At 67.7% G+C, this 57,671-nt stretch carries 48 protein-coding genes and 1 tRNA gene (1 of these 49 running past the window's edge); 32 read left to right on the forward strand and 17 right to left on the reverse strand.

The features are described 5' to 3' along the window. Window positions 1-276: 276 nt before the first annotated feature. From ACLBWL_RS12545 to ACLBWL_RS12575, 7 genes are all read right to left on the reverse strand, one after another. Window positions 277-831: a GNAT family N-acetyltransferase gene (locus ACLBWL_RS12545; RefSeq protein ID WP_447793529.1), complete on the reverse strand. Its 555-nt coding sequence runs from the start codon at window positions 829-831 to the stop codon at window positions 277-279. Further along, window positions 831-1,427 carry a 4'-phosphopantetheinyl transferase family protein gene (locus tag ACLBWL_RS12550; protein WP_447793531.1) on the reverse strand — a complete coding sequence of 199 codons (597 nt, stop codon included), beginning with the start codon at window positions 1,425-1,427 and terminating at the stop codon, window positions 831-833. Before ACLBWL_RS12550 ends, ACLBWL_RS12545 begins: the two co-directional genes overlap by 1 nt. After that, the gene (locus ACLBWL_RS12555) at window positions 1,424-5,461 is read right to left on the reverse strand and encodes a Pls/PosA family non-ribosomal peptide synthetase (protein ID WP_447793533.1); all 4,038 of its coding nucleotides are present in this window, start codon (window positions 5,459-5,461) and stop codon (window positions 1,424-1,426) included. The genes ACLBWL_RS12550 and ACLBWL_RS12555 overlap by 4 nt, the downstream gene beginning before the upstream one ends. A gap of 170 nt (window positions 5,462-5,631) precedes the next feature. Next, window positions 5,632-5,772 carry a hypothetical protein gene (locus ACLBWL_RS12560; protein WP_447793535.1) on the reverse strand — a complete coding sequence of 47 codons (141 nt, stop codon included), beginning with the start codon at window positions 5,770-5,772 and terminating at the stop codon, window positions 5,632-5,634. Between the two features lie 165 nt (window positions 5,773-5,937). Next, on the reverse strand, window positions 5,938-7,092 hold the full coding sequence (locus ACLBWL_RS12565) for an AMP-binding protein (RefSeq protein ID WP_447793537.1): 1,155 nt from the start codon (window positions 7,090-7,092) through the stop codon (window positions 5,938-5,940). A gap of 68 nt (window positions 7,093-7,160) precedes the next feature. Beyond that, on the reverse strand, window positions 7,161-8,450 hold the full coding sequence (locus ACLBWL_RS12570) for a diguanylate cyclase (protein ID WP_447793538.1): 1,290 nt from the start codon (window positions 8,448-8,450) through the stop codon (window positions 7,161-7,163). Between the two features lie 10 nt (window positions 8,451-8,460). Next, window positions 8,461-8,775, reverse strand: coding sequence for a phosphonate transporter (locus ACLBWL_RS12575; protein ID WP_447793540.1), 315 nt, complete (start codon window positions 8,773-8,775; stop codon window positions 8,461-8,463). Between the two features lie 277 nt (window positions 8,776-9,052). Between ACLBWL_RS12575 and ACLBWL_RS12580 the strand changes: the two genes are divergently transcribed. The 4 genes from ACLBWL_RS12580 (at window position 9,053) to ACLBWL_RS12595 (ending at window position 13,344) form a co-directional block, all read left to right on the forward strand. Next, complete coding sequence (locus tag ACLBWL_RS12580) at window positions 9,053-9,409, forward strand: hypothetical protein (protein ID WP_447793542.1); 357 nt, start codon at window positions 9,053-9,055, stop codon at window positions 9,407-9,409. A gap of 227 nt (window positions 9,410-9,636) precedes the next feature. Continuing rightward, the gene (locus ACLBWL_RS12585; RefSeq protein WP_447793544.1) at window positions 9,637-10,233 is read left to right on the forward strand and encodes a TMEM175 family protein; all 597 of its coding nucleotides are present in this window, start codon (window positions 9,637-9,639) and stop codon (window positions 10,231-10,233) included. A 287-nt stretch (window positions 10,234-10,520) separates the two neighbouring features. Then, window positions 10,521-11,873: a chloride channel protein gene (locus tag ACLBWL_RS12590; RefSeq protein ID WP_447793546.1), complete on the forward strand. Its 1,353-nt coding sequence runs from the start codon at window positions 10,521-10,523 to the stop codon at window positions 11,871-11,873. A gap of 85 nt (window positions 11,874-11,958) precedes the next feature. After that, window positions 11,959-13,344 carry a hypothetical protein gene (locus ACLBWL_RS12595; protein WP_447793548.1) on the forward strand — a complete coding sequence of 462 codons (1,386 nt, stop codon included), beginning with the start codon at window positions 11,959-11,961 and terminating at the stop codon, window positions 13,342-13,344. On the opposite strand, the gene ACLBWL_RS12600 is transcribed toward ACLBWL_RS12595, so the two are convergent. After that, window positions 13,299-13,805 carry a hypothetical protein gene (locus ACLBWL_RS12600; protein ID WP_447793550.1) on the reverse strand — a complete coding sequence of 169 codons (507 nt, stop codon included), beginning with the start codon at window positions 13,803-13,805 and terminating at the stop codon, window positions 13,299-13,301. The two genes, ACLBWL_RS12595 and ACLBWL_RS12600, sit on opposite strands and share 46 nt — an antisense overlap. A gap of 168 nt (window positions 13,806-13,973) precedes the next feature. Here ACLBWL_RS12600 and ACLBWL_RS12605 point away from each other — a divergent pair, with 168 nt between their 5' ends. Then, the gene (locus ACLBWL_RS12605) at window positions 13,974-14,843 is read left to right on the forward strand and encodes a 3-hydroxybutyryl-CoA dehydrogenase (RefSeq protein ID WP_447794384.1); all 870 of its coding nucleotides are present in this window, start codon (window positions 13,974-13,976) and stop codon (window positions 14,841-14,843) included. 121 nt (window positions 14,844-14,964) lie between these two features. On the opposite strand, the gene ACLBWL_RS12610 is transcribed toward ACLBWL_RS12605, so the two are convergent. Further along, complete coding sequence (locus ACLBWL_RS12610; RefSeq protein WP_447793552.1) at window positions 14,965-15,945, reverse strand: LGFP repeat-containing protein; 981 nt, start codon at window positions 15,943-15,945, stop codon at window positions 14,965-14,967. Window positions 15,946-16,405: 460 nt separating this feature from the next. After that, window positions 16,406-16,747, reverse strand: a complete 342-nt coding sequence (locus ACLBWL_RS12615) for a hypothetical protein (protein WP_447793554.1) — start codon at window positions 16,745-16,747, stop codon at window positions 16,406-16,408. A gap of 389 nt (window positions 16,748-17,136) precedes the next feature. Between ACLBWL_RS12615 and ACLBWL_RS12620 the strand changes: the two genes are divergently transcribed. The 19 genes from ACLBWL_RS12620 to ACLBWL_RS12710 all read left to right on the forward strand — a co-directional run bounded on the left by ACLBWL_RS12620 (window position 17,137) and on the right by ACLBWL_RS12710 (window position 34,119). After that, a complete protein-coding gene (locus ACLBWL_RS12620; protein WP_447793556.1) occupies window positions 17,137-17,886 on the forward strand; it encodes a hypothetical protein in 750 nt (249 codons plus the stop codon). Window positions 17,887-18,080: 194 nt separating this feature from the next. Further along, window positions 18,081-19,361, forward strand: coding sequence for a DNA-packaging protein (locus ACLBWL_RS12625; RefSeq protein WP_447794386.1), 1,281 nt, complete (start codon window positions 18,081-18,083; stop codon window positions 19,359-19,361). 175 nt (window positions 19,362-19,536) lie between these two features. Continuing rightward, window positions 19,537-20,646 carry a phage portal protein gene (locus tag ACLBWL_RS12630; RefSeq protein ID WP_447793558.1) on the forward strand — a complete coding sequence of 370 codons (1,110 nt, stop codon included), beginning with the start codon at window positions 19,537-19,539 and terminating at the stop codon, window positions 20,644-20,646. Continuing rightward, entirely contained in the window at window positions 20,646-20,951 is a 306-nt protein-coding gene (locus ACLBWL_RS12635) for a DUF6127 family protein (protein ID WP_447793560.1), read from the forward strand. The genes ACLBWL_RS12630 and ACLBWL_RS12635 overlap by 1 nt, the downstream gene beginning before the upstream one ends. Next, window positions 20,939-21,316 (forward strand): HK97 family phage prohead protease, encoded by a 378-nt coding sequence (locus ACLBWL_RS12640; RefSeq protein WP_447793562.1) that lies wholly within the window; start codon window positions 20,939-20,941, stop codon window positions 21,314-21,316. Before ACLBWL_RS12635 ends, ACLBWL_RS12640 begins: the two co-directional genes overlap by 13 nt. A gap of 126 nt (window positions 21,317-21,442) precedes the next feature. Beyond that, the gene (locus tag ACLBWL_RS12645) at window positions 21,443-22,444 is read left to right on the forward strand and encodes a phage major capsid protein (protein ID WP_447793564.1); all 1,002 of its coding nucleotides are present in this window, start codon (window positions 21,443-21,445) and stop codon (window positions 22,442-22,444) included. Window positions 22,445-22,574: 130 nt separating this feature from the next. Next, on the forward strand, window positions 22,575-23,123 hold the full coding sequence (locus ACLBWL_RS12650) for a head-tail connector protein (protein ID WP_447793565.1): 549 nt from the start codon (window positions 22,575-22,577) through the stop codon (window positions 23,121-23,123). Continuing rightward, window positions 23,120-23,503, forward strand: a complete 384-nt coding sequence (locus ACLBWL_RS12655) for a DUF3168 domain-containing protein (RefSeq protein ID WP_447793567.1) — start codon at window positions 23,120-23,122, stop codon at window positions 23,501-23,503. The genes ACLBWL_RS12650 and ACLBWL_RS12655 overlap by 4 nt, the downstream gene beginning before the upstream one ends. A 70-nt stretch (window positions 23,504-23,573) precedes the next feature. Next, the gene (locus ACLBWL_RS12660) at window positions 23,574-23,981 is read left to right on the forward strand and encodes a phage major tail protein, TP901-1 family (protein WP_131587279.1); all 408 of its coding nucleotides are present in this window, start codon (window positions 23,574-23,576) and stop codon (window positions 23,979-23,981) included. 172 nt (window positions 23,982-24,153) lie between these two features. Continuing rightward, a complete protein-coding gene (locus tag ACLBWL_RS12665) occupies window positions 24,154-24,468 on the forward strand; it encodes a gene transfer agent family protein (RefSeq protein ID WP_447793569.1) in 315 nt (104 codons plus the stop codon). Window positions 24,469-24,512: 44 nt separating this feature from the next. Further along, the gene (locus ACLBWL_RS12670) at window positions 24,513-24,656 is read left to right on the forward strand and encodes a phage tail assembly chaperone (protein ID WP_447794388.1); all 144 of its coding nucleotides are present in this window, start codon (window positions 24,513-24,515) and stop codon (window positions 24,654-24,656) included. After that, window positions 24,649-25,206 (forward strand): tail tape measure protein, encoded by a 558-nt coding sequence (locus ACLBWL_RS12675; protein WP_447793571.1) that lies wholly within the window; start codon window positions 24,649-24,651, stop codon window positions 25,204-25,206. Before ACLBWL_RS12670 ends, ACLBWL_RS12675 begins: the two co-directional genes overlap by 8 nt. 164 nt (window positions 25,207-25,370) lie before the next feature. Then, window positions 25,371-27,647, forward strand: a complete 2,277-nt coding sequence (locus tag ACLBWL_RS12680) for a DUF2460 domain-containing protein (RefSeq protein WP_447793573.1) — start codon at window positions 25,371-25,373, stop codon at window positions 27,645-27,647. Between the two features lie 175 nt (window positions 27,648-27,822). Then, on the forward strand, window positions 27,823-28,620 hold the full coding sequence (locus ACLBWL_RS12685; protein ID WP_447793575.1) for a DUF2163 domain-containing protein: 798 nt from the start codon (window positions 27,823-27,825) through the stop codon (window positions 28,618-28,620). Next, a complete protein-coding gene (locus tag ACLBWL_RS12690) occupies window positions 28,617-28,988 on the forward strand; it encodes a peptidoglycan endopeptidase (protein ID WP_447793577.1) in 372 nt (123 codons plus the stop codon). Before ACLBWL_RS12685 ends, ACLBWL_RS12690 begins: the two co-directional genes overlap by 4 nt. Before the next feature lies 1 nt (window position 28,989). Beyond that, window positions 28,990-31,185 (forward strand): phage tail protein, encoded by a 2,196-nt coding sequence (locus ACLBWL_RS12695; protein WP_447793578.1) that lies wholly within the window; start codon window positions 28,990-28,992, stop codon window positions 31,183-31,185. A gap of 56 nt (window positions 31,186-31,241) precedes the next feature. Further along, window positions 31,242-31,754, forward strand: a complete 513-nt coding sequence (locus tag ACLBWL_RS12700; RefSeq protein ID WP_447793580.1) for a DUF2793 domain-containing protein — start codon at window positions 31,242-31,244, stop codon at window positions 31,752-31,754. A gap of 120 nt (window positions 31,755-31,874) precedes the next feature. Next, window positions 31,875-32,996, forward strand: coding sequence for an OmpA family protein (locus tag ACLBWL_RS12705; protein ID WP_447793582.1), 1,122 nt, complete (start codon window positions 31,875-31,877; stop codon window positions 32,994-32,996). A gap of 223 nt (window positions 32,997-33,219) precedes the next feature. Next, window positions 33,220-34,119 (forward strand): hypothetical protein, encoded by a 900-nt coding sequence (locus tag ACLBWL_RS12710; protein WP_447793584.1) that lies wholly within the window; start codon window positions 33,220-33,222, stop codon window positions 34,117-34,119. 21 nt (window positions 34,120-34,140) lie between these two features. Here ACLBWL_RS12710 and ygfZ read toward each other — a convergent pair whose 3' ends face one another. Further along, window positions 34,141-34,887: a CAF17-like 4Fe-4S cluster assembly/insertion protein YgfZ gene (gene ygfZ, locus ACLBWL_RS12715; RefSeq protein ID WP_447793586.1), complete on the reverse strand. Its 747-nt coding sequence runs from the start codon at window positions 34,885-34,887 to the stop codon at window positions 34,141-34,143. Between the two features lie 91 nt (window positions 34,888-34,978). Here ygfZ and pyrC point away from each other — a divergent pair, with 91 nt between their 5' ends. Further along, the gene (gene pyrC, locus ACLBWL_RS12720) at window positions 34,979-36,016 is read left to right on the forward strand and encodes a dihydroorotase (RefSeq protein WP_447793588.1); all 1,038 of its coding nucleotides are present in this window, start codon (window positions 34,979-34,981) and stop codon (window positions 36,014-36,016) included. Window positions 36,017-36,073: 57 nt separating this feature from the next. On the opposite strand, the gene ACLBWL_RS12725 is transcribed toward pyrC, so the two are convergent. Then, entirely contained in the window at window positions 36,074-36,418 is a 345-nt protein-coding gene (locus ACLBWL_RS12725; RefSeq protein WP_447793590.1) for a hypothetical protein, read from the reverse strand. 202 nt (window positions 36,419-36,620) lie between these two features. Then, a complete protein-coding gene (locus tag ACLBWL_RS12730; protein WP_447793592.1) occupies window positions 36,621-37,409 on the reverse strand; it encodes a DUF1134 domain-containing protein in 789 nt (262 codons plus the stop codon). Window positions 37,410-37,687: 278 nt separating this feature from the next. Between ACLBWL_RS12730 and ACLBWL_RS12735 the strand changes: the two genes are divergently transcribed. From ACLBWL_RS12735 to ACLBWL_RS12750, 4 genes are all read left to right on the forward strand, one after another. Next, window positions 37,688-37,780, forward strand: a tRNA-Ser gene (locus ACLBWL_RS12735). A 647-nt stretch (window positions 37,781-38,427) separates the two neighbouring features. Continuing rightward, the gene (locus ACLBWL_RS12740; RefSeq protein WP_447793594.1) at window positions 38,428-40,560 is read left to right on the forward strand and encodes a phosphocholine-specific phospholipase C; all 2,133 of its coding nucleotides are present in this window, start codon (window positions 38,428-38,430) and stop codon (window positions 40,558-40,560) included. Between the two features lie 311 nt (window positions 40,561-40,871). After that, on the forward strand, window positions 40,872-44,051 hold the full coding sequence (locus ACLBWL_RS12745) for a TonB-dependent receptor (RefSeq protein ID WP_447793596.1): 3,180 nt from the start codon (window positions 40,872-40,874) through the stop codon (window positions 44,049-44,051). Window positions 44,052-44,162: 111 nt separating this feature from the next. Further along, entirely contained in the window at window positions 44,163-45,665 is a 1,503-nt protein-coding gene (locus tag ACLBWL_RS12750; RefSeq protein WP_447793598.1) for a tryptophan halogenase family protein, read from the forward strand. Between the two features lie 47 nt (window positions 45,666-45,712). Here the strand turns inward: ACLBWL_RS12750 and ACLBWL_RS12755 are convergent, their stop codons facing one another. Then, on the reverse strand, window positions 45,713-48,730 hold the full coding sequence (locus tag ACLBWL_RS12755) for a TonB-dependent receptor plug domain-containing protein (RefSeq protein WP_447793600.1): 3,018 nt from the start codon (window positions 48,728-48,730) through the stop codon (window positions 45,713-45,715). A 121-nt stretch (window positions 48,731-48,851) separates the two neighbouring features. After that, a complete protein-coding gene (locus ACLBWL_RS12760) occupies window positions 48,852-51,908 on the reverse strand; it encodes a glycosyl hydrolase family 28-related protein (RefSeq protein ID WP_447793602.1) in 3,057 nt (1,018 codons plus the stop codon). Window positions 51,909-52,123: 215 nt separating this feature from the next. Between ACLBWL_RS12760 and ACLBWL_RS12765 the strand changes: the two genes are divergently transcribed. Further along, window positions 52,124-52,633, forward strand: coding sequence for a gluconokinase (locus ACLBWL_RS12765; protein ID WP_447794390.1), 510 nt, complete (start codon window positions 52,124-52,126; stop codon window positions 52,631-52,633). A 20-nt stretch (window positions 52,634-52,653) separates the two neighbouring features. On the opposite strand, the gene ACLBWL_RS12770 is transcribed toward ACLBWL_RS12765, so the two are convergent. Next, window positions 52,654-53,361, reverse strand: coding sequence for a FadR/GntR family transcriptional regulator (locus ACLBWL_RS12770; RefSeq protein WP_447793604.1), 708 nt, complete (start codon window positions 53,359-53,361; stop codon window positions 52,654-52,656). Next, window positions 53,351-54,697 (reverse strand): GntP family permease, encoded by a 1,347-nt coding sequence (locus tag ACLBWL_RS12775; RefSeq protein WP_447793606.1) that lies wholly within the window; start codon window positions 54,695-54,697, stop codon window positions 53,351-53,353. Before ACLBWL_RS12775 ends, ACLBWL_RS12770 begins: the two co-directional genes overlap by 11 nt. 255 nt (window positions 54,698-54,952) lie before the next feature. Between ACLBWL_RS12775 and ACLBWL_RS12780 the strand changes: the two genes are divergently transcribed. Both ACLBWL_RS12780 and ACLBWL_RS12785 read left to right on the forward strand, forming a co-directional pair. Beyond that, complete coding sequence (locus tag ACLBWL_RS12780; protein WP_447793608.1) at window positions 54,953-55,210, forward strand: helix-turn-helix domain-containing protein; 258 nt, start codon at window positions 54,953-54,955, stop codon at window positions 55,208-55,210. 54 nt (window positions 55,211-55,264) lie between these two features. Beyond that, window positions 55,265-57,671 carry the 5' portion of a glycosyl hydrolase family 28-related protein gene (locus tag ACLBWL_RS12785; protein WP_447793610.1) on the forward strand. 593 nt of this gene lie beyond the right edge of the window, so the window shows 2,407 of its 3,000 coding nt (coding positions 1-2,407); the start codon lies at window positions 55,265-55,267; its stop codon lies beyond the right edge, outside the window.

Genomic DNA, 57,671 nt, shown 5'->3' on the forward strand with positions numbered 1-57,671 from the left:
ACCACAAAAGCCCCCGTCCCCCCGGACCGGGGCTTTCGTGCGTTACGGCTCAAGGCTGCGCTCGTGCGCTTCCCGTGCGCACCTGCCGCCAACTCCGCCTCAAGCACCAGAGCTTCGCCGGTTCAAGCGCCTTGGCGGGGAGAGTGGCGCTTTGTCCGGCTATCGCGCGGATGCTGAACGGCGTTGAACCCTCAGACACCCGTCATGACCGGGCCTAGCTGGACCTCGATTGCCGCCACTCCGAGATTTGGCGTCCAGTATCGGAGATCGCCTTCGTCACCTGCGTGGTGCCCCGGTTTGCGTTTTGCGCGGCTCATGAAGGGCGTTGGCGTGGGCCGCATCTCTTGCCTCTATCAGCTGTGCGCGGGAAATCTTCGCGAGATCGAAGCGGAGTTCGTGCATGTCCATGCCCGAGCGGTAGCCGCCGGGCCAGACGCTGGTCAGTTCGAACCCGCAATGCTGGAAGAACGGCGAGACTTGCGGCGAGGTGTCGACGGTGACGTAGCGTGTTGCGGGTTCGGCGCTGGTGGCGACGTGGAGCAGGCGTTCGAACAGCAGCAGCTTGCCGAGGCCAGCGCCGTGATGCGCACGCGCGGCCATTCCCCAAAAGAGCAGCGCCTTGTTGTAATGCTCCCAGATTTCGTAACCGCCGAACGCGCCGGGGACGCCATCGACGTCGACCACGAACGCCGGGCCATCGGGGACGTCGAGCGTTTCCTCCAGCCATTCGCGGTCGCCGGCGCCGAAATAGTCGGGGAGGTTCGAGTCGAAGATCGCGAGGACGGCGGCGCGGTCCTTGTCTTCGTAGCGGCGGGTCAGGATTCGGCTCATTACGGGCTCCACTGCGCGATGGTTTCGATCGCGTCGCTGGTCGAACGGCTCCAGCAGCGTGATGCGCCTTCGAAGGTTGCAGACGCGTGGGTCGGATCGGTCACGACGGTTTCGATCGTCTCGGGGCGGATGCGGCGGGGTTCACCGATCAGTTTCGCGTGTGCTTCCTTGATCGTCCAGCGTCGGAGCCATGCGTGGGGCTGGGCGAGGGCGGGCAGGCGGCGGAGTGAGTCGGCTTCGGTCGGGGTGAGCATGTCCCAGAGCGGCGGGTGATCGTCGACGATCTCGCGGTCGACCGCGATCGGCGTGCGCGCGACGCCGACCAGGGCGCGCCCGCCGCGGCTGGAGAGGCTGAGATACCAGCCTTTGGGGGTGGTAACTATCGGTGCGCCGGAAGGGCTGCGTGTCAGACGGACGTCGTCTGGGTCGTGTGCGAGTTTGCGTATCAGGGCGGAGGCCAGACTGTGCCGGATCGTGCACCCATCGCCTTGCAGGTCGCCGGCATGCGATCCCGTCTCGGCAACGCTCCACGCGACTGGCGACTGCCCGTCCCAAAAGAGTTCATCGAGCGGGCCATCGTGCCAGATCGGTGTCACGTCGCCACGGCGATCCGCGCCGGGCTCCCGTCCCAGCTGGTGCCGTTGGGCAGTGTCTCGCCCTTCATCACCACCGACAGGTCGCCGAGCTGCGCGTCCGCGCCGATCTCGGCGTCGTACAACACGATCGCGAGCGAGCCGATCGTCGCGCGGTCGCCGACGCGGATCGCGCCGACCTTCATCACGCGGTCCTCGAACAGATGCGTCTGCAAGCCCGCGAAATCGTTGAGCGCGACGTCGTCGCCGATGTCGACCAGATCGTGCTCGGTCAGGTCGGTGGTGTCGATGTAGCAGCGCTTGCCGATCCGCGCGCCCATCAGCCGGAGGTAGAGCGCGATCCACGGCGTGCCGCGCAACGGCTCGAGCAGGTTGGCGACGGCGAGGTTCTCGTAGGTGGCGGTGACGAGTTCGGTGCGCCAGACGAACGTGCTCCACAGAGGCGCGGTCGTGACCTTGTAGCGACCGACGACGAGCCATTTGAGCGCGAGGACGAAGATCCCGCAGGCGAGGCAGAAGCCGACGTACAGGAACGGGAATGTCGTCGCGATCAGCAGCCCGCCGTTGTCGAGATCGTCGAGGTCGCCGACCACCGACAGCAGCAAGCTGAAGAAGACGAGGAACGCGGTCAGCGACAACGTGGTGCGGACCGCCTCGATCGACAGGCGGGTCACGATCAGCGCGCGCGACGGGTTGAACCGCGCGCCCTCGTCGAACATCGTGTTAACCTGTCGCACCGGCAGCTTGATCGCGGGCGAGCCGAACCACGTGCTGCCCGCCTCGGTTGCCAGCGTGGGATCGCTCGGCGGCTTCGAGAGCACGCCGACGAGCACCTCGTCGCCGATCTGCGTACCGCTCGGCAGCAGTGCGGAATTGCCGATGAAGCTGCGGCGGCCGATCTTGGTATGCGCGAGTTCGATCGTGCCGTGGCCGATCCGTGCCGCGCCGAAGATCACCGAATCGGCGATGAAGCTCTCCTCGCCGATCTCGACCAGGTCCGGCACGATCGCGCTGGCGGTCGAGATTTCGGCGCGACGGCCGACCTTCACGCCGAGCGCACGGTACCACGGCACCACGTAGAGCGTCGCGAAGATCGGGTGGAGCAGGCGCAGCGCGAGGTCGTTGATCTGCTGGACGAACCAGTAGCGGACGTAGAACCCGCTGTTGAGCGCATAGACCGCGGGCGCGACGCGGCCGAGGATCAGGCGCTTGGCCGCCACCGTCAGCACGCACATCATCACGACATAGGTGACCGCGAGCAGCGGCGCGACCGCGACATAGGCATAGCCGCTGGTCGCCCAGTCGAGCTCGATCAGCGCGATCAGCCCGGGCGCGATCGGTAGGATCGCGACCAGCGGCAGGATCAGCGCGCACAGGAACAGGCCGATCGCCGGGCCGGCATTGCGCGGGGCTGCGGTGGCCGGGCGGCGGGGCGCATCGCCGTCATGCGCGGCGGGGGAGCCTGCCCAGCGCTGGCCGGCGGGGATCGTCGTTTCGGCGGGCAGCGCGGACAGGTCGTCGAGCATCGCATCGTCGCCGAGCGCGGCGTTGCGGCCGACGACCGCCATCGATCCGACGAACGCGCCCTTGCCGAGCTTTACCGTGCCGAGGCGGAGCAACCCGCGCTCGACCGAACTGGTGGCGAGCACCGCCTGGTCGCTGATGATCGCATCGTCATCGGCGTGGAGCAGGTCGGCCGTGTCGATGATCCCGGTGCCGATATGGACTCGTTCGCCGATCTTCGCGCCGAGCATCCGGTAATAGCCGCGGATCATCGGCGTGCCCGCGAGATACGGCGTCGCGGTGACGCCGATGATCCGGCGGACCAGCCACCAGCGGAAATAATAGCTGCCCCAGAGCGGGTAATCCCCGGCCTTGAATCGCCCGACGATCAGCCATTTCAGGACGATCGAGAGGAACATCGACGCGATCGGGACGACCGTGAAGAACAGGCCGCTGAGGATCAGCGCGTCGACCCGCGGCATGTCGCCTGCCAAGTGCGTGTAGGCGAGATAGGGCGAGAACCACTGCAGCCCCGCCAGCGTGTAGATCGGCAGCAGCGCGAGCGTCTGTGCGGCGACGCACAGACGGCGCTTCCACGGCGCGATGTGATGGAAACTGGACTCGTCGAGGATCGCGACGGGTGTCGTTCCGCCGATCCGCAACGCGAGTGCGCGAATGGTGGGTGCGGCGTAGACGTCTTCGAGCGACAGGCCTTCGAGACCGCGCACTTTACGGGCCGCCGATACGAGCCTTGCGGCCTTGAGCGAATGGCCGCCGAGATCCTCGAACAGGTCGTCGAGCACCGATACCGGCTGCGGCGCGAACGCTTCGGCCCAGACGCGGTGGAGGCTTTCCTCCAGCGGCGTGGTGGGGGCGACCATCTCGCGGTCCGACGTCACGGTGATCTCGGGCTTGACCAGCGCCTTGCGGTCGACCTTCCCCGAGGCTGGGAGCGTCGGCATGTGTGACAGCAACTGATACCCTGCCGGGCGCATGTAGTTGGGGAGCCGCTCGGCGACGCGGGCCTTGAGGCCGCCCATGTCGATCTCTTCGGCGGGGCGGGCGATCAGGAAGGCGGCGAGGAATTCGGAGCCGTCGTCGTCGGTGAAGAGCTGGACGACGGTCTGCGCGACGCCGGGCCATTCGCCGATTACCGCCTCGATCTCGGCGAGCTCGACGCGGAAGCCGCGAATCTTCACCTGCGTATCGATCCGCCCGACGAAGTCGATGTCGCCCGCCGCGTCGAGCTTCACGAGGTCGCCCGAGCGGTAGATTCGCTCGGGGGCACCCGATGGCCCGTCGAACGGGGTCATGATGAATTTCTCGGCCGTGAGGTCGGGGCGGTTGACGTAGCCGACGCCGACGCCGGGGCCGCCGATGACGAGTTCGCCTTCCTGGCCGTCGGGCACGGGCTGCATATGCTCGTCGACCACCCAGGCGGTGTAGCCGGGGAGGGGCTTGCCGATCGTGATGCGCTGGCCCGGGAAGACTTCGGTCCAGGTCGCGGTGACCGACGTCTCGGTCGGGCCGTAGGTGTTGAGCAGGCGGAGGCCCGGTCGCGCGAGCCGGCGCGGCAGGTCGGCGGGGCAGGCTTCGCCGCCCATGTTGAGCAGGCGGAGCGTCGGCACCGGATGCTCGACCAGCGCGATCAGCGAGGGGACGACGTGCCAGATCGTCGTGTTCGCCTCGGCCAGCGCGATCGCCACGTCGGGCCCGCTGGTCGCCAGCGCCTCGGTGGCGACGAGGACGACCGCACCGACGAAGAACGCGCTCCACATCGTCTCGACCGACATGTCGAACGCGAGGCTGAACCCGCCGAATACGACGTCGCTTGCGTTCAGATCGAGAATGGCGCTTTCCGAGCGGACGAGATGGCAGGCATTGGCATGCGAGATCATCACGCCCTTGGGCCGCCCGGTCGTTCCCGAGGTGTAGATGATATAGGCGAGGTCCTGCGGTGTCGCCTGCGTCACGTCGCGGCCGATCGGTTCGCACGGCTCGGCGGCGAGGTCGCCCATCGCGGCGTCGAGGGCGAGCGTCCTGCCCTTCAGATTGGCGACGCGGCTGGCGACGGTGATCGTCAGCGCGGCCTCGCTGTCCTCGACGATGAAGTCGATCCGGTCCTGCGGATAGCCCCAGTCGACCGGCACATAGGCGGCGCCGGCGCTCAGCACGCCGAGGATCGCCATATACTGGTCGAGCCCGCGCGGCAGGCACAGCACGACGCGGTCGCCACGGCCGATCCCCATTGCCCGCAACCGGTGCGCCAGCGCCAGACTGCGCCGCCCGAGATCGTCGTAACTCCAGTCGGTCTTGCGGTGGTATTCCTCGTCGGAGCCAATCAGACGGAGCGCCGGTGCGCGAGGATATGCGAGCCGTGTCGCGTCGAAAATCTCATGCAACAGTTCGTTACGGGCATAGGGCTCGTTCGGGCGCAACGCCGGCGCGGGCGCGATCGATGCCGGTCGCCTCTCGACGTTGGCCTCGGGGAATTGCGTGACGTCCGAGGCGCTTGACGAGGGGGCTGGATGCATGACCGGGCCTTAGCCGATCTGCCGCGCAGTTTGCTATATGTCAGTGACAAAGCGAGTGACTGGCATGCTGCCCGCCAGGGCGCGCCCTATGCGGGGAGCGTGAACGACGGCAAGGCTTCGACTGCGGGATGCGCGAGCCGTCGATTCGGCGGATCAGCGGCATGTCGAGCTTATATGTCCGGCCACAAATCGGCCGGCGGCCCGAGCCCCGCATAGCCCGCACCGAAATCGTCGATCGCGGGCATGAAGCCGCGAGCATGATACGCTTCCGCGACGTCGATTATCTCCTCGTTCTCGGTTAATTCGACCATGAGCCGGCCGTTCCGCGAACCAGCGCTCCAGAGGCGAAGACGACGCCGGTCCGGATATCGTCGGCTGGAACCCGATCGTGATCGCGGTCCGATGGGGCGACCCCGCGGCCGGTACGGCCCAGGCGGCATCGGCCTCGGGGATTAGCCGCGGGGATCAGTAGTGCCTCACGGCCAGTCTGCCAGTTTGCCCATCGCGTTGCGGGGCAGGGCAGCGCCGAAGCGAAAGCTGCGTGGCCGTTCAGGGTCCGACAGATGCGGCATGACTGTCTGCTCGATCCGCGCGGACAGCTGTCCGGTATCCTGCTGCTCGGCGGGCACGATGAACGCCTTCAGCCGCCCGTTCGGGTGGAGCCGGACCGCGGCGTCTGCGACGCCGTCGACCGCGCGCAACGCCCGCGCGACGCGGTCCGGCCAGACATTGTGTCCGCCGACCTGGACCGCGCCGTCGCGTCGACCGATCGGCCGCAGCGTCCGCTTGCCGATCCGCTCGATATGGTCGGGCAGCTCGAAACATCGGCCGTTGCGGTCGACGAGCTGCCAATCGCCGTTGTCGTCCGGCGACAGGTCCCAGCGGGGCAGCAGGTCGTACGCGGATCTGGGGATGTCGCGCATCGCGATTCCGCCGGTCTCCGAGGCGCCATAGATATCGACCAGTCGCGCCAGCCCGGCTGCGAGCAGCCCCGACGCGACGTTGTCGTCGAGCGATCCTCCCGAGCTCACGCCGACGATATCCTCGGGAAACCGGCGGATCAGACGTCGCAACGCCTGCCACTGGTCGGGTACCGCGACGACGAGATCGCCGGCGACGAGACCCAAGGCGGCGCCGATCGTGCGGACGACGACGGGCACGCCCAGCGCGTCGGGGAGAAAGCCGGTCCAGATGATCCCGTAGAGATGATGCGCCGGCACCAGCGCGACTACGCGGCGGCGACCCGCGAACCGCCCTGCGAGGACCGCGGCCTCGTCGAGCAGGTCGGCGATGGTATGGATGCAGCGCCGCGGACTGCCGGTCGAGCCCGACGTGCTGACCGTCATCCGGCCATCGCCTGCGGCCTGCGCCTGCATGATCCAGTCGACCCAGGCGCCGACGGTTTGCGGTGGATCGTCGCTCAGCACGCTGTCGTCGAGGTCGAACGTCTCGGCCAGCGCGCCGAGTGCGCCGAGCTGCTCCATCGAATCCAACCCGAGCCCGTCCTCACCGATCGGGGTCGAGTCGAGCCAATCGCTGGACGTGGTCGGCCGGCGATCGGTATCGCGCAGGCGCCGCAGCTCCGCGGCAACCGTGGCACAGGCGATGCGGTGCGCCGCCGTGCGCTGCAAGACGGGCGCTGTGGAAACGGGAGTCGGTACGGGCATCGTCGGTTCAGGCGACCGATCAACAGCCACGGTCACGCTGCGACCGCTTGGCGATGGCAGACCCGGTTTCGGCCGGCATGCTTGGCGGCATAGACGCGCGTGTCGGCGAGCGCGATGAGCGCATCGATCGACCCGTCAGCTTCGTCCAAGGTCGCGCACCCCAAGCTTGCGGTAACGGTCAGAGGCCCGTGCGGCGTTTCGATTTCGAGCGCGGCGATCGTCGCGCGCATTTGCTCGGCGAGCTCGACCGTCTGCGGTTTTTCGTAGCGCGGCAGAAGGACTCCGAACTCCTCGCCACCCAGTCGCGCGAAGATTCCGCGCGGCGGGAGCAGCGCCTTGCAGGCATCGGCGACGCGGCGCAGCAGGATGTCGCCGACCGGATGGCCGTAAGTATCGTTGACCATCTTGAAGTGATCGAGATCGAGCAGGACCAGCGACAGCGATTGTCGCAAGTCGCGCCAATGGGTCTGCTCGCGTTCCATCACCTGACCGAAATGCCGCCGGTTCGACGCGCCCGTCAGGTGATCGCAGGTCAGCAGCCGGCGCATGTCCTCGGCCGCCTCACCGCCATGTGGCACGTCGCGCAGAACGACCGAGAAGCTCGACGGGTGCAGATCGTCGGGTCCGGATCGCGCGACGACGAGGCGCTGGCACCAGTATCGCTCGCCGTCCGCGCGCTGCTGCCAGCCCTCCTGGAGATGCCATCCTTCGCGCGTGGCGATCACCAGCTGCTCGTCGAGCCGCAGGTCGCCACCGGGCGTATCGGCTTTCAGGATGGCGGTAAGATCACGGCCGATCACGTCGGCGATGGGGTGCCCGGTCTGGCGGGTAAAGCAGGCGTCGGCGGACTCGATCAGGCCACCCGGGGTGATCGTCAGCGCGGCATAGTCGTTGACGCCGTCCAGCATGGTCGCGAACCAGGTATTGGCCTGGCGCAGGCGTTCCTCCTGGACGACCTGCTGGCTGATGTCCGCCAGCGTCGCCATCAGCCGATTGGGGCCGAGCTTGACCAGGGTGCAGGCCAGCACCTTGGGCGCCACGCTGTGCCGGCGCGCGCCGAGATCGACGAAGATCCGGTGGCCGTCGCAGATCCGCCCGGTCGCCGGTGCGAATGCCGCGACGATGCTGCGCAATTCGGGAGCATGCTGTTCGAACGCTGCAAACAGGTTGCCGGGATTGCGCGGACCCGCGAGCGGCAACAGATGCTGCATCGCATGCGGGTTCATCAGCGCGATCTCGCCGGTCGCGTCGCATTCGATCAGCCCGATGGGACAGGCATAGAGGAATTCCAGAAGCTGTTCCTCGCTCGACGCCTCGCTCATCGTCGCGGTCTCAGCGCTCGATCAGGATATAGCGGCGCGGCGTGCCGGGCGCGGCGAGCAGACGCAACCGCACGCGGGTCGGGCGCATCCGCAAGGTCAGGACATAGGGGATGATATCGTCGATCTCGGGCTCGTCCTCGAACCGCTGGGCGACCATGAAGTTGTTCATGCACTGGCCGACCGCGTCGAAGAACGGTACGCCGATCACCGCGGCGGCGTCGAGCCCGGCCATGCGCGCTTCGGTGGCGTTGTAGACCTGGACGAGCGTATCGGCGCTGAAGCCGACCACCCCGAATGGTAGCGCATCGCGGTCGTTGGCATCCATTGCCTCGAGGTCGCTCAGGGCAACCGTTTCAAAACCAGTCTCATTCTGCGACACGGTGTAACTCCCTTACAATCGCTGTATGGTCTGGAGAGCGTTAAGCATCGCCTAAAATGTTCGAATTTCTGTGGTCGTTGCGACGGGGTGGCGGTGGCGACGATCGAGCCGCGCGATGGGCGATCGGGCGTTGCGCTACGCCAGCGCTATGCGAATCGCGGAAAACGATCTCGAAATGCTACGCCGCGCGCGATAGCTGGACGGCCACATGAGGATTTGTGGCATGGCAACGTGGCAGCGATCGTGGCGGACCGACCTTGGTCTTCGTGCGGCTGGGGTATTTCTGTTCGGCCTGGCGTATCTCGGAATCGCGCGGCTTGCCTCTCTCCACGTCGCCCTGCACATCCGGGCGCACGGTGGCGCGGGGCTGGGGTATGAGTTGCGGGCTTATGGATGGGCGATGGTTGGGTTCCTCGGCGCGAGTGGCGGCAGTATCCTGACCCTGCTGGGCGCGAGAATTTTCGACCAGATCACCGTCAGCGCGCGGTGGCGGGTCAACCGGATGCCCAATGATCAAATGAACAGATCGAGCACGTCCGACGATCAGCGTCGTCAGGACCGGGGCTCGCGCTGGGACTGAGCCTCACGCCAAAACCTCGTTGGCATCGCGCGCGGGTCGGGGTCCATATCCTGCTCGGATACTGGTGATTTTTGACGAGGCCAGCCAGCCGGGGTTCCCGCCCCGTCAATATGACGGTTGTGGGGTGTGGGGATACGAGCCGACCGACGCGTCGTCGCCGACCGGCGGTGGGACTTCCGAAAAGCGCCTGCTACGTTGCGGCCGATCAGCACGGGCGGGGAGCGAGCATGAGCGGACGTCGAATGGGGCCGGGGCGGCTCGAGGCTTTCACCGACGGCGTGGTCGCGATCATCATCACGATCATGGTGCTGGAACTGAAGGTCCCTGAGACCGGCGATTTGCACGGCCTGATGGGTGCAGCGCCGGTGCTGCTTGCCTATCTTTTGAGCTTCGTGAATGTCGGGCTCTACTGGAACAATCATCACCACATGTTCCATGCGGTCGATCGGATCGACGGGCGCGTATTGTGGGCGAACCTGTTCCTGCTGTTCTGGCTCAGCCTGGTGCCGTTCGCGATCCGCTGGCTCGACGAGAGCCAGTTCGCGGCCGGCGCCACCGCCGCCTACGGGATCGTCCTCGGGCTCGCCGCGATCGGCTATACGCTGACCGAACGCGCGATCATCGCCTGCAACGGAAAGACCTCCGCCGTCGCTCGCGCGATCGGCTCGGACTGGAAGGGCTGGGGCAGCATCGTGCTCTACGCGCTGGCGGTGCCGCTGGCGTTTGTCAGCCGCTGGATCGCGATCGCGCTGTATGTTTCGGTCATCGCGCTGTGGCTGATTCCGGACCGGCGGATCATCCGGGTACTCAACGCGGTCGACTGACGCGACACAGTCGTCGGCTGTGCCGCGGTTAAAGGGATCAAGCGTGTTCTCAAGGTCTTGGCGCGCTATACCTTAAAATCGGGCGCGGGTGCATCCGGGCTATCGACCGTGTCTGCGTACCGCGAGGGTGACGCGCTGGCGTCTGGAGGGCATAAGCCGCGGCATGACCGCCGCGATCGCCGAACGCCTGCCTGCCCCGATACCCGAAACGCACGCGCCGCCGCGTTGGAGGATCGCCGCGTGATCGCGATCATCGGTCCGGTGTCCGCAGCAACCGGGGCTCGATCATGGACCGCATAACCAAAACGCGCGTGCGGATCCTGTTGCAGCGGCATGCGCCGAGTGCGCTCGTCTGGCGGCGGCGCGTCGCGATCCTCGGCGGGGCGATCATGATCGGGATCGTCGCACTCGGGTTCGCCGCGGCGGCGGATCGTGCGGGCGAGGCGTTCACCGACATCGTCGTGCGCTGGTGGTGGGCGCCGCTGCTGATGACGCCGGTGGGCTATGCAGCGATCGCGTGGATCACGCTGCGCGTTGCCCCGGCAGCGCGCGGATCGGGCATCCCGCAGGTCATGGCGGCGACCCGCGATCCCGATCATGCGATGACCGGGCTGGTGTCCGCCAAGACGGTCATCGTCAAGCTGGTGCTGACGATCGGCACGCTGTTCGTCGGCGCCTCGACCGGGCGCGAAGGGCCGACCGTCCAGGTCGCGGCGTCGATCATGGGCTATGCGCACCGCGTGATGGCGATCCCGCTGCGCGCGTCGGTATTCATCGCCGGCGGCGCGGCGGGCGTCGCCGCGGCGTTCAACACGCCGCTTGCCGGTGTCGCCTTCGCGATCGAGGAACTGGCCGCCGCGTACGAACAGCGGATGACCCTGCTGGTGATGACCGCGGTGCTGATCGCCGGCATGGTCAGCCTCGGGCTGTCGGGGGATTACGTGTATTTCGGGGTGATGCGGCAGACGCTGAACGTCCGCGAGACGCTGCTCGCGGCGCCGGTCGCGGGCATATTGGGCGGGCTGGCGGGGGCGCTGTTCTCGCGGTCGGTGATCGCAACCGGGCGGACGCGGGCAGCGCCGGTGGCGTGGCTGCGCGCGCATCCGACGCTGTTCGCGGGCGGGCTCGGGCTGGTCGTGGCGATCATCGGCGTCGCCAGCGGGCTGACCTGGGGGACCGGATACGGTGCGGCGCGTGGGATCATCACCGGCGGCGACGTGCCGCACTGGTTCGGTGCGGCGAAGTTCGTCACGACGCTGGCGACCGCGGTATCGGGCATGCCGGGCGGGATTTTCGCGCCGTCGCTGTCGGTCGGGGCGGGGATCGGCGACATGCTCCGAAGCATCTTTCCTGATTATCCGCCGGGCGCGATCGTGCTGCTGGGTATGGTCGCGTATTTCACCGGCGTGGTCCGTGCGCCGCTGACCGCGGTGATCATCATCTCCGAGACGACCGCAAGCCGTGGGCTGATGATGCCGCTGGTCGCTTCCGCGCTGATCGCCGACTTCGTCGCGCAGGCGGTGTCGAAGGAGCGGCTGTATCATGTGTTGTCGGCAGGATTTCTGCGCAAGGACGTGGTTGCATCGCCCGACGCGGGGCATGGGCGGACGAGCGTCGATCTCGACGACCGCGAGGAATAGGCGCGCCGCGAGCGAACGACAGCGCGCGTTCAGATCGACGTGATAAGGCGCGCAGCGAACCCCGAGAGTTGGAACGACGCGGCGCATGGGCAGGACTTCGTTATGGCGGGCGGTGACCTGCGGCATGCTGGCGTTGGTCGGGCCGCCTGTGTGGGCTCAGGAGGTGGAGCCTGGGCAGTTGGTGGCTGGACAGGTCCGCTCCGAGGAAGTGCAGGGCGGCGTGGCCAACCCGGTTTTGGCGCAAGCTCCGCCGCCGCCTGTGCAGGGCGTGCAATTGCCGGTGGACGCGACGATGCAGGACGCTGCGGTGTATGCGCAGCGGTTCGGCGTGCCGCTCGATACCGCGATGCACCGGTTGCGCGCGCAGGCCGAAAGCGTGCCCGCGACCGATGCGCTGCGCACCGAGTTCGCGGCGCGCTGGGCGGGCGTCGCGATCGAGCATCGGCCGGACTATCGTATCGTCGTGCTGCTGACCGGGACCGATCCCGTCCCGGATCGCACGATCGCCGCGGGTGGCATCGTCGTGCCGATCGTGTTCCATACCGGTGCCGGCGCGACGCGCGAGGCGATGCTCGCCGCGCTGTCGAGATACCAGGCGAAGATCCGCGAGTCGCTGCAGCACCCGCCGGGCATGGGGGTCGATCAGCGGACCGGCGCGCTGGTCGTGGCGATCTCGTCGGGCGATGCCGACCTGAACCGCGACGGGACGTTGCAGAGTCGCATCGCGGCGATGACCGGCGTGCCCGTCCGGATCGACGTGCTCGACCAGCCGGCCGTCGACATGGCGGAAGAGATCACCGGCGCGGTGGCGAGCGAACCGGTCAGGGGCGGCGGGCGCGTCATCGGCACGGTCGACGGCAAGCGCTATGCGTGCACGACCGGATTCGCGGTGACCGACGGCGCGCGCGACGGCGTGGTGACCGCGGCGCATTGCCCGGACACGCTCGCCTATGTCGATGCGGATGTCGACACGGGGCGGCGCGAATGGCCGCTCGATTTCGTCGGGCAATGGGGGTGGGGCTATCAGGACGTCCAGGTGAACGTCGCGACCGGCCGGCTCGGGCGGTTATTCTACGCCGATACCGCCAAGAGGCTGGCGCGGCCGGTGGTCACCTGGCGCTATCGGACAAGCACTCGCGCCGGCGACTTCGTGTGCCACCGCGGCGAGCGGACCGGCTATAGCTGCGCGCTGATCGCGATGGTCGATTTCGCACCCGCCGGCGACCTGTGCGGCGGCGCGTGCCTGCCGACCTGGGTCGCGGTGGCGGGGCCGACGTGCAAGGGAGGAGATAGCGGGGCGCCGGTGTTCGAGGGGACGACGGCGCTGGGGATCGTCAAGGGCGGGACGTATGCGAAGGACGGGACGTGCCTGTTCTATTATTACATGTCCACGGACTATCTGCCGCCGGGGTGGACGCTGGTGCATCAGCCCGCAGCGGCGCCGACCACGGTCGCCGACACCGCGCGCTGATCGGCGGGGAGCAGCGCCAGCGCGGTCTTGTAGCAATCCTCGATGTGCGCATTGCCGATCAGCTTCATCGCGCCGAAGCTGATCGTCGCGGCGACCGCCGAGCCCGCAAAGGGGATGAACCTGGCGACCGAGCCGGCGGCGACGCGCGTGCCGATCCGCCGCAACAGCGACGCAACGATGCGCTTGGTCACCATCCGGCCGATCATCGTGTTGCCGAGACTCGACGCCATCACCAGCGCCTGCTGCGCGAGATGCGGCTCAAGCTTTTGCACCTGGTCGTGATCGAGCCCGAAGCGCTTGCTGATCTGCGGCAGGAGCTTGGTCAGCAGGCCGATGTCGGCGACCAGATCGGCGCCGGGAATCGGCACCACCGCGGCCCCCGCCGAGAGCATCGAGCGCGTGGTCACGAGGCGCTTGCAGTCGTCGCGGACGCGGTCGAGTTCGGCGATGGTGGCGATCATGATGGTGTTTCCCCAGAAGACAGTGCGCCGACAACGCGCCGCGCGCGGACTGGTGCCACGGGGGCGCCACGGGGGGTGCCACGCGCGCGTATCCGGGCTGGCGATGCGCGTAAAACGCGGTAGGGACGGCACAAAGCAACGATGGAGACGGATATGGCTGGGCAGACGATCGGCGTGGTCGGCGTGATCGGCGCGGGACAGATGGGCGCGGGCATCGCGCAGGTGTCGGCACAGGCGGGCTACCGCGTGCTGCTCGCCGACGTGTCGCTGGAGGCGGCGGAGAAGGGCAAGGCGGGAATCGTCAAGGCGCTCGCGCGGCTGGTCGAGAAGGAAAAGATCGGGTCGCGCGAGCGTGACGATGCGCTGGCGTTGATCGAACCGATTGCGAGCGTGGCGGACATGGCCGACTGCGCGATCGTCGTCGAGGCGGCGACCGAGCGTGAGGCGGTGAAGCGCGCGATCTTCGCCGAGGTCGGCAAGGTGCTCGGGCCGGACGCGATCCTGGCGTCGAACACGTCGTCGATCCCGATCACGCGGCTGGCGCAGGCGGCACCGGATGCTGCGCGGTTCATGGGCGTGCATTTCTTCAACCCCGTGCCGGTGATGCGGCCGATCGAACTGATCCGCGGCCTTGCGACGTCGGACGCGACGGTGGCGGCGGTCGAGGCGTTCGCGGAAAAGCTCGGCAAGCAAGTGGTGCACGCCAACGACGCGCCGGGCTTCATCGTCAACCGCGTGCTGATGCCGATGATCAACGAGGCGTGCTTCGCGCTCGGCGAGGGCGTGGCGAGCGTGCGCGACATCGACCTGGCGTGCCAGCTCGGGCTGAACCATCCGATGGGGCCGCTGACGCTGGCGGACTTTATCGGGCTCGACACGTGCCTGGAGATTACGCGGGTATTGTTCGAAGGGACGGGCGATCCGAAGTTCCGGCCGGCGCCGGTGCTGGTGAAATATGTCGAGGCCGGGTGGTTCGGGCGGAAGACCGGTCGCGGGTTCTACGATTATTCGGGCGCGGAGCCTGTACCGACGCGGTGAGCGGGCGTTGATCGCGCCGATACGCTGTCGTTTGCGGCAGGTACGAGCGCCGACCGAGGCACATGCTCGAAAGACGTCGCGGGGCCGGGATTTTCCGGTCCCGCGACAGTGGCTTTGCCGGTCAGGCGGCGAAGTTGGTGAAGGTCATCGCGATGACGCCCTTGTCGCCGCCCTCATCCTCGTTCCAGACGGTGACGGTCCGCGAGATCACGCCGTCGCGGGGGACGAGGACCGTGAAGTCGAGATCGCCATCGAGATCCGACGTACTCTCGCTGGTCCCCTCATAGAGTAGAGCGGTACCCTGAACGAGCACGTCGCCGCTGAGCTTGACCTGGCCGATCAGCGTGAGCTCGACGCGCATCTCGCCGCCGGCCCCCTTCTGCATGGTCAGGACATCTTGCGGCAGGTCGTTGGTCAGCACCGCCTCGTTCTGCTTGTCGGCGCTGCCATGCTCGTCCGATCCCCACGTCTCGTCGTCGGTCAGGTCCATGTGCGCCGCGCAGACGAGGCGACGGCGAACCGCAGGGCTGTCGTTGCCGCCGCCGGGTATGCCCTGCGGATGCGTACCAGGGCCGCCCACGTGTGGCTGAGGGACATAGCTGGTCCACGACGTCGCAGCGCCGTGCGCGGCGGACCAGGCGATCTGGCCGTGCTGGAAGTTGCTGACGCGCGACTGACCGGCGCCGGCGACTTCGTCCGAAACCGGATAGCCGAGGAAGGATTTCTCCGCGCCCAGTTGCAGATAGCGGGCGAGGATCGCGCCGTGGACTTCATGCGCGCCGGTCGCCGGGGTCCAATAGACTACGCCGCCCTGGAAGTTGCTGAACCGGCCGTTGGCTCCGCCGACGGTCTCGTCGCTGGTCGGGAATCCGAGAAAGCTGTTTTCCCAGCCAAGCGCCGCCCATTTGCCGCGGATCAGGCCGTGGACCTCATGTGCGCCAGTTGCCGTGGACCAATAGATCGAGCCGCCGGCATAATGCCGATACCAGCCTTTCCCGTTGGGCGTCTTGGCGTGCGCGATCGTTGCCGCGCCGAGGAAACCGCCGACGCCGCCGAGTGCAGTATATTTTGCATTGATTGCGAGGACTCCCGGCAAGATCAACGGAAACCTTATAGCGATCGATGTGATGTCGCTTAGTTCGGTTATCTTTACATGAGGGCGTGCGAGCGTGGTTATACCGTTAGCCATCGACTATCTCCTAATGTCCGAGTCCTTTTTGTAGTTCGAGTACTATACTTCATTTCGATAATCAGGACTCCATTAAATATGAAAACTATTTAACGGAGACGTTAGGAAAAATGTGGGTGGCCGGTTGTTAAAAGAAAAGTCTGGATAAGGCTTGGCAGGCGCCGTGATATTTTACGTTTTTGTTCGATCCTGAGCCGTCATGATTGTAATGCCAGGGTCTGCCGCAGGATTGGGCTGGACCGAGCGGATGGCTTCGAAGCCACTGGACCGAGCGGATGGCTTCGAAGCCAAAAGACAGGGGCGACGTGCCGATCGATGCGGCATGTGACGCGAACGACATGGGTTCGTAGCGCGGCCGTAGCGCGGCCACGTTCTAGCGGCGCAGCGTGAGCCTCGCGATCGTGTCGAACAGGCCCATGAATTCGGCGACGTATATCAGCAGGGGGAGGAGAAAGGCGATACCGGCAAGCCACGTCGCGCTGGAGGGGCGTTCGACCTTTCTGAAATGGCGCGACACTGCCAAGGCGCCGATGGCAAAGAGCGCGCTGACGAAACTGAGGATGTTTCGGCTGATCGGGAGGCCGTGGTAAAGCCTGAGCGCCAGCAGGATGCTGAGCAGGGCGGAGGTCCATAGCAGGAGCCTCATCAGGCCCGACCGCTTCAGCCAGGTATTCAGGCGTCTTTCGAGCTTTCTGACGGTTGCCGGAGGCATCATACTGTAAGGCTGAACTGATGCATGTTAATTTGCAACGGTCGGCGCGAGGTTTTGGCGCCGACATCGTGGCAAATTTTCGATCGAAAAGGTCGAAGGCCTCGCGATTTCAGCGCTTTGACAAAAACGCTGCGGACGCTGCGCGCAATATTTTTTGTGCACTGCAATGCATGCGACCGGGGATCGATCGTCGGCGAACGCCGATCGCACCTCCGTGTGAACCATATCGGTTAAATTACTTGACATCGTCACGCTTGCTTGGTACATAACAGGAACGCTGAAGAATTGCGGATCGGGCGGTTGGTCCGAACGACGAGAGCCGGGACGATCGGGGTGAGAGCCTTGGGCGTCGCCGGCTTTTTCGTGTTCGGGCGGTTGGGCTCGGGTCGGCGATGGCGATGGCGATGGCGATGGCGATGGCGATGGCGATGGGTCGGGGGAGGGCGCGCGGAATGGCAAAGCGGGTGGGGGTGGAAGTCAAGGAAACCTATACGGTGGTGACGGGCGGGAGCCACCGGGTCGTGCAGGTCCGCACCGTTCGGGCCAACGGGTGGACGCCGGCAAAGCGAAAGACGTTTCTCACCGCGCTGTCGATGACGTGCAACGTGACCTCGTCATCGGCCGCGGTGGGCATGAACCGACACAGCGCCAGCGAGCTCAAGCGGCGGGATCCGCTGTTCGCGGCGCAGTGGGCGGAGGCGCTGACGAGCGGGTACGAGCGGCTCGAGGAGGGGCTGCTGGCCGCCGCGATCGCCGGGCTGCACGGGGCGACGGCGTTGCGCGAGGGGCGCGCGGCGATACATGACGACGCGGGTATAGACACCCAGGAGGATATCGAACTCGATGCCGACGCCGATGTAGGCGATGGGTCCGGGTCCGGGTTTGGGTTTGGGTCCGGGATCGATGCGAGCGTCGGGTCGGCGACGCGGCTGGTTCCGCTTGCCAGCATGCAGGCGGTGCAGGTGGCGCTGGCCTTGCTGGCGCGTCGCGCGGCTGGCGGCCTGGGCGGCGGTGGTCAGCGTGGGCGCGGGCGCAAGCCGTATCGGCGCGCGACCCAGGCGGAAACCGATGCCTCGATCGCGAAGAAACTCGATTCGCTGGCACGACGACTGCGCGCATCGGCGCAGGGCGGTGCGGCGTGACCGACGATCGATGCCGCGATCCGGTCGGCCTGGACCAGGCGAGCGAGGCACCGCCGCTTTCGCCGGTCGCCGCTTCTTCGGACACATCGGACGCGGCCCCCTGCGCGACATCATGCGGGGAGCCGCGTGGGGAGCCGGATGGCGTGCGCGACGTGATCGCCGAACTGGCGGTGCTGCCGGCGGCGCAACGGGCGATGCTGATCGGGTCGCTGAGCGCCGCCGAGCGGTATGAACTGCACGATCGCTGGGAACGCTGGGCGCATCCCGGGCAGCATCTGGCCGACCGGGGGGCGAAGGACAAAGCCGACGACTGGCGGATCTGGGTGATCCTGGCGGGGCGCGGGTTCGGCAAGACGCGCGCCGGGGCGGAGTGGGTGAGCCAGGTCGCGCGGGACAATCCGGATGCGCGGATCGCGCTGGTCGGCGCGACCAGCGAGGATGTCCGGCGGGTGATGATCGAGGGAGAGAGCGGGCTGCTCGCGGTGGCGCGCGACGACGAGGCTCCGGTGTGGCGCGCGGGACTGGGGGAGCTGCGGTTCGGCAGCGGCGCGCTGGCGTCGGCCTATTCCGCGGAGGCGCCGGAGGGGTTGCGCGGGCCTGAGCATAATGTCGCGTGGTGCGACGAGGTGGCGAAGTGGCGCAACGGTGATGCGACCTGGGACAATCTGATGATGGGGCTGCGGCTGGGGACGCTGCCGCGGATCGTGGTGACGACGACGCCACGGCCGGTGGCGTTGCTGCGGCGGATCCTGGCGTTGCCGGGGGTGGTGCGGTCGCAGGGGCGGACGCGCGACAATCCGCATCTGCCGGCGAGCTTCGTGGAAAATGTCACGGCCACCTATGCGGGGACGCGGCTGGGGCGGCAGGAGCTGGATGGCGAGTTGATCGAGGATGTCGCGGGGGCGTTGTGGACGCGGGCGCTGGTGGAGTCGCGGCGGGTTGCGTTTGCGCCGGTGGTGACGCGGGTTGTCGTTGGGGTGGATCCTCCCGCTGGCAGCGTGTCGGGGGGGCCGGGGGATGCCTGCGGTATCGTGGCGGTAGCGCTCGGGGGCGATGGGTTTGCGTATGTGTTGGAGGATGCGAGCGTTTCGGGGGCCAGCCCCGAGGAGTGGGCGCGGGCGGTGGCCGAGTGCGCGGCGCGGCATGGCGCGGATCGGGTGATCGCGGAGGCGAACCAGGGGGGGAAGATGGTCGGGAGCGTGCTTGCCGGCGCCGACCGCGCGATGCCGGTGAAACTGGTGCATGCGTCGCTGGGGAAGGTGGCGCGCGCCGAGCCGGTGGCGGCGTTGTACGAGGCTGGGCGGGCCTGGCATGTCGGCGCGTTTCCGGACCTGGAGGACGAGCTTTGCGGGCTGATCGCGGGTGGCGGGTATGAGGGGCCGGGGCGGTCGCCGGATCGCGCGGATGCGCTGGTGTGGGCGATGACGGAGGTGATGCTCGGGCCGGTGCGGCGGGTTTCGGTGCGGGTTTTATAGGGCTGTGTCCCTCTCCCTATCGGGGAGAGGGAAGGAGGAGCCGCAGGCGACGGGAGGGTGAGGGGTGGTTGGGATTTGTGTCCTTAGCCTCACGCCCCTCACCCTCCCACGCGCGAGGGCGCGCGGGCCCCTCCCTCTCCCCGGCGGGGAGAGGGACAGTTTTCAGGAGAACATCATGAAATTGTTCGGGTGGAAATCCGGGCGCGAGGAATCGCGGCCGGTGTTGTCGCGGGCGCTCAGCACGCCCGCTTTCGGGGATGTGCCGCAGTCGTACGAGGCGCAGGTGCGCGATGGGTATCTGCGCAATCCGATCGTGCAGCGGGCGGTGAAGCTGGTGGTCGAGGGGGTGGGCTCGGCGCCGTTGCTCGCGTCGGACCCTGCGTTGATCGCGCTGGTGACGGCGCGGTCCGGGGGGCAGTCGCTGATCGAGACGGTCGTCGCGCAGATGCTGTTGCACGGGAACGCCTATGTGCAGGTGCTGCGCGACGTCGACGGCGGCGCGGCGGAGTTGTTTGCTTTGCGGCCCGAGCGGGTGGCGGTGGAGGCCGATGCCAGCGGGTGGCCGGCGGCGTATCGGTATCGGGTCGGGGAGCGGGTTACGCGGTTGCAGGCGGACCCGGTGCGGCCGGAGGTGATCCATCTGAAGAGCTTCAATCCGGTCGACGACCATTATGGATTGGGGTGTCTTGGCGCGGCGTCGGGGGCGGTGGCGATCCACAATGCCGCGGCACGGTGGAACAAGGCGCTGTTGGACAATGCGGCGCGGCCTTCGGGGGCTCTCGTGTTCGATCCTGGGGACGGTACGGCGCTGTCGGGGGAGCAGTTCGCGCGGTTGAAGGGGGAGCTGGAGGAGTCGTTCTCCGGCGCCGGGAATGCGGGGCGGCCGATGCTGCTGGAGGGTGGCCTCAGGTGGCAGGCGTTGAGCTTGTCGCCGGCGGACATGGATTTCGTGGGGACGAAGGCGGCGGCGGCGCGCGAGATCGCGCTGGCGTTCGGGGTGCCGCCGATGCTGCTCGGGCTGCCGGGGGATAATTCTTACGCCAATTACCGCGAGGCGAACCGCGCGCTGTGGCGGGTCGGGGTGCTGCCGATCGCGTCCGCGGTGCTGACGGGGATCGCGCAGGGGTTGTCGGGGTGGTTCGCGGGGGCGGCGATCTCGGTCGATCTCGACCGGGTGCCGGCGCTGGTCGAGGATCGGGAGCGGCTTTGGGGGATGGTGAGCGGGGCTTCGTTTCTCAGTGATGCGGAGAAGCGGGCGATGCTGCAGATTGAGGAGGTGGGGTGATGGACGGGGCGGTTTTGGCGCAGTTGATGCGGCAGGGGAGCGAGCGGGGCGTGGACCTGGTGACGTTGCGCGCGATCGCGGAGGAGGCGGGGGAGCTGGGCGCGACGCGGGCGCTGGCGCGGGTGGCGTTGAGCGACGAGCGGGCTCGGGAGGATGTGTCCGAATTGCGCGAGCTGCTGGCGGCGTGGCGGGATGCGAAGCGGTCGGCGTGGAAGGCGGTCGCGGGGTGGATCGCGCGGCTGGCGATGGCGCTGATGCTGGCCGGGCTGGCGGTGAAGCTGGGGTTTGCCGCGTGGTTGAAGTGAGTGTCGCGTTTGCCGGGTATGCGGCGGTGTTCGATGTGGTGGATCGTGCGGGGGACGTGGTGCGGCGGGGGGCCTTTGCCGACGCTCGCGTGGTGCCGTTGTTGTGGCAGCATCGGGGGGGGGCGGTTGGTTTGCTCGCGTCGGTTCGAGAGGATGCGCGGGGGCTGCGGGTCGAGGGGGTGGTTGCGGATTCGGAGCTGGCTCGGCTGGTGCGGGCTGGGGCGGTGGCTGGGTTGTCGGTTGGGTACCGGGCTTTGCGTGTGCGGCAGGGGGGGCGGCGGGAGTTGCTGGAGGTCGAGCTGGTGGAGGTCAGTCTGGTGGCTGTGCCGATGCAGGCTTTGGCGCGGGTCGAGGTGGTTCCTTAGCGGCGTGCCCTCACCCTCCCACGCTTCGCGCAGGTCCCTTCCTCTCCCCTGAAGGGAGAGGGTTTTAGAAGGTTTCATGAGGCGTCCTGCGGGGCGCCTCTTTTCGTTTCACGCGAGGAGATGGACATGAGTGTTGTTGACCGGCCGGTTTTGGAGGGGGCGGCGCCTCTTGAGGTGAATGCGGCGTTTGCGGGATTCGTGCGGACCGGCGCGACGCTGGAGATGAAGGCGTTTACCGGGGTTACGGGGGACTCTGGCGGGTTTGCGGTGCCGCGGGAGATCGATGCGCAGATCGATACGTTGCTGAAGGGCATTTCGCCGATCCGGTCGATCGCCAATGTGGTGAAGGTTGGCTCGGCTGGGTATCGCAAGCTGGTTACGACCGGGGGTACGCCGTCCGGGTGGGCGGCGGAGAATGCTGCTCGGCCGGAAACGGCGTCGCCGGTGTTCGTCGAGATCGCGCCGCCGACCGGGGAGTTGTACGCCAATCCTTCGGCGAGCCAGGCGATGCTCGACGATGCCGCGTTCGATGTGGAGGAGTGGCTGGCGGGCGAGATCGCGATGGAGTTCGCGAAGGCCGAGGGCGCGGCGTTCGTGTCCGGGTCGGGCGTGTCGCGGCCGAAGGGGTTCCTGACGTCGGCGACGGCGGCGACCGCCGATGGGGTGCGGGCTTTCGGGACGTTGCAGTATCTGGCTAGCGGGACCGCGGGGGACTTTTCGGCGAGTCCGCAGGAGCGGTTGATCGATCTCGTCCAGTCTTTGCGGGGGCCTTATCGGCAGGGCGCGAGCTTCGTCATGAACGCGGCGACGCTGGCGCGCATCCGTAAGTTCAAGACGACCGATGGCGCGTTCGTCTGGGCGCCGAGCCTGGCGGCGGGGGTGCCGGCGACGTTGCTCGGGTATCCGGTGGTGGAGGCCGAGGACATGCCGGATATCGCGGCGAATGCGCTGGCGATCGCGTTCGGGAATTTCCGCGCGGGGTATATTATCGCCGAGCGGACGGAGACGGGGATCCTGCGTGATCCGTATTCGAACAAGCCGTTCGTGAACTTCTACGCGACCAAGCGGGTCGGTGGGTGCGTGACGAATTCCGAGGCGATCAAGCTGATGAAGTTCTCGGTGGCTTGAGTTTCGGTGGGAGGGTGAAGGGTTTGGGGCGGGGGTTCCGTGCCTCACTCCCCTCACCCTCCCACGCGCGAAGGGCGCGCGGGCCCCTCCCTCTCCCCGGAGGGGCGAGGGAAGTTTTGGAGACATCGTTATGACGGGGTCGGCGATTTCGGCCGGGGTGATCGCTGAGGTGGTCGTCGCGGCGAGGGCTTTGTTGCGGGTGGAGACGGGGGAGGATCAGGTGCTCTCGCGGTTGGCGTCGACGGCTTTGCTGCTGGGGGAGGCGTTTCTGGGGGCGGCGGTGATCGGGCGGCCGTTCGAGGATGTGGTGACCAGCGCGGCGGGGTGGCAGCGGCTGGTGGTGGCGCCGGTTAGCGTGATTGCCGGGGTGACCGGGCTGCCCGCCGACGGCGCGCCGTTCGTGTTGGCGGTCGGGGCGTATGCGGTCGATATCGATGCGGATGGGGTTGGTTGGGTTCGTATCCTGGCCGCCGGCTCTGCGGGGCGGGTTGCTGTCGCGTATTCCGCGGGGCTGGCCTCGAGCTTCGAGGCGGTGCCCGCGCCGATCGCGCAGGGGGTGGCGATGTTGGTCGCGCACCTCTTTGACCACCGGGAAAGCGATGTGGCGCCGCCGGCGGCGGTGGCGGCGTTGTGGCGGCCTTATCGGCGGATGCGGCTTGGTTTGGCGGTGCACTCATGAGTGCTCGGGTGATCTTGCAGGCGGCGGTGGTAGCGCGGTTGAACGCCGTGCTGGAGGTGAGCGTGTTCGACGCGCCGCCAGTGCGTGGGGGGCTGCCGTATGCGGTGGTCGACGAGCCGGTGTTGTCGGACTGGAGCACGAAGACCTGGGTCGGGCGGGAGGGGCGCGTTCTGTTGACGCTGTTCGATGGCGGGGAGCGGCCGGTTCGGGTTCGGGCTTTGCTGGCGGCTGCCGAGGAGGGGTTGGAGGCGCTCGATCCCGCGCTTGGCGAGGGGTGGCGGGTGGTGCGGTTGGCGCTGGTGCGGTCTCGCGTGCTGCGGGTTGGGGATCGGTGGCGGGGGACGTCGGAGTTTCTAGTGCGGATGTACCGGGAGAGTTGAAATTTTGCGCCGCGAAGACGCGGTGCAGGCTGGGTCCCCGCCTTCGCGGGGAAACAAGGAAGGAGCTGACATGGCGGTGGAGAAGGGGAGTGCGTTCCTGCTGAAGGTGGGGAACGGGGCGGCGCCGGTGGTCTATGCCACGGTCGCTGGGCTGCGGACTACGCAGATGTCGGTGAATGGGGAGGCTATCGTCGTTACCACCAAGGATTCTGGGGGGTGGCGGCAGTTGCTGTCGGGGGCTGGGGTTCGGAGTGTTTCGGTGTCCGGCGCTGGGGTTTTTACCGGGTCGGTGGCGGAGTTGCGGGTGAAGGCTAGCGCGCTGACTGGCGTGCTCGATGATTATCGGCTGGCGTTCGAGGGCGGGGATACGATGACGGGCAAGTTCCTGGTGTCTCGGCTGGATTACGCCGGGGATTTCAATGGGGAGCGGTCCTACACGCTCAGCCTGGAGAGTTCCGGGGCTGTTGTTGTTGGGTGATTTGGGGTCCCTCTCCCCTGCGGGGAGAGGGAAGGAGGAGCTCTTGCGACGGGAGGGTGAGGGGCTTTGGGGCGGGTGTTCCGTGCCTCACTCCCCTCTCCCTCCCACGCGCAAGGGCGCGCGGGCCCCTCCCTCTCCCCGGAGGGGCGAGGGACTTTCAGGAGACATCTTTATGACGGATCTGGCGAATGCGGTTCGGGGGGAGGCTTCTCTTCGCGTCGCGGGGGAGATGCTCGTGCTTCGGCCGAGCTTTGCGGCGCTGGTCGCGGCGGAGGGGGAGTTGGGGCCTTTGTTCGCGCTCGTCGAGCGTGCGGCGGAGGGAACGCTCGGGATCGGCGAGATGGTGGGGCTGTTCTGGCATTGCCTGCGCGAGTGTCCCGAGGGGGTTACGCGCGAGCGGTTGGGGGAGGCGGTGGTCGAGGCGGGGCTTGCCGCGGTGACGCCGGTTTTGCGGGGACTGTTGCGGCAGATTCTGGCGGGGACGTGACGTTCTCGGAGAATGCCGGGCGGCTCGCGGGGTTTGCGGGGGCGGTGCTGAGGTGGGCGCCGGACACGTTCTGGCGGGCTACGCCGGCGGAATTGGCGGGGGTGGTCGAGGCTTTGGTGGGGGACGTGCAAACGCCGCCGGATGCTTCGACGATCGCGCGGTTGAGGGGGGCTTTTCCTGATGGATGACGATCTGGAACCGGCGCTGCTGAGCGTGCGGGTGGGGACGGCCGGGTTTGCGCGCGATGTCGCGTCGATGCGGCAGGAACTGGAAAGCGTGCTGGGGAGCGGGGCCGAGAGGGCCTCGCTCCGCGTCGAGGCGGGGCTGTTGCGCGCGGTTCGCTCGGGAAAACTGGGGTTCGAGGAGTTGAAGGGGGTCGCTCTGTCGGCGCTGGATGCGATTGCTTCGGCGGCGTTGAAGGTTGGGGTGCAGTCGGTGCTGGGTGGCGGCGGGGGTGGGCTGAGTGGGGCGCTTGCCAGCCTGGTTGGCGGGTTGCCGGGGCGGGCGACCGGCGGGCCGGTGTCGCCGGGGCGGGCGTATGTCGTGGGGGAGCGGGGGGCGGAGGTGTTCGTGCCTACCTCGAGCGGGCAGGTCGTTGCGGCTGGTGGCGGCGGCGGCGTGCGCGAGGTGCGGGTGGCGATCACGGTGAATGCTGCCGGGGGGAATGCGCCGGGGGTGTTGGCGCAGTCGAGCCGGCAGCTGGCGCGGGCGGTCAAGGCGGCTTTGGCGAGCGAATAGTCCCTCTCCCCGTTGGGGAGAGGGAAGGAGGAGCCATCGGCGACGGGAGGGTGAGGGGTGGTTGGGATTGGCGTTCCTAGCCTCACGCCCCTCTCCCTCCCACGCGCAAGGGCGCGCGGGCCCCTCCCTCTCCCCGTAGGGGCGAGGGAAAGTTGGAGGATGTTATGGCGCATTGGCTTTGCTCGGCTCGGACGGTGCAGGTCGAGGGGATACTGTCGCGGTTCGATCCGCGGTTCTGGACGGTGGATTTTCCGCGGCCGATGATGGCGTCCGTCGTGACGACCGGCCCCGCGTCGCTGCGGGTGGATGCGGTGTTCTACAAGGCGGATGACCTGGCCGGGGTGATCTGGGCGGCGGAGGATCGATTCGATCATCCGTTGCTGAAATACGAGACGTCGCGGGATTTTCGGGACTGTCGGTTGGCGTTTCGGTGGCGGTCGGGCGGCGTGATGGCGCTGGATGCCATCAACGGCCCGACGCTGACGATCGAAGGGCGCGATGCCGCGGGCGTGGCGCGCGCCTGGTATGTGCGGTTGTGGAATTATGCGACCGGGACGCCGGAGGATGCGCTCGTTTCGCTCGATTTCGCGGCGATGGTGGGCGGGTTCGAACTGCCCGAGGATGCGGATCCGGTGTGGGCGGGGGATATCGACCGGATGTTCGTGTCGCTGGTGCCGCCGGACTATACGAAGGTCGACGTGCCGCTGGCCGCGCCGCGCGAGGGGTGGGTCGAATGGACCGATCTTGTCTGCGAGGGGCCGGGGGCGGTGCTCGCGATCGGCGATGCGGTGGTGCCCGAGCACGGGTTCCGGATCGCTGGCGGGTACGACGACAGCTACAACCTGACGCCGGCGCGGCTGCTGCGCAATGCGCTGCATCTCGGGTATCGCGGGAGCATCACGCATTATGTCGGGATGAGCCATTATTTCCGGCTCGAGCGGGTTGGCGACGGGTTCTACGTTTCGGCGGCGGGGGGCGTGCTGAACGCGGCGTGCGCGACGTGGCACCGGGACTTTGCCGTACGCGCGGGGGCGCTTGGGTTCGATATCATCTGGTCGCTGAGCTACGAGCTGTTCGATGCGCATTGCTGGAACGACTGGAAGCAGCGGGCGGCGGATGGCGCGCCCGCGCTGACCGGGTGGGAGCCGCCTTCGACGCTGCTGTCGCCGGCGCATGGCGGGGCGATGGGGTATCTGCAGACGGTCGCGCGGGCCTTAATGGCGATCGCGGTGGCGGCGGGGCTGGCGGCGAAGTTCCAGGTCGGCGAGCCGTGGTGGTGGATCATGCCCGACGGGCGGCCCTGCATTTATGATGCGAGCGCGGTGGCGGCGTTCGCGCCGGTGGCGATCGGCAGTATCCAGGGGGTCAAGAACGCCGCGCGGATCGCGACTTTGGATGCGGCGGGGGTGTGTCTCGCGGCGTCGACCGCTGCGCTGGTGGCGGCGGCGAAGGCCGAGGCGCCGGGGTGCGTCACGCATCTGCTGACGTATCTGCCGACCGTGCTGGACGCTGCCGCGCCTGAAGCCAAGCGCGCGAACATGCCGGTGGGGTGGGCCAGCCCGGCGTTCGATGTGTTGCAGCTGGAGGATTACGACTGGGTGACGGCGGGGGACAGCGCGTCGTCTGCGGACGGCGTGGCGGTGGCGTTCGCGCGGCTCGGCTATCCGGTCGAACGGCAGCATTACCTGTCGGGGTTCGTGTTGCGGCCGGACCAGGCGGCGGAATGGGGGCTGATCGAGGCGGCGGCCGCGGTCGCGCGGCGGCGCGGGGTGGCGGAGACGTTCCTGTGGGCGCTGCCGCAGGTGATGCGGGACGGGTTCGTGCATTTCGATACTGCTGGGGAGGACGAGCCTGTGGATGCGTTCGATGACGTGCTGTTCCCGCTGGAGCTGGGGCGCGAGGCGGAGGTGGCGCCGGGGTTTTCGACCGCGATCCTGACGAGCGCGGGCGGTCGCGAGGCGCGCAATGCCGCGTGGGCGGAGGCGCGGACGTCGTACGATGTCGGGCCGGGGTTGCGGAGCGAGGCGGATATCGGCGTGCTGCTCGCGTTCTTTCGGGCGCGGATGGGGGCGGCGCGCGCGTTTCGGTTGCGCGATCCGTTCGACTTCGCGGCTGGGGGGCAGGCGATCGGGACCGGGGACGGTGTCGCGCGGCGGTTCGCGCTGGTGAAATGGTACGAGCGCGCCGCCCGGCGGATCACGCGGCCGGTGGCGGGCAGCGTTTCGGTGAGCGTCGACGGGGTCGGGACGAACGCGTTCGCGGTCGAGGCTGGCGGGTGGGTGGTGCTGGATGTGGCGCCTGCCCTCGGCGCGGCGGTGACCGCCGGGTTCGTGTTCGATGTGCCGGTGCGGTTTGCCGAGGATCGATTGAGCGTGGCACGGGCGACGTTCCTGGCGGGGGTCGCGGCGAGCGTGCCCCTAGTCGAGGTGCGCGAGGCTTGATCTTTCCCTCTCCCCGCCGGGGAGAGGGAGGGAGGAGCCGCTTGCGACGGGAGGGTGAGGGGTGGTTGGGGCGGATGTCCCGAGCCTCACGCCCCTCTCCCTCCCACGCGCAAGGGCGCGCGGGCCCCTCCCTCTCCCCGGCGGGGAGAGGGAATTCCTTTGGAAGGAGACTCTTATGTTTCTGGATGCCGAGCTGGCGACGATTGCGGTGTGCTGGCGGATCGAGCGGCGGGATGGGGTGGCGATCGGGTTGACCGCGCATGACCGCGATCTGGTGGTCGACGGGCTGGTGCACCGCGCCGCGCCGGGGATGACTCCGTCGGCGATCGAGCGCTCCGCGGGGCTGGAGGCGGACACGATGGATGTCGCGGGCGCGCTGACGAGTGCGGCGATCGACGAGCGCGATCTGCTGGCCGGGCGCTGGGATGGCGCGCGCGTCGCGCTGTTCGCGGTCGACTGGACCGATCCGGTCGCGCGCGTCGATCTGGGGAGCGGGGTGATCGGCGCGGTCGAGCTGGGCGACACCGGCTTTACCGCGGAATTGCGGGGGAGCAGCGCGGGGCTGGATCGGCCGGTGGTCGAGGAGACGTCGCCCGAATGTCGCGCGGAGCTGGGCGATCGGCGCTGTCGGGTGGCGATGGCGGGGCGGCGAAGGTTCGCGCGGGTGGTGGCGTGCGTCGGGCCGGTGGTGACGCTCGATCTTGCGACGGCCGCGCTCGGTGGCGGGCTGGTGCGCTGGTTCGGGGGCGCGAACGGCGGGCTGGAGAGTGCGATCGCGGTGGCTGACGGCGCGGAGGTGACGCTCCGGGCGGTACCGACCTTCGTGGTCGAGGCGGGCGCGTTGGTTGAGGTGGTCGAGGGGTGCGACAAGAGTCTGGCCACCTGTGCCGGGCGGTTCGGCAACGCGGCCAACTTTCGCGGCGAACCGCATCTGCCGGGGATCGACCTGCTCACGCGGTATCCGGGCGCGTGAGCGTCGTCGCGGCGGCTGCCCTGCGCGCGGTGGGGACGCGGTTCCGGTTGCACGGGCGCGGCGCGGACGGGCTCGATTGCGTCGGGCTGGTGGCGTTGGCGTTGCGGGCGGGGGGCCACCGCGGCGTGGTGCCGACCGGTTATGCGCTGCGTGGCGGCGACGTGGCGATGCTCGACCGGATGCTGGTGCGGGTGGCGGTGGCGGAGCCCGGCGACGTGCTGCTGATGGCGGTCGGGCCGGGGCAGTTTCATCTCGGGATCAGGACCGCGGGCGGCTTCGTGCATGCGGATGCGGGGTTGCGGCGCGTGGTGGACCGACCGGGGATGCCGCCCTGGCCCCTGATCGGTGTCTGGCGGATGGAGACGTGACATGGCGACCTTGATCCTGACGGCGGTGGGCACCGCGGTGGGCGGACCGATCGGCGGCGCGATCGGCGCGCTGATCGGGCAATCGGTCGATCACGCGCTGTTCTCGCCGAAACGGCGCCAGGGCCCGCGGCTGGTCGAGCTGGCGGTGCAGACCTCGTCGTACGGGAACCAGATCCCCAAGCTGTTCGGCACCCTGCGCGTGGCGGGGACGGTGATCTGGGCGACCGACCTGATCGAGAGCCGGTCGACGTCGCGGGGCGGCAAGGGGCAGCCGAGCACCTCGACCTATTCCTATGCGGCGTCGTTCGCGGTGCTGCTGTCGGCGCGCGCGGTGCTGGGGGTGGGGCGGATCTGGGCGGAGGGGAAATTGCTGCGCGGGGCGGGCGGCGATTTCAAGACCGCGACGGGGTTCCGGCTGCATCTCGGCGGCGAGGACCAGGCGGTCGATCCGCTGATCGCGTCGGCGGAAGGCGGCGCGACGCCGGCCTATCGCGGCGCGGCGTATGCGGTGTTCGAGATGTTGCAGTTGGCGGATTTCGGGAATCGGATCCCGTCGCTGACGTTCGAGGTGATCGCGGATCAGGGCGCGGTGCTGGTGTCGACGATCGCTCGGGCGCTGGCGGGCGAGGTATCCGGCAGTGCTGCGTTGTCGGTCGGTGGGTTCGCTGCGTCCGGTGGCAGCGTCCGTGCGGTGCTGGACCTGCTCGGACAGGCGAGCGGGGCGTGGTTCTCACCGGTCGGCGACGGGCTGGCGATGCGCGATGCGGCGGCGACTGTCGTGCAGGTCGCGGACGAGGGTTTCGCGGTCGGCGACAAGTTTGCGGTCGGCGACGGGGGCGTGCGGCGGACGCGCGCGGTCGCCGCGATCGAGACGGTCCCGCGGACCGTGACGCTCGGCTATTACGACGCGGCGCGCGACTATCAGACCGGCGTGCAGCGCGCGCGGCGGCCGGGCGCGGGCGTACGCGACGAGCGGGTCGAGGTGCCGGCGGTGCTGGACGCGGGCGCGGCGAAGACGGTGGCGGAGGCGATGCTGGCGCGCGCCGAGGCGGGGCGCGTGCGGCGAACCGTGACGGCCGGGTTCGCGGCGATGGCGATCGCGCCGGGCGCTTGCGTCACGATCGCGGGCGAGACCGGCGTCTGGCGGGTGACCGACACCGCGATCGAGGGGATGGTGACGACTCTTGGTCTGGTGCCGCTGACCACCGCTTCGATCCCGGCGAGCGCGACCAGCGGCCGAGTCCTCGGCGCGGTCGATGCGGTGGTCGGCGCGACGATCCTCCAGGCGTTCGAGATACCGGGGCTCGACGATGCGCCGTTGTCGATGCCGCGGATGACGGTGGTCGCGGCGGGCGCGGGGGCGGGGTGGCGGCAGGCGGCTTTGCTCTACAGCGTCGACGACGGCGTGAGCTGGACGGCGGCGGGCGCGAGCGCGGCACCGGGTGTGATCGGTGTGGTCGAGGCGGTGGTGGCGGGCGGGCCGGCGACGATGGACGACCGGCGTGGTGCGTTCGACGTGCGGCTCGCGCATCCCGCCATGATGCTGGCCGATGCCGATGCGGACGCGCTGGACCGGGGGAGCAATCTCGCGCTGATCGGCGACGAACTGGTGCAGTTCGGGCGGGCCGAGCCGCTCGGCGGGGGACGATGGCGGCTGCGGACGCTGTTGCGGGGGCGGCGGGGCACCGAGGCGGCGAGCCGCCAAGTCGCGGGCGATCGGTTCGTGCTGTTGGAGGCGGATGCCGCGCGGACGATCGACCTGCCGTTGTCGGTGCTGGGCCGCGAGGTGCGGGTGATGGCGTCGGGGGTCGGCGATGTGAGCCCGGTCGAGATGCGCTGCGTGATCCGCGGCGCCTCGGTCGTGCCGCCTTCGCCGGTCCACGTCACTTTCACGCGTGACGGCGACGGCGGCGCGACGGTGCGATGGGTTCGCCGCAGCCGCGCCGGGTGGCGCTGGATCGACGGGGTGGATGCGCCGCTTGCCGAGGAAAGCGAAGCGTACCGGGTTTCGATCGGCGCGGGTGGCGTGGAACGAACCGTCGAGACGGCGGCGGCGTTCGTCAGGCTGACTGCTGCAGACCTGGCCGCTGCAGACCTGGCCGCTGCAGACCTAGCCACCGGCGCGATCGCCGTGACGATTTCGCAGCGCGGCATCTTCGGCGAATCGCAGGCAGCGCACCTGACGATACCGGTTTGAAGTCGAACGACCGAGAATTTGAAAGACCGAGAATTGGAACGATGGGGGAGTGGACCATGAGCGACACGACATCGCGGCTTTCGCTGCCGCTGCTGCAACCGGGGCAGGCGCAGAAGGAAACGACGCACAACGAGGCGCTGGCGATCCTCGATATCGCGGTGCAGGCGACCGTCATTGGCGTCGGCGCGACGGTACCGCCGGCCGACCCGGAACAAGGGGCGGCATGGATCCTCGGTGCGGCGCCGACCGGCGACTGGGCCGGCCACGCTTTCGCGCTTGCGGCCTGGACGGCCAGCGGCTGGCGATTCGTCGTGCCGCGCGAGGGAATGATGGTGTGGCATGGCGGCGACCGACACATCGTGCGGTTCAGTGCGGGAACCTGGGTAAGCGGCGTCATGTCGGGCACCAACGTGACGATCGGCGGGCAGATCGTGGTCGGTGCACGGCGTCCGGCGATCGCGAATCCGCCTGCGCTGCTCGCCGGCGCCACGCCCGCAGATAGCGACGCGAGAAGCGCGATCGTGGCCATCCTGGACGCTTTGCGCGGCCACGGGCTGATATCTTCCTGAAACACGGCGAAAACTGTGTCGTTCCTGCCACAGTGGGAACTTTTGTTCGCTTGCGTGGAAACAAGCCCGAGGATAGGGAGTTTGCGATGTCCGTGTGACACTCATGAAAGGGGATTTAGTATGCGGAAGCTTGCCGTCGTTCTGGCACTCGCCTCCACCGCACTCGCCACTCCCGCCCTCGCCCGCGACAAGTCGTGGTACGTTGGCGCCGAAGGCGGTGCGATGATCGTTGAAGATATCAACTATGACATCGGTAACCTGAAGAGCGCCGGCTCGGTCGATCATAACTACGGTTATGACGTCGATGGCGTGATGGGTTACGACTTTGGTGGTTTCCGTGTGGAAACCGAAGTCGGTTATCGTCGTGCAACAGTTGACGGCTACACGTCGTCCACGACCACGCCGACGTTCACGTCGGCCGGCGTTCGCGGCAATGCCCCCGCTGGCAGCTACGACTCGGCTGGTGGTTCGTCGTCGGCGCTCAGCTTCATGCTGAACGGCCTGCTGGACTTCGGTCCGGACGATGGCATCCAGGGCTTCGTCGGCGGCGGCGTCGGTGTCGCTCGCGTCAAGGCCAAGTACGGCCTCAGCAACGGTGGCGACTTCCTGAACGACTCGGACACCGTGTTCGCGTATCAGGGTCTTGCCGGTATCCGTGCACCGCTCAGCAACCACGTCGACGCAACGTTGAAGTATCGCTTCTTCAATGCCGAGAACGTCAAGCTGGTCGACGTGTCGAACCGCGTGTTCGACGGTCGTTACCGCTCGCACAGCATCCTCGGTGGCCTGACGTACAACTTCGGTTCGCCTGCCGAGCCGGTTGCTCCTCCTCCGCCGCCGCCGCCGGAGCCAGTTGCTCCGCCGCCGCCGCCGCCGCCAGCAGAAGTCGTCTGCTCGCCTGGTCCGTTCATCGTGTTCTTCGAATGGGACAAGTCGGACATCACGCCAGAGGCAGCATCGATCCTCGACAACGCCGTCACGCAGTACCAGTCGTGCGGCAATGCCCAGGTCATGATCGCAGGCTTCACCGACAAGTCGGGTGCAGCATCGTACAACGTCGGTCTCTCGCAGCGTCGTGCAGACGCCGCCAAGGCGTACCTGTCGTCGCATGCCATCCCAGAGGGTGTCATCTCGACGGAAGCGTTCGGCGAGACCCGTCCGCGCGTCGAGACCGCCGATGGCGTTCGCGAAGTGCAGAACCGTCGCGTGGAAGTCACCTACGGTCCGGGTTCGGGCCAGTAAGACTTTCGCCAGTCGACCCTCGGGTCGGCTACGGAACGAAGATCGGGGAGGTCGGCGCAAGCCGGCCTCCCTTTTCTTTTGTGCGCGGGCGGTGTGCAGCAGCTCGGGGCTTGGACCGGGGGCTTGATCGAGACGGCTTTGATCGAGACGAGCTTGGGCCCGATTGGCGTGGCCTTGCCTGTCGCCGTTGTAGCGTCCAGCATGGCGCTTCGCCCTGGGGAACATGACATTGGTCATCGCGCATATCCTGACGATCGGTGCCGCCATTCTCCAAGGGGCGACCGCTCCTCGCGAACCCGGCGTGCCCCAGCAAAACGAGTCGTCATCTGCCGGGTCGGTAGCATCGCCGCCCACCCCGAGCAGCCCAACGCCGAGCGGCCCCACTGCGGGCGGGCCGTCCGACGCTCAGCGTATCGCGCAGGCGGCAAGGCTCGGATCGCTGCTCTATACGTTCGATCGCGCGGCGTGGGTCAGCTCGGATGCTTTGACCGCCGCGATCTCGAAAACCGAACTTCACGGTGCAGGCGGGTATGTCGTCGAGCAGCCCGATCCGCGGACGTTGCACGTGACCTATTACCGCGGGGCGGGCGCGGCGGCGCAGGCGTTCTTCGTGGCGGACGTGCGCGGCGGGAAGGTCGTGTCGCAGGAGGTCCTCGTGCGACCGGCCGCGCTGACACCCGCGCAGGCCCTGCTGGTGCGCGCCCGCGAGGTGGCGACACAGACGGTCGTCGCGCGCGGGTACAAGCCCTGCACGCCGTTGCCGTTCAACAGCGTCGTGCTCCCGCCGCAAAACGACGGGGTGATCGCGGTCTACCTGCTGTCGGCGCAGAAGGAGGCGGCGACATTTCCCATGGGCGGCCATTACCGCGTGCTCGTCGATCGCGATGGCAGAGTGGTGGCATCACGCCCCTACACGCTCGGCTGCCTCGCCATGACCGCGCCGAAGCTGCCGCCGGGCGCGACGCCGATCGGGTTCGTGGTCAATCATCTGCTCGATCCCGTCCCGACCGAGATCCATGTGTTCGCCTCGTACAGCCTGCACATGCCGGTGTTCGTCGCGACGCCGGACAAGCGCGTGTGGCGGGTCAAGGGCAGCGAGATCACGCCGTCGAAGGCGAAGTGACCGCGCGCCGTCGGTCGGTCTTCAGTCCGAGGCGGTGTCCGCCAGCGCCGTGACCAGCCAATCCGGGACGATCGCGTCGCCGAGCGCGTCGATGCGGCGGTGCTCGACCATCAGGCCGAGTTCCGGATACGCGGCGCGGGTGCGCGGTCCGGTTTCGGTGAGCGGTGCGACGACGAGGCGACGGTTGACCTTGGCGCGGTGATGCATCCGCGCGGTGTTCTCCTGCCCGACGTAACACCCCTTGGTGAAGCTGACGCCGTTCAGTTCGCGGGCGTTGCATTCGAGCCACAAGGTTTCGCCTGCGCCGAGCTCGCCGACGCCCTCGGCGACGCCCAGCGACAGGCGATGTGCGTGCCAGTCGCGCGCGGGTTCGGACGCCGGGGCGAGCCAGCGCCGGCCGAGTGCGGCGAGACGCGGGTCGGGGATGCCTGGGCCATCCCCGGGCCAATCCGCCGACCAATGCACCTTGCGGTCATCGGGCTGGATCGTGATCGCGCGACGCAGTCGGTACATCGACAGGCGTTTCGCGAGCGCCTCAGCCTGCGTCGCCTCGGCATCGATCAGCACCGCATCGCCGTCGGCCCAGAGGATGAAGTCGAACAGCGCCTTGCCCTGCGGCGAGAGCAGCGCGGCCCAGGCGGGGGCGTCGGGCGTGAGCGCCGCGGTATCGGCGGTGACGAGTCCCTGCAGGAAGCCGCGCACGTCGTCGCCGGCGACGCGGATCACGCTGCGATCGGCGAGCATCGTTGCGGAAAATTGCTGGTCCATAGCCACCACCTAGTGCGCGGACGGCGATTTCCAAGCTGGATCGCACTACAGGGATATGGCGCCGACGCGGTCGCGCGGATAGGAGGGGCGCATGACCGAGCGCCTCACGATCCGCCGCCCCGACGACTGGCACGTCCACCTGCGCGACGGCGCGATGCTCGAGGCGGTCGCGCACCACACCGCGCGGCAGTTCGCGCGGGCGATCATCATGCCGAACCTGACCCCGCCGGTGACGACGATCGACGCGGCCAAGGCGTATCGCGAGCGGATCATGGCGGCGCTCGGCGGAGACATCGGTTTCACCCCGCTGATGACGTGTTACCTGACCGACGGTACCGACCCGGCGGAGATCGAGCGCGGCTATGCCGAGGGCGTGTTCGCGGCGTGCAAGCTGTACCCTGCGCATGCGACGACCAACTCGGCGCACGGCGTCACCGATATCCGCGCGCTGACCGGGGTGCTGGAGACGTTGCAGCGAATCGGCATGCCGCTGTTGATCCACGGCGAGGTGACCGACAAGTCGATCGACATCTTCGACCGCGAGGCGGTGTTCGTCGAGCGCGTGCTGACGCCGCTGACGCGCGACTATCCCGGTTTGAAGATCGTGCTCGAGCACATCACCACCGCCGAGGCCGCGGCGTTCGTCACCGAAGCCTCGCACCCGATCGCCGCGACGATCACGCCGCAGCATCTGCTGATCAACCGCAACGCGCTGTTCGACGGCGGGCTCAGGCCGCATGCCTATTGCCTGCCGGTGCTCAAGCGCGAGACGCACCGCCTCGCGGTCCGCAAGGCGGCGGTGTCGGGATCGCCGCGGTTCTTCCTCGGCACCGACAGCGCGCCGCATGTCGTCGGCGCGAAGGAATCGGGGTGCGGGTGCGCGGGGATCTTCAACGCGCCGTTCGCGCTCGAGGCGTATCTGCGCGTGTTCGAGGAAGAGGGCGCGATCGACAAGTTAGAAGCGTTCGCATCCGAGCATGGCGCGCGGTTCTACGGGCTGCCGCTGAACGACGGCACGGTGACGCTGGTGCGCGATGCGGTCGAGGTGCCGGCGTCGATCGGCGAGGGCGCGACGGCGGTGGTGCCGTTCCTGGCGGGGACGACGGTCGGGTGGCGATTCGAGGGGTGATTTGCAGCCCTTAGCAGCATGCGCGTCCCGCTAATCCCGCCCCGTCTACTGCTTGGGTTAGAGCAGTGAAGCTTTCAATCGGTCCAGCCATAACCGCGCTTCCTTCTGCTCGCCGACCGCGCTGGCGCTGACCGGTCCGCGCGCCGCGAAGAAGTCGTGGTGGAGCGCGAACGGCTCCAGCAGCAGGCGGTCGCGCATCGCGTCGATGTCCGCGCCCATCTCGGTGAGCGCATCGATCGTTGGGGCGATCGCGGCGCGGACGCGGCGGTCGGGGCTGCGGTCGAACAGACCGAGCGATCCCGACGCGGCCTTCTCCAGTGCGGCGATCAGGGTGTCGCGGTACTCGGTTTCGAGATCCTCGCGCTGGGCGTCGAGGCGGGCGAGGCGGTCGGGTTTTGCCATTCGCCTGGGGTAGCGCGTGGGGAGGGGGCGTCAACTCGTCGCCTGGATTTGCCGGGCTTCGGGATGAGGGTGGAGGGCATGAGCGGCTTGGGCGGGTCGTGTGAGGCGCTCGGCCGGGGCAAAGCCCATGCCGTCGGACGGGCTTTGCCCGCCGGCCGGGCTTGGCGGAGTTAGCCGGACGTGGCCGGCTGCCCGCCAGCGCCTAGAACGGCAGCCACCGGCTCTTGTGCGTGATATTCATGTAGCCGACGTTGACGCCCGCGCGCCAGCCGACGCCGAGGCGGATCGGGATCAGGACGACGTTGCCGCGCCGCAGATAGGTCGCGGCGAACCCGCCGACGAGGTACAGGCGACCTTCGACCGCGGGGAAGCGCTTGTAGAGCTCCTCGGTGTCATAGAGGTTGTAGACCAGCACGAAGACCTTGTTCGCGTCGCCGCCGACGTCGAAGCCGACCGACGGCCCGGTCCAGTAGACCGGCTGCTGGCCCTCGACCTTGTGGCTCATGATCCCCGAGCCGTAGCGCACGCCGAGCACGAACGCGCCCGACGCCTCGCGCCCGGCGATGTACGCATTGGGCTGGCCCTGATCCTTGAGGATCTTCTCGAGGATGCCGCCGAGCCCCGCCGCACCCTTGCCGAACACACCTTCGCCCGCCGCCAGCAGGTCGTCACGCTGGTAGGTGTCGGCAGCCTGCATCGTCGCCTCGGCCCGCGTTTCCGGTGCCGCCGTGGCTGATGGCGCGGCCGAGGACGGCGACGAGGGCGGGGGCGGGGCAGGAGCGGGCGTCGGATCGGACAGGACCTGGGTGTCGGTCTCGGCGGGCTGCGAGGGCTGGGTCGTGGCTTGCGGGCGCGACGGCGCCGCATAGGAGCGTGGCGCGAGATCGCCGTCGATCGCCTGATTGGGATCGATCGTACGCACCTGTGCGGACACGCTGCCCCCGCAAACGGCCGCCGCTAGGGCACCTAGGCCAAGCCAGACGTTACGCATGTCGTTCGATCCCCAAAATACCAAAGCCCCCCGTGAAAGCCGCCGTAACAGGCAGGTTAACCACCGGGGCGCATGCCGCAAGCCGAGTTAACCAACGTCGGCCTTGCCGCGCAATGAACGAACCGGGCGGGCGTGTCGAATTTGGGCGAATTCGGGGTGAATGGCGGGATTCGAGGCCCAGGGTGCCGCAAAGGCAGGGACCGAATTCTCGCGCCGGACGAATGAGAGGCGTTGCCCCCCAAGCCGACCCTCGCTATAGCCCCGCATCTGCTGCAGCCGGAGACGTGGGTGAGTGGCTGAAACCAGCGGTTTGCTAAACCGCCGTACCGGGTTTACTGGTACCGAGGGTTCGAATCCCTCCGTCTCCGCCAATTCAGTGGCCTGCATAAGCTCAAAACTCTAGGAATTGACTCGCTCTTCCTAGTGTTTGGTCTTGTGCCGTTCGGTCCTGGCGCGGTCAGTACCGGATTGCTGCAGCGAAAGGCTCCCAGGCTGACGAGCTGTCCGGACGTCAGCCCGGCGTTTCTACACGAGCACCGGGCACACGACATCGGGACGCAGCGACACGGCTCTCATGACGGTCGGAACGTCCCACGCGTCGACCACACGCGAACACCACGCTTCACCATACCGCGCATGCGACGATCTTCGAGGCGGTATCGCGCGCGTTGCACGCCTGGCAGACTTCGCGCTGGGTGCCCGCGCATGCGGCGGATGGTCTGAATACCTCGAGAAGGACGTCTCTACGTATATCGGATCGACGCCGGTGACCGCCCGTGCCGATCTGACGGTACGCCTTCTCGCCATGACGATGCCGCCCCAGTCGCTCGCTATACTCGATCAGCAATGCTTATGGGGTATGCGTCGCAAAGCTCGCGTCCCAAGTCGCTGGTCGAGCGCAGAAGGCTGCGTGAACTGCCGCCGGAACTGCGTCGCTACCGCTCGACTTTTGACGCCATCTGGGCTTGGTCTCGCGCGCGGTCTCGGGCCAGGCCCGCTGGTTGTTCGGAGGGTTGTTATGACGGATGTGTCTCGCCGCAGGTTGCTTGCCGCCGGTGCTGCCGGCGCGGCGCTGGCCGGGTTGCCGGCCGCGATCGCCCGCGCCGCCGCGATCGGTCCGGACGTGAAGACCGGTTCGATCCGGGATGTCGAGCATGTCGTGATCCTGATGCAGGAGAATCGCGGCTTCGATCATTATTTCGGGTCGTTGCGCGGGGTCCGCGGCTTTGCCGATCGGCTCCCGATTCCGGTCGCCGCGCCGCCGGGTGCGACCGATCCGGCGTCCGTCTGGTATCAGCGCGACCGGACCGCGCCCGGCGGCGCGCGTACGGTGCTGCCGTTCCACCTCGCCACGCGCACGGATTTCGACCTTATGCGGATGGAGGGCACGCCGCACAGCTGGCCCGATGCGCAACGCGGCTGGGACGAGGGCCGGATGGCGCATTGGCCCGAAGCCAAGAGCCAGCGCGCGATGGGGCATTACCGGCGCGAGGACATCCCGTTCCAGTTCGCGCTCGCCGAGGCGTTCACGGTCTGCGATGCATATCACTGCTCGGTCCAGACCGGGACCAACACCAATCGGCTGTTCCTGTGGAGCGGCACCAACGATCCCGGCGGCACGCTGGGCGGGCCGGCGCTGGGCAATTCGCACGACAGCTTTCCGGAGCAGGGTGGCTATCCCGAACCCTATCGCTGGACCACCACGGTCGAGCGGTTGCAGGCGGCGGGCGTCGACTGGCGGATCTATCAGGACATGGCGGACAATTTCACCGACAATCCGCTGGTCGGGTTCGCGGCGTTCCGCGCGGCGCATCACGCGAAAGGCGGCGGGGACGGCGGCGGGAGCGGGGACGGGAACGAAATCAAGGCGTTGCGCGACCGGGCGCTCACGACGCGCGGGTTGGACGCCTTGCGCGCCGACGTGCTCGCCGGGCGACTGCCGCAGGTGTCGTACATCATCGCCACCGCCAAGGGCTCCGAGCATCCCGGTCCGTCCAGTCCCGCGCAGGGTGCCGCCTATACCGCCGAGGTGCTCGACGCGCTGACCGCGGATCCGCGCGTCTGGGCGCGGACGGCATTGCTGGTGATGTTCGACGAGAATGACGGCTTCTTCGATCACGTCCCGCCGCCCGCGCCGCCGTCGGTCGCGCCCGACGGCACGGTGCTCGGCGGGTCGACGGTCGATCTCGACGGCAGCTATCACCGCCAGCCGAGCAAGGGCGACGCGGCGCTCGACCTGCCGGCCTATCGCGGTCGCCCTTACGGTCTCGGACCGCGCGTCCCGATGTACGTGGTCTCGCCGTGGAGCCGTGGCGGCTGGGTCAATTCGCAGGTGTTCGATCACACCTCGGTGATCCGCTTTCTCGAACGGCGGTTCGGCATTCACGAACCCAATATCGCGCCGTGGCGCCGCGCCGTCTGCGGCGATCTGACATCGGCGTTCGACTTCACCGCCGCCGACCGCGCGCCGTTTGCCGACCTGCCCGATCCGCGTGGCGATGCCGCACGTGCTGCCGCCATCCCCAAGCAGGTCAGCCCGCAGGCGCCGGCGACCACGGATCGGCCCTGGCAGGAACCCGGCATCCGCCGCGCACGACCCTTGCCCTATGACCTGAGCGTCGGCGAGACGATCGCGGAGGACGCGGTCCAGCTTCGCTTTGCCGCCGAAGGTACCGCCGCGGCGGTGTTCCATGTCTATGACAGGGCCGCACTGACCAGGGCACCGCGTCGTTTCACGGTCGAACCGGGCCGCGCGCTTGACGGGCGGTGGTCGTTCGATGCCGATGGGCGCTATGATCTCTGGGTCCTCGGCCCGAACGGGTTTCACCGTCACTTCGTCGGCCATCGCGACGATCCGGCGCCGCTGTCCGGGCTGGTCTGGCACGCGACCGCGGACGAGGGCGTGCTGCATCTTCCCGCAGGGCACCGCGCGTTCGACCTGGTCGCGCGGATCGAACGAGTCGGTGCGACGGCGCAGCGCACGCCGCTGGTCGATGCGCGTCATCGCTGGTCGTTGCGCGACAGCTTCGGATGGTACGACATCACGGTCTCCGCTGCGAAAGTCCCCGGCTATCGACGGCGCATCGCCGGACGGATCGATGCGCCGGGGCGCGTCACGTGCAGCGACCCGTTCTCCCCCGCGGAAGTATAAGGCCCTGCGACATTGCGGCAGCGGGGCGCCGCAGCAGTGCATTGAAAAGGCCGTCGATTCCTGCCCGTGGCCAGATTGCAACAATCGGACGACAATCCGCCATCGTTTAATACAAATTGAATTATTAATTGTTGACGCAGGTCATTCCATCGCGGACTGATGGGGGGCTTCGAGACGGTGCCAAGCCGCGATTGGAAAGCTGGGGAGGAGTGTCAGGCGCGTGTTCCGCGTCGGGCCGCACCGCATATCCCGCGCCAAACGAAGTGGTCGTCCAAGAGGCGGCACGGAAAATGGTTCGGAGGAGCGTGGTGATGCACAGGGTACAGTCGAAGACGATTTTGTTGGTGGCGGCTTCGGTCGGCGCCTTGGCCTGCGGCAATGTCGCGTCCGCGCAGCAGACGTCGACCACGCAGGGCGTGTTGCAGAGCGCGCCGACCGATCAGGCAGCTTCGCCGTCGGCGGTGGCCGCGGACCAGGCCAGCGAGGCGCAGACCCCCAGCACGCCAACCAGCGATGCGGCGGCGGAGGGCGAGGACATCGTTGTCACGGGTATCCGTGGTGCGCAGCAGCGCGCGGTCAACCTGAAGCGCGACGCCGCATCGGTGACCGACTCGATCTCCGCAGAAGACATCGGCAAGCTGCCCGACGTCACCATCTCCGATTCGCTCCAGCGCATTCCCGGCGTGCAGATCCGCCGCGACGCCGGCGAAGGCGCGGCGATCAACATCCGCGGCCTGCCGCAGGTGACGACGCTGCTCAACGGCGAAGCGTATCTTGGCGCACAGTCGATCACGACGATCCAGCCGAACTTCAACGACATCCCGTCGCAGCTGTTCGCGGGCGCCGACGTGATCAAGTCGAGCACCGCGGACCTGCTGAACGCGGGCATCACCGGCACCGTCAACCTGCGCACCCGCCGCCCGTTCGACCTGAAGAAGGGCTTCACCTTCGCGGCGGCTGCCGAGGGCGCGTACGGCGACAAGACCAAGGAGTTCGACCCGAACCTCAACGGTCTGTTCGGCTATCACGGCGAGAAGTTCGGGTTCCTGATCTCGGGCGCCTATTCGAACCTGCATCTGTCGAATTCGCACAACGGCATCCAGGAGGGTTACGGCGCGGCGCTGCACAACGAGCAGTTCAACACCGCCGCCAACCCGACCGGCGACGTCAACCTCAGCAACGGGTTCTCGCCGAACAACCGTCCGCACGGGACGATCGTCGGCACCGGCCGCGACGTGAACGGCGACGGCGACGCGAACGACGCGTTCATCGTGCCGCAGGGCTTCACCGCCTGGGACAAGGTCAACCAGCGCGAGCGGATCGGCGTCAATGCGTCGGCGCAGTGGGAGATCAGCGACGCGCTGACGCTGAACGCCGATGCGTTCTTCACGCGCCAGAACGAGAATGACCGTACCGCAGGCATCCAGATGCAGAATGTCAACTGGCAGGCGGGCGAATTCGTCCCCGGTCAGTCGCGCGACACCGGATCGGTGGTCTCGCTCAGCAACGGCGGCGTCACGCGCGATTACAATCTGAACACCACGCAGGTGTATAATTACGACCTCGGCAACTTCGATTCCTATTCGCAGAACGATCGCTACAAGTCGCAGTCGCAGAACTACAACGTCGAGCTGAAGTACGACAATGGCGGCAAGTTCAAGGCGTCGCTGCGCGGCATCTATGGCAAGGCCTATTCGAACTACGACCAGAGCTATCTCCAGTTCAGCAATTCAAACGGTGCGCAGTGGCAGCCGTTCGGCGTCGGTCATTACCCGAGCGGCGATATCGCGTTCAACCAAGCCGGCTATGCGGTCAACACGATCGCCGGCGCGGCATCGCTGCCGGCGACCGTCGACTTCACGGGCAACCAGCCGAAGTTCACGCTGCCGACTCAGTTGACCAATCTGCTCGGCAACATCGACAATTACGCGCTCAAGACGACGTCGTCGGAAGGTAATTATCGCCGCAAGGGCGACCTGAAGCTGTTCCGTGGCGATGCGTCGTACCAGGCGAACGACAATGTCGGCATCAGCTTCGGCGGCCGCTACAGCGAGCGCTCGGTCGACGATTTCGAGTTCGATCGCGCCGCGCCGCTCTATGCGGGCCAGGCCTCGCAGCCGGGCGGCTGCCTGGTGAAGTGGAAGGCGTTCGACGTCCCGATGAACGCCAGCACCTGCTATGCGGGTACCGGCACGTACGGCACGGCCGGCTTCCTTCCCTACACCGCGGGCCTGACGCGCAAGGGAAGCGATCCGATCTTCAACGGTCAGGTCAAGCAGTACAATTTGCCGGGTGCCGGACTGCCGCCGATCTACGTGCTCGATCCCAAGGTGATGGACAACGCGCTGGCGTTCCAGAACAGCTTCTATCCGGGCAATGTCGAGGTCCAGAATCCGGGCGCGTCGTTCAACGTCGGCGTGAAGCAGATCTCGGGCTACGCGCAGCTCAACGTGAAGGGCGACGTGTTCGGCATTCCCGTCTCGGGCAATGCCGGCCTGAAGATCATCAACACCAAGCTCGACATCACGCAGTTCGTCACCGGGTCGCCGCAGCCCTACGGTCTGGCCAATCTGAGCAACGGCACGGTCGAGACCAAGCGCAGCTTCACCGACTATCTGCCGGCGTTCAACCTCGCCTTCGACCTGTCGCGCAACCTGAAGTTCCGCGCCGCCTTTTCGAAGACGATGACGCTGCTCGATCTCAACCAGTGGGGCGGCGGGCTCAACCCGACCTATGCGATCGACACGACGAACCCGGGGTCGCCCGTGTTCCGCGTCACCGGCGGCAGCTCGAACGGCAACCCGCAGCTCAACCCGTGGCGCGCCACCAACGTCGAGGGTTCGCTCGAATATTACATCGGCAACAGCAGCCTGATCAGCGTCGGCGCCTTCTACATCGACGTCGCCAGCTTCATCCAGCAGGGTAACGTCGTGCGGACCGACCTGCCCGACAATGACGGCGTGGTGCGCAACCGCACGGTGTCGATCAGCACTCCGGTGCAGGGCGACGGCGGCACGCTGAAGGGGGTCGAGGCCGGCTGGAAACAGTCGTTCAACGACCTGACGTTCATGCCGACGATCCTGTCGAACTTCGGCATCGATGCGAACATCACCTATTCGCCGTCGGACTCGGGCGAGGTCGACCTGAAGGGCGACAAGATCCCGTTCCAGGACAACTCGAAGATCCAGACCAACCTCGCGGGCTTCTACCAGGACAATCACTTCCAGGCCCGCGTCGCGTGGAACTATCGATCGAAGCGCGCGGTGCAGCAGAACTTCGGCGGCATCCAGGGGCTCGAGCTGTATCAGCAGCCGACCAACTATATCGACGCTTCGATCAGCTACGACTTCACGCCCAACGTGACGCTCTATGCGCAGGGCTCGAACCTGACCGGCGAGTACGAGAAATACTATCTGACCTTCCCCGACGAGAAGGCCTACAACAACATCTACGAGCGCCGGTTCATGGCAGGCGCGCGCTTCAAGTTCTGATCCGCGACGGCGATCGCGCGCGGTGCCCGTCATCCCCAGCCGGGGGTGGCGGGCATCGTCGTTTCCAGAGCATAAGAGGGTTATGATCATGGCGCATGCAGGGCGGGGCATATGAAGGGCAGCGGACCGCTGCGGTCGATCGTCATCGTCGGCGGCGGCACCGCCGGGTGGATGGCGGCGACGTTGCTTGCGCGCCGGCTCGAGAAGCAGCCGGTCAAGATCACGGTGGTCGAGTCGAGCGACATCCGCACCGTCGGCGTCGGCGAGGCGACCGTTCCCGGCATCCGCGATTTCTTCCGCGAGATCGGCGTCACCGAGCAGGAAGTGATGGCCGCGACGCAAGGGACGGTGAAGCTCGGCATCGAGTTCGTCGACTGGAAGCGCGAGGGCGAGCGCTTCTTCCATCCGTTCGGTCTGTACGGGATGCGCTCGCGCGGGGTCGCGTTCCATCATTACTGGCGCAAGATGAACGCGGCCGGGCATCCGACCCCGCTCTCCGATTATTGCCTCGCCACCGCGCTGGCCGAGCGCAACCTGTTCATGCCGCCGACCGACAAGCCGGTCCACGACTTGCTGTTCTTCGACTGGGCGGTGCATTTCGACGCCGGGCTGTACGCGCGGTTCCTGGCGGGCAAGGCGACCGCGTGGGGTGTCGAGCATATCGACGCCAGGATCACCGATGTCCGGCGCGACCCGGAGACGGGGTTCATCGTCGGCGTCGATACCGCCTGCGGCGAGGCGATCGACGGCGATCTGTTCGTCGATTGCTCGGGGTTTCGCGCGCTGTTGATCGGCGATGCGCTCGGCGTTCCGTACGAGGATTGGACCAACCTGCTGCCGTGCGACCGCGCGGTGGCGATCCCGTGCATGCGCGCCGGTCGGTTGACGCCGTATACGCGCAGCACCGCGCTGGCGGCAGGCTGGCAATGGCGGATCCCGCTCCAGCACCGCGTCGGCAACGGCTATGTCTATGCGAGCCGGCACATCTCCGACGACGAGGCGGTGGCGACGTTGCGCGGACGGCTGGAGGGCGAGGCGCTGGCCGAGCCCAACATGATCCGGTTCCGCACCGGTCGCCGCAGCGCGTTCTGGCAGGGCAATTGCGTCGCGCTCGGACTGGCGGCGGGGTTCATGGAGCCGCTCGAATCGACCAGCATCACGCTGATCCAGACGGGCATCGAAAAGCTGCTCGCGCTGCTCCCCGATCGGCGCTTCGATCCGGCGCTGGCCGAGGAATACAACCGCACGACCGCGCTCGAATATGAACGGATCCGCGACTTCCTCGTGCTGCATTACTTCGCCAACGACCGGCGCGGCCAGCCGCTATGGGACCGCTGCCGCACCACCGCGCTGCCCGATCGGCTAGCGCACAAGCTGCGGCTGTGGAAAGCGCGCGGGCACCTCGTGCGTTACGAGTGGGAATCGTTTCAGGATCCGAGCTGGCTGTCGATGTACGCCGGGTTCGGGATCGAACCCGAGGCGCATGATCCGATGGCGGACTATTTTTCGGTCGCCGACCTGGAAGCGGCGCTGGGGCGGATGAAGGCGTCGATCCGGCAGGCGACCGACCTCGCCGCGCCGCAGGAGGTGTTTCTGGGTATGTCCCCGTCTTGAAAGGGGGGCGCAGTCGGCGCTGAATACGCCGACTGCGGCCCCTGCCTTCAGAAGCGTGCGCGGACGCCGATGCGGTAGAAGCGGCCGAGCGTGTCGTAGAGTGCCGGGTTCACGTCGAGGCCGGTGTTGGTCTGCGGCGAGGGCTCGGGATCGTGGTCGAACAGATTGTCGACCTTGAAGAACATGCTGACCTGCTTGGTGACGTTCACCGCGCCGCCGATGTCGAAGTAGAACGCACCCTTCATCGTGTTGTAGTCGATGGTCGGGTTGTTGCCCGTCGATACCGGGCAGTTCCCCACCGAGCACACGACGTACTGGTTGCCGATCACGCCGTCGCTGAACCAGCGCTGTTGCAGCGTGAGGCTGAACTGGTCGGTGTCGTAGCTCTGCGTCGCGAGCCATTTCCAGCTGGGGGTCGCGCCAGAGTTCGCGCCCGCACTGTCGACCGGGATCGTGCCGGGCAGGCCGGGATCGGTGACGAACTTGATGACGTGCGTAGCGAGCGCGCGCACGGTCAGGTTGCCGGCGATGCCGAGCGGTCGGCGCCACTGATAGCTGCCTTCGATATCGAACCCGTTGGTCTTGATCGAGGCGAGGTTGAACGACTGGACGTTGACGAAATTCGGGCCCGCCGTGTTCTGCAGATTGAAGCTGCCGCAAGTCTCCGTATTGCCCTGGAAACACAGGTTGACGATCTGCGCCGCGGTCAGGCTGGAGACGACGTCGTTCAGCTTGATCGTGTAATAGTCGAACGACAGGCTGAGCCCCGGTGCCCATTTTGGCTTGGCCAGCACGATGCCGGCTTCGGTGCTGCGCGCGATTTCGGGGCGCAGCGCCGAATTGCCGATCGTGTTCTGGATGATCAGCACCTGCGTGTTGCGGAACGGGTCGGTGAAGTTCGGCACGGTCGTCGTCGTCGGCGCGGCGAACAGTTCGGACAGGTTCGGCGCGCGGACGTCGCGCGAGGTGACGGCGCGCAGGCGGAAGCCATCGAACGGGGTCTCCCAGGTGCCGCCGACCTTCCACGCATAGACGTTGCCCGACGTCGAATAATGCGTCGCGCGGCCCGCGGCATTGACGTTCGCCCGGCCCAGCGTGTCGGAATTGAGGACCGGCAGGTTCAGCTCGAGGAAGCTTTCGACCACGTCGTACTTGCCGGTGCCGTTCTTGTAATTGCCCGCATACCAGTTGTTGCCGGCGGGCAGCAGCGACGGATCGGACGGATACAGCGTCGAGTTCGGACTGAGGTCGGATACGCCCGCGCCATAGGGATCGGCGTTCACGCGGTAGAATTCGCGGCGGTATTCGGCGCCGGCCGCGACCGCGAGCGGCCCCGCCCACAAGGTCAGCGGTTCGCCCGAGATGCTGACCGCGGCGGCGTCCTGCGTCTGCTTGGTGTGCTGGAACGGCCCGTTCGCGGGGACGATATAGGCAAGCGCCGCCGCCGACGGAGTCGCACCGCCGAAGATGTTGATCGGCTGGCAGCCGGCGGCCCGCGCGGCGGCATTGGCGCAGACGATCTCGCCGTTCAGCCGGATCGCGTTGATCGCCTGGTTGTAGCGTCCGGTGAGGCTGATGTTGTCGACGCGGATATCGGTGGTGTTGATGCCGTGCTCGTACGACGCGTCATAGGTCCAGCTGGTCCCGAGGATGCTCGCCTTGCCCTTCACGCCGCCGACGAAGCGGTATTGCCGCCGATCGGTATTGACGTGGATATTGGGCAGGATCGCGTTGCTCAGGCCGTATTGGAAGCTCGTGATGCCGTTGGCGGCGCACGCGGCGCTGATCGAGGCGGGCAAATACGGGTTGGCGCACTGGATCGTCAGCCCGGTCTTGGCGGCGCCGGGATTGGGCTGGTTGTCGGACTTCACCTGCGCGATGTTGGCGGTGAAATACACCTCGTTGTCGGGCGCGAAGTCGTAGCCGATCCGCGTATAGCCGTTGAGGCGTTGCAGCCCCGATTGCAGCGAGGTGCCCGATCCGACATGCCCCGATTGGTCGCCGCCGACGCAGAACCCGACGTAACAGCCGTTGACGGTGCCCGCCGCGTTCTTCGCGGGGACGCCGTTCGATCCGTACTGGAACTGGAAGGGCTGGCCGTTGGCGTCGAACGCGGTGCCTTGCAGCGGTCCGGCGCTGATCAAGCCGTATTTCGTGTATTGATAGGCCTGGCCGTGATCGCGGTAGAGGAACTGCGGCGAGCCGTTGTTGCGGATGCCGGTGTCGACCAGCGTGGTCGCACGATACCAGTCGCGGCTGCCGGCGAGGTCTTCGCCGAAATTGCCGGGGCCTACGCCCTCTTCGTGCGAATATTCGCCGCTCAGGATGACGTGGAGCTTGTCGCCGGCGAAGCTCTTGCCGACCGCCGCCTGGACCAGCACCTGGCCGTCGTCGCCGTATGTGGTCACGCCGGTCTGGATATTGCCCTTGAACCCGGTGAAGCGCGTGTCGGTGATGAAGTTGATCACGCCGCCGACCGCGTCCGAGCCGTAGGACGCGGATGCGCCGCCGGTGACGATGTCGACGCGCTTGATCAGCAATTGCGGAAACTGGCTGATGTCGGGCACGCCGGTGACGTTGGCGCCGACCACCCGCTGGCCATCGAGCAGCGTCAGCGTGCGGATCGTGCCGAGCCCGCGGAGCGAGAACGAACTCAGGCCCTGCGATCCGCTCGATGTGCTGAAGGTACCCGTGGTGGCGCCGGTCGAGCCCTGCAGCGACGGCAGCTGCGCCACGGTGGTGAAGATGTTCGGCTGGGCGTTCTTGAGGATCTGCTCCTCGCCGATCACCGTCGTCGGCGTGGGCGCGTTGAACCCGCTCGAGGTGATGCGCGTGCCTGTCACGACGATGTCGCTGGCCGACGCGGGCGACCGTTCGGCATCGCTGGCGTCTGCTGGCAGCGATTGTGGCGTGGCGGCTGGCGTATCGGTCGTGGTCGCGGCTGGCGGGACGGTCTGCGCGATCGCCGGCGCGCACAGTAGCGCCGTCGCGAGTACCGCCAGGCTAGTAGCGCTACCAAACAGGCTTCTGCCGGATCGCCGGTCGCGCGTGACCAATTCCATCATCCATCCCCTATGCTGCACATCGCACCGGCCGTGTTTCGGCTCGGGCAGATTTCGATCGTCGCGCGGTTCTACCGCATGCGGTGCAGCGGAGCATCTACGACCATCGTCGCAGTCCCCGGGATCAGGGGCGGGCTGTGTAGAGCGCGTGATGCGTGAGGATGTAGAGCGTCCGCCCGTCGCTGCCGCCGAACAGCAGTTGCAGCGGCCGTTCGGGAACGTCGATGCGGCCCTGTTCGCGACCGTCCGCCGCGTAGACGAACACCTGTCCGTTGGCGACGTAGACGCGTCCGTCGGGGCCGGTCGCCACGCTCTCGCCGCCGCGGGTCGCGAAGCGCTTCAGGTCGGTGATCGCGCCGCCACGGCCTAGCAGCCCGGTATAGGTCATGTCCTCGGAACCGTTGACGACGTGGACGCGCGCGCCGACCCGGCCGGTGACGAAGCCATAGGTGTCGAGCGTATCGGAAAAGCGCCAGCCGAGATGGTTCGCCGGCCCCTGCTGCCAGACGCGGTAGGCGGGCAGGACGAGGCTCCCGTCGGGCGAGACATATTCCAGCGGCTTGGCGACCGCGGCATCGCGCGCGAACATCTCCGCTAGCGTCGTGAAATGGTCGGTCTCAGCGTCGTATTGATCGCGGAATTCGCCGTTGTTCCAGACGCTGCCGGGCAGTGCGACCGCGGCGCCGGTGCGCGCGGCAACCGGTGTCGGCGCGATCGCGCGCACGTCCTGCGGTTTCGCCGGGTCGATCGCGTAGACCGTGCCCGCCGGGCCTGCGGACGAGAGTACCATCAGCGTACCCGACCGATCGATCGCCAGGTTGACGGGATCGAGCGGCGCATCGGCGACGATCGACAGGCCGTCCTTTTCCGACCAGCCATGAATACGCTGGAACTGACGGTCGACGAAATACAGTTTCCCCGCAGCATCCACCGCACCGCCGCCGAGCGAATAGAAGCCGTCGGCGACCTGCTTGACGGACGCGAGCGGGGCAGGGGCGGCGTGGGCCGGCGTATTGGTTACGTCCAGTACCGCGAACTCGCGTTCGCGCATTTCGGTGCCGCGCGTCACATCGACGATCGCATTCTCGTATGGATATTTGCTCGCGCGCAGATACGTGCCGCAGCCGTTCGCGTCGCAGGTCGAAAAGCCGCTCTCGGCGTTGACGTGGACGTTGCGGAACCGGATGTCGGTCGAGCCGTACAATGTCACTGCCGCGCGCGCCGGTTCGAGCGACCGCGTGACGCGGTAGGCGTGGAGATTGGCGAACAGGATGTCGCGCGAATGGCGCACCTCAAGCGCGACGGTCGCCCGGCTTTCGCCGGCTTCCTCTTCGGTCTGCGGCGCGAGGAACTGCCAGTTGCGCACCCCGTCGAGGACGATTTCCGCGCGCCGGTGATGCTCCGCCGACATCTGGTAGACATAGCCCGGCGTGCTGGTGTTCGACACATGGAGCCCGGCGGCGGCATAGGTGTCGGGCGTCCACACGCCGTTGAACGTGCCGCCGCCACCGTCGGTAACCCACAGGCTCGCATATTGCCCGTCCCAGCGCTTGGCCGGGTCGATGTCGGCGGTATGCGTCGCGTTGTAGGGATCGAAGCGGCTGCCATCGGCGGCAAAGGTACCGTGGCCGCCCTGGAACTTCACGTCGTCGACCAGCGAATGCTCGCCCGCGCGCCACAGCAGCGCAGTCGCGCGCGGATTGCTGCCGCCGGTGAACAGCCCGAGCCCCGAGACGATCGCGGCGCCGCCCTTCGCGCTTTCGATCAGCGCGCGGGGGCTGCCGACGCCGCGATACGCCGGGCTGTTCTCGGCGAGGACGATCTGCGTCAGGCTCGGGTGGAGGCCGATCAGGACGCTGTCCGCACGCAGCTTCAGCGTGTCGGTGACGCGGTAGAAGCCGGCGGGGAAATACAGCACGCGGTGGCCGTCAATCGCGCGCTGGAGCGCTGCGGTGTCGTCGGTCGCATCGTCGCCGCGTACACCGAGATCGCGGACGTTGGTCCAGGCCGATACGGGCGGCAGTGCGCGGATCGCGGCGTCGCGCGGACGGTCGACCTTAGGCAGCGGTATCGCGTCCATCCGCGTCGCGAAGCTGCCGGTGGTGCCGAGCGCGGGAAGGGTCAGCCCGTACGTAAACGCGCGGACGCGGTAGCGGGCGGCGGGGCCGGCGACCGTGCGGCCGCTATCGCGAAAGCGCGCGAAGGTCGGCGTATTCTGGCCGACCGCGTTGTCGAAGCCGATCTGCGTATAGGCATTGCCTTCGTTGCTGATGACGATGCCGGCCTTGGCGACGTTCTCGAACCGGACGTCCTTGCCCCACAGCCAGTCGCCATAGCCGCGATCGATCTCGATCCCGACGGGGACGTTGCGGATCACGGTGTTGACCAACGTCAGCCCGGCCTCGTGCTCGCGGATCGCCGCGTCGCGCTGACCCTCGAAGACCGAATCGAGCAGCGTGAACTGCCACGCCGGCGAAGTCTTCTCGGTCAGGATCCCGTAGCGGCCCCCGAAGAACTTCAGGTCCTGAGCCAGATTGCCGACCTGATAGACGCCTGCCAGCGCCGATCCCAGGTGGAAGTCGATATGGCTGAGATAGGCGTGCTGCGCCGCGTGGAAGCGGACCGCGGTCGCGGCGGGATTGCCTTCGCCGATCTCGAAATCGACGTTCGACAGTGCGGTGTAGAAGGTGCCCGAATTGGCATCGGCGATCGCCGGATCGAATGGTACGCTGGTCGGCGGCGGGACCGGAACGGGCGATGCCGGCGGTGATCCCGGAGTTGCAGCGGGGGTGCCGGTGAAGAAGACCATGCTGCCGACGCCGCGCTGGAACCCGGGGGTCGACGGCGCGAGGAGGAGCACCGGGCGGGCCCTGCCGACCCCGAACAGGCGGACGCCCGGCCGCATGTAAAGCGTGCGCGTGATCCGGTAGCGGCCAGCGGGGAGGAAGACGATGCCGCCCGCGCCCGTGTTCTTCGACGCGGCGGCGGCCGCATCGATCGCGCGCTGGATCGCTACGCTGTCGTCGCCGAGGCCGTCGCCGCGCGCCGCAACCGTGATCGCGCGCGGATCGACGGGCGCGGTGGCGAACACCGAGGTCGAGGCAAGCGCGGGGGCGGACACTCCGACCAGCAGCCCCACCAGGAGAGGGGCTGCGAAACCGGCGGTAAATCTGGCCGTCATGACTGTGCGTCCTTCGATGAGGGCCGTTTCCCGCTGTACCGAAAGCGATAGGCCGCCGCGTCGCGCGCGACGATTGCGACAAAGGTCGTAATGGCCAATCCGGAACATCTGATCGATAGCGGCGTATCGACACCCGGCCGTTCGGTCGTTGCGAAGGATATCGACGGCCGGTGCCAGATCGTGTGAACTCCGAAAGCCCGTACGGGATCGTCGTGATGGGCGTCAGCGGCAGCGGCAAGTCGACGCTGGCCGCGCTGCTCGCTCGGCACCTGCACAGCCCGCTGCTCGAAGGCGACGATTTCCATTCCGCGGCGAACGTCGCCAAGATGGAGTCGGGGCATCCGCTCGACGATGCCGATCGCTGGCCGTGGCTCGACCGGCTCGGTGCCGCGATCGGCGTGGCCGCGCAGGATAGGGCGACGCAGAACGGGATCGCGGTGGCGGCCTGTTCCGCGTTGAAACGCAGCTACCGCGAGCGATTGTCGCAGGCGTCGGCGGTGCCGCTCGCCTTCGTGTTGCTCGACACCGCGCCCGACGAGATCGCCCGGCGTCTCGCAGGCCGCACCGGTCATTACATGCCGCCCAGCCTGCTCGACAGCCAGTTGGCGACGCTCGAACGGCCATCGGCCGGCGAGCGCGCGATCACGCTCGATGCAGCGCTGACGCCAGAGCGATTGAGCGAGGATGCGCTTGCCTGGCTGAGCGCGCAGTTTCCGCGAGGCTGAGCCCCCGAGACACCGCGCGATCATGGCATCAGCCGCTTGCGGCCCTGCGACAGGTGCCAGCGCATCGCCAGCGCCGCGCCGTCCGCGTCCTGCGCACGGATGGCTTCGACGATCGCATCATGCTCCTCCATCATCGCACCGATCACCTCGGGCGGTCGGGAGCGCGAGATATCGACGCCTGCGCGCAGAATCCGCATCACCTCGTCCTGGAGATGATCGAACACCGGCAGGAAGGCCGCATTGCCGGTCGCCTCGGCGATCGCGCGGTGAAGCTGCCAGTCCTCGTCATGCGCCGATGCGTTCGACAGCAACGCACTCCGCAGCGCCTCCAGCGCGCGCTCGATCGCGTCGAGCTGGCGATCGGAGCGGCGCTGCGCCGCGAGGCGCGCCGCCTCCGCCTCAAGCACGAAGCGGACCTCGTAGGTTCCGAGCGTCGTCGCGAGCGCATCCATCGGCATGTGCGTGCCAAGCCGCGCGGACGGCCGGCGCTTGACGAACGAGCCCGCACCGAGCCGCGCCTGCGTGATGCCGTCCGAGGCGAGCCGTGCCAGCGCCTCGCGCACGATGGTCCGCGACATCCCGAACGTTGCCGCGAGCTTGGCCTCCGACGGCAGGCGATCGCCGATCGCCAGATCGTCTTCGGTGATGATCCGGACGATTCCGGTATAGGCGCGGTCCGCCAGCCGGCCTTCGGTCGCGGGTAAGGGGGGCTTGGGGTCAGACGACATAGCTGAGCGCCATCACGAGGACGAGGCCGACCACCGAGATCGCGGTTTCGAGCAGCGACCAGGTCCGGAACGTGTCGGCGGTGCTGGTGCCGACGTAGCTCTTGACCAGCCAGAACCCGGGATCGTTGACGTGGCTGAAGAACACCGAGCCGGCACCGATCGCCAGCACGACCAGTTCCGGCGACACGCCCGAACTCGCGACCACGCCGGGCATGATCCCCACCGCGGTGATCGTCGCGACGGTCGCCGAGCCTGCTGCGAGCCGGATCGCCACCGCGACCAGCCAGCCGAGCAGCAGCGGCGAGATCGAATACATCAGCACGGTCCGCGCGAGCAGGTCCGAAAGCCCCGCTGTCACCAGCACCTGCTTCAACGCCCCCCCCGCGCCGATCGCGAGCAGGATCGCGCCCGCCGCGCCCATCGTCTCGTGCCACACCGCATCCTGGATCGCGACCTCGCGCAGCCGCCGGCCGAACAGCAGCGGCAGCGCGATCAGGTTGGTCAGCAGCAACGCGACCACCGGGTTGCTCGCGGCGACCAGCCAGGCCGCGCCCTTCCAAGTCGGCACCATCTGGCCAAGCTCACCGGTGGCGATCATCAGCACCGGCAACAGCACGATCAGCAGCGACAGCGCGCGAGGGGGCGGCGCGATCGCGAGCCCGGTATCGCGCAGCACCGGCGATACCAGCCGCACGCCCCGTGTGGTGAACTTCGCCAGCAGCGGCCCGGCGATGACCGCGGTCGGGATCGCGATCAGGATACCGTACAGCATCGTCCGGCCGAGATTGGCACCGAGCGCCTCGACCGCGAGCAGCGGCCCCGGATGCGGCGGCACCAGCGCATGGACCACGCCGAGCCCGGCGAGCGCGGGCATGATCAGCCGCAGCTTGGCGGCATCGCGCGCTGCGCCGTCCTTGCCGGTCATTTCCTCCGCCGCGGCGACGACGATCGGCAACAGCAACACGAGCCCGGTTTCGAAGAACAACGGCAGGCCGACGACGATCGCGATCCCCAATGTCGCCCAAGGCGCGGCGCGCACGCCCGTCAAGCGCAGCGCGCCCTTCGCCAGCGACGCTGCGGCGCCCGACAGATGCAGCATCGCGCCGAGCGACAGGCCGAGCGCGACGACCAGCCCGGTGCCGCCGATGATATCGCCAACGCCTTTCTGCACCGCCTTGGCGACATCGGGCAGCGGCAGTCCGGCGAGCAGGCCCACGGTGAACGCGCCGCACAGCAGGCCGATGAAGGGGTGCAACCGACCTTTGACGATCATCAGCACGGCAAGCAGGATGCCGGAGAGCGCGGCGATCACCAGCCGCAGGTCGCCGCCGATCATTGCGCCGCGCCGATCGCAGGGGCGTTGCGACGTGCTGGCTGACGGTCCGGTGCTTGCGCCTTCATCATCGCTCCCCGCTCGATCCGGCGGCGTTTCTCGCCTGCCGATATGGCTTTAGCTGTAGGACAGGTTTTTGCCTGCCGCCAACAGAAAAGGCTTGATTGCCGATAAATCCGGGGCGCATACGGAAAACCTGTCCAACCGAATCCATTCAAATGGATCGCACCCACGGGCCGAAACAGGAGGAGGATGACCATGCAAGGGACCACCCAGACCGTCTCGCAAGCCCGGCAGCTGCCCGCCATCCCGGTATCGCCGCAGCTCACGCCGACCCAGATCAAGGTGCTGCACGGCGTCCATTCCGGACTGCTCAACAAACAGATCGCGTACGACCTCGGTATCGCCGAGGCGACCGTGAAGGCGCACATGACCGCGTTGATGCGCAAGCTGAACGTCCGCAACCGGACTCAGGTCGCGATCGTGGCGCACGGCCTGGTGTTGCACGCCGCCTGAACGTCCGGCTCGCGAGCGATCGACGGGCACACTGCATTTACGGGGAGACGGACGATGGACGCGAGATGGCTGCTTGGCGCCGCGGTGCTGCTGCTTTCGACGCCGGCCTCGGCGAAGACGACCTCGGTCTACCTGACCGCCCCCGCTGATCCTCGCGCGATCACCGTCAAGGGCGTCGGCGATGGCCGCGCCGATGACAGCGTCGCGCTCCAGCAGGCGATCGATGCCGCCGCAGCCGGAGGGCATGGCGGGGTCGTGTTCCTGCCGTCCGGGCGATACCGGATCAGCCGGACGATCTTCGTCCGCTCCGCCGTCCGGATCTTCGGCGTCGGCCCGACTCGCCCGGAGATCGTGCTCGGTGACAACAGCGCGGGCTACGCGTCGGGCGTCGCGGCAATGGTCGCGTTCACCGGCGAGGACCAGTACCGCGTCGGCAAGGCGCCGGTCCCGCCGCGCACCAGCGTGCCGTTCGACCCGGCGATCTTCGACGCGACCTCGAGCACCTTCTATTCCGCGCTGTCGAACGTCGATTTCCGGATCGGCGCGGGCAATGCCGGCGCGGTCGCGGTGCGGTTCCGCGTCGCGCAGCACGGTTATCTACGGCACGTCGACTTCCATATCGGCTCTGGCCTCGCGGGCGTCTATCAGGCGGGCAACGAGTTCGAGGATCTGAAGTTCTTCGGCGGCCGATATGGCATCCTGTCCGAAAAGACGTCGCCCGCGTGGCAGTTCACGCTGATCGATTCCGACTTCCAGGGCCAGCGCGATGCCGCGATACGCGAACATGAGGTCGACCTGACCCTGGTCAACGTCGCGATCCGCGATACGCCGGTCGGGATCGAGATCGATCGCGGCTATTCGGATTCACTGTACGGCAAGGACGTCCGCTTCGAGAACGTCGCGAAGGCGGGCGTCGTCGTGTCGAACGAAAGCAGCGTCTTCACGCAGATCGGGTTCGACAATGCGGTGGCATCGAACACGCCGACTTTCGTGCGGTTTCGCGACAGCGGCAAGACCGTCGCCGGGGCAGGGGCACGCTACCGGGTCAGCGATTTCTCCTACGGCCTGAAGCTCGCCGGGCTTGGCCAGATCGGTGCCTATGCGACCGATATCGCCATGGCGCCGCTCACCCGCCTGCCCGAGCGACGCAAGCCCGCGATCGCCGCGCTGCCGCCGGTGCGCGACTGGGCGAACGCGCACGATCTGGGCGTGAAGGGCGACGACACGACCGATGACACCGCCGCGTTGCAGCGCGCGATCGACACGCACCGCGTGGTGTATCTCCCGGTCGGTCGCTACCGCGTCACCGACACGATCCGGCTGCGGCCCGACAGCGTGCTGATCGCGCTCCACCCGAGCCTGACGCATCTGTACCTGCCCGACGAGACGCCCGCCTATATGGGCGTCGGCGGTCCAAAGGCGCTGCTGCAGAGCGCGAAAGGTGGCAACGCGATCGTCTCGGGTCTGGGTCTGTGGACCGGCGGCGTGAACCCGCGCGCGACCGCGCTGCTGTGGAAGGCGGGCGAGGCGTCGATGGTCAACGACGTCAAGATCCAGGGCGGCGGCGGCACCGTGCTGACCAAGGGCAGCCCGATCGGCTTCGGCGATCCGCGCGCGCGGTTCGACGGCCAGTATCCGAGCATCTGGGTCACCGATGGCGGCGGCGGCACCTTCGCCGCCTTGTGGTCGCCGAACACGCTCGCTTCGGCCGGGTTCCACGTCTCGAACACCAAGACGCCGGGCCATGTCTACGAACTGTCCGCCGAGCATCATTACCGCGCCGAAATCGTCCTCGATCATGTCGAGAACTGGGAGTTCCTCGCGCCGCAGACCGAGCAGGAGGTGCGCGACGGCGTCAACGCGATCTCGACCGAGATCCGCAATTCGCGCAACATCCTGTTCGCCAATTATCACGGCTACCGCGTCACGCGCTCGATCAAGCCGATGGACGCCGCGGTGAAGCTCTACAATTCGGGCGATATCCGCTTTCGCAACGTCCATGTGAACGCCGAGAGCGGGTTCGCGAGCTGCGATGCGAAGGGCTGCGGCACGTATCTGCGCGCGAGCAAATTCCCGTTCGAGAACAGCATCAAGGACATGACCCGCCAGCAGGAGGTCCGCGAACTCGAATTCGCCAGGCTCGACGTTCCGGCGGCACCCGCGGCCGCCGCGACGGCCTCGGCGTTGCCGGTATCGCCGGGCGTCGCGAAGCTCGCCGACGGCTTCTATTCGATCGCCGGCGGGGCGGTCGATGCGAACGGCAAATTGTACTTCATCGATCGCCAGTTCCAGCGAATTCACGGCTGGTCGAAGGCGGAGGGCCTGTCGATCGTCGCGGAGGCGCCGCTCGATGCGGTCAATCTGGCGGTGGATCGCTCGGGCGACTTGCTCGTGTTGTCCTCGGCGGGTCGCGACGGCACGGTCTACAGCATCGATCCGGCCAAGCCTGCCGCGGTGACGG

It is taken from the genome of Sphingomonas sp. M1A8_2b (genome assembly GCF_053345535.1).

Coding starts and splice junctions, on each gene's coding strand:
- ACLBWL_RS12750 (WP_447793598.1), top strand. CDS start 44,163: ATGAAGGGCAGCGGACCGCTGCGGTCGATCGTCATCGTCGGCGGCGGC.
- ACLBWL_RS12620 (WP_447793556.1), top strand. CDS start 17,137: ATGGCGATGGCGATGGCGATGGCGATGGCGATGGCGATGGGTCGGGGG.
- ACLBWL_RS12555 (WP_447793533.1), bottom strand. CDS start 5,461: ATGCATCCAGCCCCCTCGTCAAGCGCCTCGGACGTCACGCAATTCCCC.
- ACLBWL_RS12665 (WP_447793569.1), top strand. CDS start 24,154: ATGACGGATCTGGCGAATGCGGTTCGGGGGGAGGCTTCTCTTCGCGTC.
- ACLBWL_RS12770 (WP_447793604.1), bottom strand. CDS start 53,361: ATGTCGTCTGACCCCAAGCCCCCCTTACCCGCGACCGAAGGCCGGCTG.
- ACLBWL_RS12615 (WP_447793554.1), bottom strand. CDS start 16,747: ATGATGCCTCCGGCAACCGTCAGAAAGCTCGAAAGACGCCTGAATACC.
- ACLBWL_RS12760 (WP_447793602.1), bottom strand. CDS start 51,908: ATGACGGCCAGATTTACCGCCGGTTTCGCAGCCCCTCTCCTGGTGGGG.
- ACLBWL_RS12675 (WP_447793571.1), top strand. CDS start 24,649: ATGGATGACGATCTGGAACCGGCGCTGCTGAGCGTGCGGGTGGGGACG.
- ACLBWL_RS12650 (WP_447793565.1), top strand. CDS start 22,575: ATGACGGGGTCGGCGATTTCGGCCGGGGTGATCGCTGAGGTGGTCGTC.
- ACLBWL_RS12630 (WP_447793558.1), top strand. CDS start 19,537: ATGAAATTGTTCGGGTGGAAATCCGGGCGCGAGGAATCGCGGCCGGTG.
- ACLBWL_RS12705 (WP_447793582.1), top strand. CDS start 31,875: ATGCGGAAGCTTGCCGTCGTTCTGGCACTCGCCTCCACCGCACTCGCC.
- ACLBWL_RS12595 (WP_447793548.1), top strand. CDS start 11,959: ATGGGCAGGACTTCGTTATGGCGGGCGGTGACCTGCGGCATGCTGGCG.
- ACLBWL_RS12590 (WP_447793546.1), top strand. CDS start 10,521: ATGGACCGCATAACCAAAACGCGCGTGCGGATCCTGTTGCAGCGGCAT.
- ACLBWL_RS12585 (WP_447793544.1), top strand. CDS start 9,637: ATGAGCGGACGTCGAATGGGGCCGGGGCGGCTCGAGGCTTTCACCGAC.
- ACLBWL_RS12740 (WP_447793594.1), top strand. CDS start 38,428: ATGACGGATGTGTCTCGCCGCAGGTTGCTTGCCGCCGGTGCTGCCGGC.
- ACLBWL_RS12680 (WP_447793573.1), top strand. CDS start 25,371: ATGGCGCATTGGCTTTGCTCGGCTCGGACGGTGCAGGTCGAGGGGATA.
- ACLBWL_RS12600 (WP_447793550.1), bottom strand. CDS start 13,805: ATGATCGCCACCATCGCCGAACTCGACCGCGTCCGCGACGACTGCAAG.
- ACLBWL_RS12765 (WP_447794390.1), top strand. CDS start 52,124: ATGGGCGTCAGCGGCAGCGGCAAGTCGACGCTGGCCGCGCTGCTCGCT.
- ACLBWL_RS12745 (WP_447793596.1), top strand. CDS start 40,872: ATGCACAGGGTACAGTCGAAGACGATTTTGTTGGTGGCGGCTTCGGTC.
- ACLBWL_RS12625 (WP_447794386.1), top strand. CDS start 18,081: ATGCTGATCGGGTCGCTGAGCGCCGCCGAGCGGTATGAACTGCACGAT.
- ACLBWL_RS12775 (WP_447793606.1), bottom strand. CDS start 54,697: ATGATCGGCGGCGACCTGCGGCTGGTGATCGCCGCGCTCTCCGGCATC.
- ACLBWL_RS12570 (WP_447793538.1), bottom strand. CDS start 8,450: ATGAGCGAGGCGTCGAGCGAGGAACAGCTTCTGGAATTCCTCTATGCC.
- ACLBWL_RS12580 (WP_447793542.1), top strand. CDS start 9,053: ATGGCAACGTGGCAGCGATCGTGGCGGACCGACCTTGGTCTTCGTGCG.
- ACLBWL_RS12730 (WP_447793592.1), bottom strand. CDS start 37,409: ATGCGTAACGTCTGGCTTGGCCTAGGTGCCCTAGCGGCGGCCGTTTGC.
- ACLBWL_RS12560 (WP_447793535.1), bottom strand. CDS start 5,772: ATGGTCGAATTAACCGAGAACGAGGAGATAATCGACGTCGCGGAAGCG.
- ACLBWL_RS12545 (WP_447793529.1), bottom strand. CDS start 831: ATGAGCCGAATCCTGACCCGCCGCTACGAAGACAAGGACCGCGCCGCC.
- ACLBWL_RS12780 (WP_447793608.1), top strand. CDS start 54,953: ATGCAAGGGACCACCCAGACCGTCTCGCAAGCCCGGCAGCTGCCCGCC.
- ACLBWL_RS12695 (WP_447793578.1), top strand. CDS start 28,990: ATGGCGACCTTGATCCTGACGGCGGTGGGCACCGCGGTGGGCGGACCG.
- ygfZ (WP_447793586.1), bottom strand. CDS start 34,887: ATGGACCAGCAATTTTCCGCAACGATGCTCGCCGATCGCAGCGTGATC.
- ACLBWL_RS12685 (WP_447793575.1), top strand. CDS start 27,823: ATGTTTCTGGATGCCGAGCTGGCGACGATTGCGGTGTGCTGGCGGATC.
- ACLBWL_RS12700 (WP_447793580.1), top strand. CDS start 31,242: ATGAGCGACACGACATCGCGGCTTTCGCTGCCGCTGCTGCAACCGGGG.
- ACLBWL_RS12575 (WP_447793540.1), bottom strand. CDS start 8,775: ATGGATGCCAACGACCGCGATGCGCTACCATTCGGGGTGGTCGGCTTC.
- ACLBWL_RS12645 (WP_447793564.1), top strand. CDS start 21,443: ATGAGTGTTGTTGACCGGCCGGTTTTGGAGGGGGCGGCGCCTCTTGAG.
- ACLBWL_RS12660 (WP_131587279.1), top strand. CDS start 23,574: ATGGCGGTGGAGAAGGGGAGTGCGTTCCTGCTGAAGGTGGGGAACGGG.
- ACLBWL_RS12710 (WP_447793584.1), top strand. CDS start 33,220: ATGACATTGGTCATCGCGCATATCCTGACGATCGGTGCCGCCATTCTC.
- ACLBWL_RS12755 (WP_447793600.1), bottom strand. CDS start 48,730: ATGATGGAATTGGTCACGCGCGACCGGCGATCCGGCAGAAGCCTGTTT.
- ACLBWL_RS12725 (WP_447793590.1), bottom strand. CDS start 36,418: ATGGCAAAACCCGACCGCCTCGCCCGCCTCGACGCCCAGCGCGAGGAT.
- pyrC (WP_447793588.1), top strand. CDS start 34,979: ATGACCGAGCGCCTCACGATCCGCCGCCCCGACGACTGGCACGTCCAC.
- ACLBWL_RS12635 (WP_447793560.1), top strand. CDS start 20,646: ATGGACGGGGCGGTTTTGGCGCAGTTGATGCGGCAGGGGAGCGAGCGG.
- ACLBWL_RS12655 (WP_447793567.1), top strand. CDS start 23,120: ATGAGTGCTCGGGTGATCTTGCAGGCGGCGGTGGTAGCGCGGTTGAAC.